This is a genomic window from Nostoc sp., from assembly GCF_036918245.1.
In the GTDB taxonomy this organism is placed as follows: Bacteria; Cyanobacteriota; Cyanobacteriia; order Cyanobacteriales; family Nostocaceae; genus Nostoc.
Window position 1 is genome coordinate 173014 of sequence record NZ_JBALEF010000017.1, and the last position, 57671, is coordinate 230684.

19 protein-coding genes (2 of these 19 only partly in view) are annotated in these 57671 nt (G+C 40.5%); all 19 read right to left on the reverse strand.

Features of this window, described 5'->3' with window-relative positions; all coding sequences use genetic code 11:
* On the reverse strand, positions 1-1784 hold the beginning of the coding sequence (locus V7L12_RS03740; RefSeq protein WP_335082239.1) for a non-ribosomal peptide synthetase. 2314 nt of this gene lie to the left of the window's left edge; the window shows 1784 of its 4098 coding nt (coding positions 1-1784); its start codon is at positions 1782-1784; its stop codon lies beyond the left edge, outside the window.
* Positions 1785-2063: 279 nt separating this feature from the next.
* A complete protein-coding gene (locus V7L12_RS03745) occupies positions 2064-2825 on the reverse strand; it encodes a class I SAM-dependent methyltransferase (protein WP_335082241.1) in 762 nt (253 codons plus the stop codon).
* Between the two features lie 149 nt (positions 2826-2974).
* A complete protein-coding gene (locus tag V7L12_RS03750; RefSeq protein ID WP_335082243.1) occupies positions 2975-7633 on the reverse strand; it encodes a type I polyketide synthase in 4659 nt (1552 codons plus the stop codon).
* Positions 7626-12314 carry a type I polyketide synthase gene (locus tag V7L12_RS03755; protein ID WP_335082245.1) on the reverse strand — a complete coding sequence of 1563 codons (4689 nt, stop codon included), beginning with the start codon at positions 12312-12314 and terminating at the stop codon, positions 7626-7628. Before V7L12_RS03755 ends, V7L12_RS03750 begins: the two co-directional genes overlap by 8 nt.
* A gap of 33 nt (positions 12315-12347) precedes the next feature.
* Positions 12348-17021: a type I polyketide synthase gene (locus V7L12_RS03760; protein WP_335082247.1), complete on the reverse strand. Its 4674-nt coding sequence runs from the start codon at positions 17019-17021 to the stop codon at positions 12348-12350.
* Between the two features lie 60 nt (positions 17022-17081).
* Positions 17082-18743: a pyridoxal-dependent aspartate 1-decarboxylase PanP gene (gene panP, locus V7L12_RS03765; RefSeq protein ID WP_335082249.1), complete on the reverse strand. Its 1662-nt coding sequence runs from the start codon at positions 18741-18743 to the stop codon at positions 17082-17084.
* A 339-nt stretch (positions 18744-19082) separates the two neighbouring features.
* A complete protein-coding gene (locus V7L12_RS03770; RefSeq protein WP_335082251.1) occupies positions 19083-22313 on the reverse strand; it encodes a non-ribosomal peptide synthetase in 3231 nt (1076 codons plus the stop codon).
* Between the two features lie 17 nt (positions 22314-22330).
* Positions 22331-28387 (reverse strand): SDR family NAD(P)-dependent oxidoreductase, encoded by a 6057-nt coding sequence (locus tag V7L12_RS03775; protein WP_335082253.1) that lies wholly within the window; start codon positions 28385-28387, stop codon positions 22331-22333.
* Between the two features lie 901 nt (positions 28388-29288).
* Entirely contained in the window at positions 29289-30266 is a 978-nt protein-coding gene (locus tag V7L12_RS03780; protein ID WP_335082255.1) for an iron-siderophore ABC transporter substrate-binding protein, read from the reverse strand.
* 84 nt (positions 30267-30350) lie between these two features.
* Complete coding sequence (locus V7L12_RS03785) at positions 30351-32972, reverse strand: TonB-dependent siderophore receptor (protein ID WP_335082257.1); 2622 nt, start codon at positions 32970-32972, stop codon at positions 30351-30353.
* Between the two features lie 782 nt (positions 32973-33754).
* Positions 33755-40249: an amino acid adenylation domain-containing protein gene (locus V7L12_RS03790; RefSeq protein ID WP_335082259.1), complete on the reverse strand. Its 6495-nt coding sequence runs from the start codon at positions 40247-40249 to the stop codon at positions 33755-33757.
* 14 nt (positions 40250-40263) lie between these two features.
* The gene (locus tag V7L12_RS03795; protein WP_335082261.1) at positions 40264-44985 is read right to left on the reverse strand and encodes an amino acid adenylation domain-containing protein; all 4722 of its coding nucleotides are present in this window, start codon (positions 44983-44985) and stop codon (positions 40264-40266) included.
* A 43-nt stretch (positions 44986-45028) separates the two neighbouring features.
* Positions 45029-46099 (reverse strand): HAD-IIIC family phosphatase, encoded by a 1071-nt coding sequence (locus V7L12_RS03800; protein WP_335082263.1) that lies wholly within the window; start codon positions 46097-46099, stop codon positions 45029-45031.
* A 3-nt stretch (positions 46100-46102) separates the two neighbouring features.
* Complete coding sequence (locus tag V7L12_RS03805) at positions 46103-47287, reverse strand: acyl-CoA dehydrogenase family protein (protein ID WP_335082265.1); 1185 nt, start codon at positions 47285-47287, stop codon at positions 46103-46105.
* Between the two features lie 276 nt (positions 47288-47563).
* Positions 47564-47812: an acyl carrier protein gene (locus V7L12_RS03810; protein WP_335082267.1), complete on the reverse strand. Its 249-nt coding sequence runs from the start codon at positions 47810-47812 to the stop codon at positions 47564-47566.
* A 19-nt stretch (positions 47813-47831) separates the two neighbouring features.
* A complete protein-coding gene (locus V7L12_RS03815; RefSeq protein WP_335082269.1) occupies positions 47832-48686 on the reverse strand; it encodes a 3-hydroxyacyl-CoA dehydrogenase family protein in 855 nt (284 codons plus the stop codon).
* A 68-nt stretch (positions 48687-48754) separates the two neighbouring features.
* A complete protein-coding gene (locus V7L12_RS03820; RefSeq protein ID WP_335082271.1) occupies positions 48755-50749 on the reverse strand; it encodes a carbamoyltransferase family protein in 1995 nt (664 codons plus the stop codon).
* Positions 50750-51069: 320 nt separating this feature from the next.
* Positions 51070-56952, reverse strand: coding sequence for a beta-ketoacyl synthase N-terminal-like domain-containing protein (locus tag V7L12_RS03825; RefSeq protein WP_335082273.1), 5883 nt, complete (start codon positions 56950-56952; stop codon positions 51070-51072).
* Between the two features lie 147 nt (positions 56953-57099).
* A protein-coding gene (locus tag V7L12_RS03830) for a cupin-like domain-containing protein (RefSeq protein ID WP_335082275.1) crosses the window boundary here: on the reverse strand, positions 57100-57671 show its 3' portion. Its footprint extends 424 nt past the window's final position; the window shows 572 of its 996 coding nt (coding positions 425-996); the start codon falls outside the window, past its right edge; the stop codon is at positions 57100-57102.

A 57671-nucleotide genomic window follows, 5' to 3' on the forward strand; every position in this document is an offset into this window, starting at 1 on the left:
GATGCTTGAGAATCAGAGAGCATAAAATTTAAACGTTCAACTGGATAACTTGGATCGAGTGGAATATATGCACCGCCAGCTTTGAGGATAGCTAAAATTCCCACCACCATCTCTAGAGAACGTTCAAGACATAGAGCAACTAGCGTTTCTTTTGTTACACCCTGTTTTTGTAAATAATGTGCAAGCTGATTAACTCTGTGGTTAAGTTGACGATAAGTCAGTTCTTCAGACTGATGAATTAATGCTAAAGAGTCAGGTGTGAGTTGAACCTGTTGCTCAAATAATTGATGCAAAAATGCATCTTGAGGATAATTTGCACGAGTTTGATTAAACTTAAATAATAGTTGCTCTTGCTCAGAAGTAGTTAGTATCAATAACTCACTAAGGCGCTGCTCTGGATTAGTAACGATATTTTCTAATAAAGTCTGGAAGTTATTGATAAATTGGGTAATTTTTGTTGAATCAAAAATATCTGTATTGTACTCTAAACACCCTGTTAATCCCTCTTGGGATTCAGACATGGATAGGAAAATATCTAGTTGAGCTGTACCACTATCAAACTCCAAAGTTCGCAAGGTTAAACCAGAAACTTCCTGTACAGACACTGGGCTGTTTTGCAGGACAAACATGACTTCATAAAGTGGATTCCGACTTAAGTCTCGTTCGGGTTGCAATTCTTCTACAAGCATCTCGAAAGGCAAATCTTGATGTGCATAAGCATCGAGAGTCACCTCACGTACTCGATGTAGAAGTTCGCGAAAGCTAGGATTTCCACTGAGATTATTACGTAACACCAAAGTGTTAACAAATAAACCTAACATTCCTTCTAATTCGGCTCGGTTTCGGTTGGCAATTGGAGAACCAATTAAGATGTCTTCTTGGTCTGTGTAGCGATATAATAAGATGTTAAATGCCGCCAGCAAACTCATAAATAAAGTAGCGTCTGCTTGCTGGCTTAATTGTCTCAATGCATCAGTCAGAGCTTTCGAGAATGTAAAGTATTGCTTGGCACCAGTGAAAGTAGTAACAGTAGGTCGCGGGCGCTCTGTGGGTAATTGTAGTACAGGTAACTCACCCTTGAGTTGTTGCTTCCAATAATTTAATTGGGTTGCGAGGAATTCACCTTGCATGCGATCGCGTTGCCAAATGGTAAAATCTGCATACTGAATGGGGAGTTCGGGTAAGGGGGAAGGTTGATTTGTCCAGAAAGCAGCGTATAGCGTTGACAGCTCACGCAGGAACACACCACAAGACCATCCATCCGTGATAATGTGGTGCATGGTCATAAGCAAAATGTGTTCTTCTTCACTCAAGCGAAGTAAAGTTGCTCTGACTAAAAGTCCTTTAGCTAAATTAAAAGGTTTTTTCGCTGACTCTGCTACAAGTTTTTTAACCTCAGACTCCCAATCTTTACCAGACAAATGCTCAAGATTAATAATGGGTAAATCCCAAGTTAATTGGGGTGCAATCTCCTGTACTGGCTCTCCATTTACAACTGTAAAAGTTGTGCGCCAAACTTCATGACGCTTGAGAATTTCATTCAGACTTTGCTGAAGTACTCTAATATTCAGCTTTCCTTTGATATGAAAAGCGATGGGAATATTGTAGAAGGAACTCCCGTGATAAAGTTGGTCAATAAACCATAGTCTTTGTTGGGAGAAAGATAAGGGTATATTCTCAGAGATTTGACGTTTGAGAATAGTATCAGCTTTAAACTTTCCTCCCTTCCATTTCTCTAAAAGAGCTTTTTTCGCAGGTGATAAATTAGAGTGTTGTTTATTCATTGTTAAAATTTATCTGAAGACTCACTAACTGCAATTTTTCCTTTTTTAGCTAGATAATTAATCATAATTTAAGTACCGTGACCTCATTCTTGAGGAGAGTAATTTTACGAGTTTATTAACTCCGACTAGACCAAAAACTTTCGTAATTTTACTATCGTGCTAAAGACGTTTAAGGAACTTGGTGAGAATAAATAGAATTATGTTACAAAATGTAAATACGCTTCTAACCTTTACCAATGACCAATGACAGCCCCAGCAGTTACCTTTAATTGCGCCGACTTACTTACGACAAACAAAGCAAGTGTTACCTGTTCCCTCTCCAGCATTAAGATGACTAATTTCTCGGAAGCCCACATTTTCTAAAGCTGATTTTACATCTGTGAATAAGTGATCTTTTCTCAGCCAAGTAGTGTCTGAACGCTTCCAAGTTTTCTCTACTAATTCAAATCCAGTAACTTCGATTTTCCACATCTTTTCTTCCGGTTGATAGTAAAATAATTCCAGAAAAGCGCATTCATCATTGACATAGATATGATTGAAATATCTTTCTCCAGCAAGCTTATACATTAATTCTACTAATGGTATCGAGAACACGAACAGACCATTTTCCTGTAGTGCTGTATATACGTTTCGGAAGACGGCCGTCAAGTCTTGATTATTTAGGATGAAAATAAAAACATCGATTGAAATAATAGCATTGAACGTGGGTGGCAACTCAAACTTACGTATATCACCAAGGATAAATTCACTTTCCGGTGCGTTTATTCGGGCATAGCGCAATAGTCCTTCAGATGCATCAATCCCAGTCATTTGATACCCTTTAAGCTGAAGCTGTTGCATTAAATGTCCACAACCGCAACCAAGGTCGAGAATACGGGCTTCTTTAGAGAGATAGGGAAACAGTATTTGCTCTAAAAAAGGTAGTACACCATCATCTATAAATTTATCTTTATTCTTGAATTCGTTCTGTAAGTGAGCAATCGGCTCATAATTTGGAGGATTGCTGGCTAAAGACATAAGAGGATTAATTGCTAAAGACATAAAATTTTTTTCCTATTTATAAGTAAAGGTTTCCAATCAATTCATTTGCAAAAGTGAGAAGAAAAGCAATAATTTTTAATCACGCTTATAACTCGTATACAAGCTCATAATAATTCGAGGAGTGCCTCGCATTTTAAAGTCTCTAGAGGTCAATCATCTGCGCGATTAGCCAAAAGCAGTTCTACCTCTTCCTCAGATAACTCTTCAATTTTTTCTAACAGAAGTTGCTCAATCATTTCTGTCTGTTTGACTGGTATCATTGCTTGTAATAAAAAGTCACGCAGTGGTAATTCTACAGGAAATCTTTCTCGCAATCGAGAAATTAGTTGAGTTGCAATGAGGGAGTCTCCTCCTAACTCATAAAAGTTATCGTAAATACCAACTTCTGCAATTCCAAGTACCTCTTGCCATATTTCCGTAATTTGTTTTTCCAACTTATTTGTCGGAGCAAGATATGAATTATTAAGGTTAGGTCTGGAGTAGCGCGAGGATGAGTCTATTTGAGAGGAGGATTTTGAATTAGGTAGAGAGTCGAGGTCAAATGTGCGCTCGCACCTAGCTTTTAAATCTACCGTGGAAACAACAACCTGAGTTGCTTTATCTAGAGAAAATATTCGTTTAAATACTTCTACAGCTTCTGTAGAAGTAATGGCTAATTCTACCCCCGATGCTTCTTCCAGTGCTTTTTGTTCTTGGGTCGTATTGAGTTGTAATTTGTCCCAATTTAGAGTGTACCACGGCAAAGAATGAGTTCGGTTGTGTCGGTTAGTAAAGGTATCTATGAAATGATTAGCTGCTGAATATAAACCTAACCCAAAACCTCCTAAAATGGAAGATAAAGAAGAAAAGACGACACAAAAATCTAATTTTCTCTTCTGTAATACTTGTTCTAATAGAGTAATCTGATGATGTTGGGAGTTAAATAGGTTTTCCAATTCTATATTACCAATTTCTGGAATCGAACTAAATATATTTTCACGCTTGATTCCAGTTGAATAGATAACCCCATGAATTTGACCAATATTCTCAGGTGCAAGAGTCTGGTGGATTTGTTCATAGTCAGTTATATCTGAACGCACCACCAAAACTTTTGCACCTAATTCCTCTAATGCTAGTAATTTTTGGATTTTGCAACTCACTTCATTTTCTTGAGTGTGAGTTTCAAGCCATTGTGAAAAATCATCTTTTTCTGGAAAAGCAGAATCCTCGATAAATATGAGTTTTGCTTGTAGAGATTGTGCTAAATATTCTGCAAGCAGAACTCCAATATTTTCTAATCCCCCAGTAAATAGGTAAACACCCTGTTTTCTCAACGGTGTTTTTTCTTCAACTACTGACTCGAAGCGAAGTGGTTCAAATATTTGTACCCAACGGTAGAAATCACGATAAGCAACAATCAAGTCTGAGGATAGAGATGTAAACTCGCTTAAAAGTTGGTCAATAATATTACTGTTATAATTTCCCTCTCTATCCTCAGAACCTTGATGATTTGTTAAGGCAATATCAATACACCGACAGGTAATATTAGGATATTCTTGAGGAATAACTTTACATAGACCTAATATTGTTGCTTTTGCTGGGTCTAGTTTTTCATTACCATTGACCTCTTGAATGTTGTTCGATATAACCCAAAGTTGTAAGCGATCGCCTACGGCGGGGCGTAGCCCATCGCTATTTTTGAGCTTACTAAGGCTCTGCGTTAAAAACAGCAGACTATTGAATTCTAAAAATTTTCTAGATTGACAATTTTCTAGTTTGCTGATGCTCCATAAATAAGCAATATTTTGGGGAATTTTACCGAATAAAATTAATTCTTGAAACAAAGTTTCATAGTCTTGGCGTCTGTATGGATTAATTGTATAAACACCATCACTTAGTTTACTAAACTGTTCTCCCTGGTTAACCGTAATGACATTTTTACCTTGATTGCTCAAGGCATTAATTAATTTTTCACCCACTCCAAAATCATCAACAAAAAATAGCCACTCATCTTGTGTAGATTCTATTTGAGAAGAGGATGAATTAGGCAGCAAAGAACGTTTCCATGAAGGAACATAAAACCAGTCGGCAATATCTTGTTTCTTATCTAATTTTACTGACTTACTCTTTAAAGAAGGCGATGGGGATTTAGCATCAATCCAGTATCTTTGTCGCTCAAAAGGATAAGTAGGTAAAGGTAGACGATAACGCTGCTCGTGAGTATAAAATCCCGACCAGTCAATCTCTACACCAAAAAGCCACAACCGACCTAATGTCTGCAACAAAAAGTTAACATCAGATTGTTGGTCTTGAACATGGCGTAATGAAGTCAATACCTGTTGTTTGGTATTTTTATCTAAATGCTGTGTCGTAATGGTACTTAAAGTTCGTCCCGGTCCCACCTCCAGAAAAATACCTTCAAACTGCTTTAACAGTAGAGATATTCCATTTGAAAATCTCACAGTTTGTCGCAAATGTTGACACCAATAATCGGGATTTGTGGCTTGTGCATCTGTAATCCAACTACCAGTAACATTAGAAATAAACCGTATGCGTGGTGGATTCAGTTTGACTTTTTTTACAAGCTCAATAAATGCTTCTAGTATTGGTTCCATCATTTGTGAATGAAACGCATGAGATGTATGCAACAGCCGATATTCAACTTCTTGAGAAGATAATTGATTTTTTAGTGTAGCAACTGCCTCGTTTGTTCCAGAAACAACACAGGAAGATGGGCTATTAATCGCTGCTATTTGGAGAGAATTCTTATACAACGTCTCTGATTCTAACAGCAACTGCACATCTTTTTCTGGAAGCCTAATTGCCAGCATACTTCCTGTGGGTACTTGTTGCATCAGCTGTCCTCTTTTTGCCACAATCAATAGGGCATCTTCTAAGGAAAATACACCTGCAACAGTAGCAGCAACATATTCCCCAATACTGTGACCAATCATTGCTTCTGGATGTATTCCCCATGACATTAATAACTGAGCTAGGGCATACTCAATGACAAATAACGCTGGTTGTGTCAGGGCTGTTTGTTGTAGTTGCTTTGAAACAGTCTCAGTGTCTTGTTTGTTGGGATAAAGTAGGGAGCGGATATCAAGACCGAGGTGGGGTTGCAAAATAAAAGCGCAAGTATCTACGTGTTTCGCAAATGTCGGTTCAATTTCATATAGTTCGTGAGCCATATTTGCATATTGCGCCCCTTGTCCCGAAAACATGAAGATGACAGGACAGTGACCTGGCTTGCGGTAGTGACTAAAAACACGTAGTGAGTCTTGCTTGTCAAGTAATTCTACTGCATCTTCTTGGCTATGGCAAACGACTATGCGGCGATAGTCAAAAGCCCGACGGCCTACTTGTAGGGTATGAGCTACATCAGGTAGGAAAATATCAGGATTTTGCTCCAAGTGAGTACACAGTTGCGCTGTCACAGTTTCCAGGGCTGTACTGGTTTTCGCTGACAGTAGAAGCAATTGCCAAGGACGCGAGAGACTGGAAGCCTCAATCACTGGAGCTTCTTCCAAAAGAACATGGGCATTAGTCCCCCCAATGCCAAAAGAACTTACACCTGCTCGACGTGGTGTACCGTTAGTTTTCCACTCTGATAATTTGGTATTGACATAAAAGGGACTATTGGCAAAATCTATCTCAGGATTAGGATGTTCAAAGTGTAAGCTGGGAGGAATCAAACCGTGTTTAACAGCCATGACCGTTTTTATTAAACTAGTCACGCCAGCGGCTATATTTGGATGTCCAACATTGGGCTTTACCGAGCCAATAGCACAGAATCCATTATTTTTGGTACGGGCTTCAAACACCTTCTTGAGGGCGCTAATTTCAATTGGATCTCCCAAGCTTGTGCCGGTTCCATGTGTTTCGATATAGGTAATCGTCTCCGGATTAAATCCAGCGATCGCCTGAGCCTCAGCTATTACTGAAGCTTGACCACCCACGCTAGGCGCTGTATAACCTACCTTAGCGGCTCCATCATTATTAATAGCTGAACCTTTAATCACTGCATGAATGCAGTCCCCATCTGCCAAAGCATCTTCTAATCTCTTCAGTACGACAATGCCTACCCCGTCACTGAAAATAGTTCCATTTGCTTTAGCATCAAAGGTGCGACAGCGACCATCGGGGGAACTCATCCCCCCTTCTTGATAGAAATAACCTTGCTTTTGTATAGACTGTATTGAAATACCACCTGCCAAAGCTACATCGCACTCATAGTTCAGCAATCCTTGGCAGGCTAAGTGAATAGCTACCAATGATGTAGAGCAAGCCGTACTAATGTTAATACTCGGCCCTTTCAGATTTAACTTATATGAAATTCTTGTAGCTGGGTAATGATGACTATTGTTCAATTCAATTAATGCACCCATTGATTCGATTATCTCAGGGCTGACACTTAGTCTACTAAGCCAGTAGTCGTTTATAAAATTTCCTACGTAAACACCAGTTAACTCTTTCTCAGATCCAGGAGCATAGCCAGCAGTTTCTAGCGCTTCCCAAGCACATTCAAGGAGAATACGGTGTTGCGGATCAATGATTTCGGCTTCTTTGGGCGAGAAATCGAAGAAAGGAGCGTCAAACATTTCAATGTCTGAGAGACGAGCACCAGCTTTGACATATTGAGGGTTACTCAGCGTGGCTGAGTCTACGCCTGAAGCTTCTAATTCTTCATCATTGAAGAAAGAAATGCTCTCTTGCCCATTGCACAAATGCTGCCAAAATTCATCAACACCTTTGGCTCCTGGAAAACGACCAACCATACTGATTACGGCTATGCCTTTGATGGAATCATGGATTTGTTGGTTATCCATCTGCCTTCCTCCTTTGTTTCATTAATTGTCTTTTTTCTTGCATAGCCACTTCTTTTTTGCTAGCACGTTCATCAGCTTTTTGAAATATCGGTTCTTCAAGCTGTTTTCCACCGATATATTCTGCCAAGGCACTTATAGTTGAATATTCAAATAGGCAAGCGGTCGAGATATTTTTGTTTAATATTTTTATAATTTGACTGCGAACCTGAATTATTAGTAGTGAATCTCCTCCTAATTCAAAGAAATTGTCATACAGACCTACCTCTTTAATTCCCAGGATTGGTTGCCAGATATCGGCAAGCTTTTGTTCAATTTGATTTCGAGGAGCAACATAATCATTACTTAATTCTGGTCGAGGATATTTTGACTTGAATAAATTGGCAGTTTCTAAAAAATCTATAACTTGTGTTTCCTTGTAAGAATTATGCTGTTTTAGAGAATGCAATAAGTCAGAAGTAGATACTACAACTTGAGGCATTCTACTTCCTAAAATACGTAGAAAAGCATCGACACCTTCATTCGGTAATATACCTTTTTGAAGATTTTCTGTTCGCAATTCTTGAAGTTGTTGAGGCAATTGTGTGTTTACCGCCATGCCAACTTCTTGCCAAGTATCCCAATTGATACTTGTAGTAAATCTACCTTTTTTTGAGGCATTAGAGTGAGCAAAAGCATCAAGAAAAGCATTTGCACCACAATAATCTACCTGTCCAAATCCTCCTAAGATTGAATTCATTGATGATGCCAACACAAAGAAATCTAACTGAATATCTTTGACAATTGCATCAATAACTAGTGTTCCCTTGACCTTGGGAGCGAGAATACTTTCTGCTTCTTGTTGAGTTTTTCGCTGAATCACACCGCCTCCAGGAACTCCCGCAGCATGAATGACACCGTTTAATTGACCAAATTGCTGTTGAGCTTGAGAAACAGCACTCCGCATTTGTTCTGTATTGCTGACATCAGCACTAATTACCAAAACTTCTGCACCCAACTGTTCGAGTTCTTCAACTTTGCGAATTTTGCAGCTAGTACTATCAGCCTCATCATGAGTAGTGAGCCATTTTTCCCACTCATTTTTTTTTGGCAAAGCAGAACGTCCTACTAACAGTAGTTTTGCTTGTACAGTTCGAGCCAAGTATTCTGCCAAAACAAGTCCAATACCTCCGAGTCCACCTGTAATTAAATAAACTCCTTTTTCTCGTAATTGAGGCTTTTCGATTTTAGCTTGATCAAAACGCACAGGCTCAAAACTCTGCACCCAGCGATTCAAACCTCGGTAAGCAATTAACTTTTGGGAATCATCAACAGTCAGTTCCGCCAGTATTTTTTCTAGAAGTTTTTCTTCTTGCCAACTATCGTTGGGGGGAAGGATAACATCAATACTACGACAATTAATATTTGAATATTCTTGAGAAATAACTTTAACTGTTCCGAGTAAAGTTGCTTTCTCTGCAGAAAGTACTTCAGTTCCCGTTACTGACTGGAGGTTGTTAGAAATAACTGTGATGTTAAAATTATCAGTAGTTTCTTGTCTTCCCAAAGCTTGGGCAAGAAATAGAAGACTATAAAATCCTCTTATTTGAGCTTGTTCAACTTGTTCAATTTCTAATTCTTCTTCACTACTAGGTGTAACACTCCAGAAATGAACCATCGTTTTGGGTAACTGGTTTTGGCTGATAATTTCCTGGATGAGGATATCATAATCATGATGATTTTGAGGATTAATCGTATATTGAGACTTACCTAATCTCGTAAATTTCTCACCAAGTTTTACGGTAATAACATCCTGGTTGTGTTTTCCTAGTTCTTTTGCCAATTTGATACCCACGCCACACTCATCAAGAAATACCAAAGCGCTAGATTTTGGAGTGACTAATTCTTGATGTTTTAGTTGTACTGGGGGTAAAGAAGGCTTCCAAAAAGGAATATAAAACCAGTCGGCTATATCAGGCTTTTTAGCCAGTGATACTGGTGTGCACTCGCCATCTTGTCCTTGCTTGTTAGCTTCAATCCAGTACCTTTGTCGTTCAAAAGGATAAGTCGGCAAAGGCAAACGATGACGCTGCTCGTGGGTATAAAATCCTGACCAATCTATTTCTACACCAGCCAGCCACAACCGACCTAATGTCTGTAATAAAAAGCTAACATCCGATTGTTGCTCTTGAACATGACTTAATGAAGTTAGTACTTGTTGTTTGGTTTTTTTATCTAAATGCTGTGTTGTTAATGTGCTTAATGTTCGTCCTGGTCCCACCTCTAGAAAAACACCTTCAAACTGCTTTAACAGGTGCGATATCCCATCTGAAAACCTCACTGTTCCTCGTAAATGTTGACACCAATAATCGGGATTTGTGGCTTGTTCTTCAGTAATCCAAGTACCAGTTACATTGGAAATAAAGCGTATACGTGGTGGGTTTAGTTTGACTTTTTTGATGGATTGAATAAATGCTTCTAGTATTGGTTCCATCATTTGGGAATGGAACGCATGGGATGTATGCAACAGTTGACATTCAACTTGTTGAGAGGATAATTGATTTTTTAGTGTAGCAACTGCCTCGTTTGTTCCAGAAACAACACAGGAAGATGGGCTGTTAACAGCTGCGATTTGTAGAGAATTTTTATACAACGTCTGTGCAGAGAGTAGCGATCGCACATTTTTTTCTGAAAGCCTAATTGCCAGCATACTTCCTCTGGGTACTTGTTGCATTAACTCTCCCCTTTTTGCCACAATGAATAGAGCATCTTCTAGGGAAAATACACCTGCAACAGTCGCGGCGACATATTCCCCGATGCTGTGACCGATCATCGCTTCTGGTAGCACTCCCCATGACATTAATAACTGAGCCAGGGCGTACTCTGTAACAAATAACGCGCTTTGGGTGAGGGCTGTTTGTTGTAGTTGCTTTGAAGCAGTTTCAGTGTCTTGTTCCTTGGGATAAAGTAGGGAGCGGATATCAAGACCGAGGTGGGGTTGCAAAACCAGAGCGCACGTATCTACGTGTTTCGCAAATGTACGTTCGACTTTGTACAGTTCCTTAGCCATATTTACATACTGCGCCCCTTGTCCCGAAAACATAAAGATGACTGGCTGTTCCCTATGCTCCTGATATGCACTAAAAACCCGTTGTTGATCTTGCGTTTCCAGAGCAATTACAGCATCTTTAATGTTCTGGCACACCAACATTTGGCGATGGTTAAAAGCTCTACGACCCACTTGTAGAGTATGAGCCACATTAGCTAGATTTATATCTGGATATTGTTTTAAATAGTCAACCAGATTTGTAGCCGCAGTTTCAACCGCAGAAGTCGTTTTAGCTGATAATAAGAGTAGCTGCCAAGGTCTAGAATGATCAAAATATTTAATTTCAGGAGCTTCTTCCAGAATTATATGGGCATTAGTTCCACCAAAACCTAAGGAACTAATTCCTGCTCGGCGGTGAATATTATTAGCTTTCCACTCGGTAAGTTTAGTATTGACGTAGAAGGGACTATTTGCAAAATCAATCTCAGGATTGGGAGCTTCAAAATTTAAGCTAGGAGGTATTTGTTTATATTTCAATGCTAAAACAGTTTTGATCAGACTTGCTATACCAGATGCTATATCTAGATGTCCGATGTTTGGTTTTACTGAACCGATAGCACAGAAGCCATTTCTTTGTGTAAAAGCACGAAAAGCTTTAGTGAGCGCCGCAATTTCTACTGGATCTCCAGTAGCAGTTCCAGTTCCATGAGTTTCTATATAAGAAATATCATCAGCATTAATTCCAGCATTTGCCAGAGCCTCTACAACAACTTCAGCCTGGCCATTTACACTAGGTGCTGTATAGCTAACTTTTAAGGAACCATCATTGTTGATTGCTGAACCTTTAATAACTGCATGAATATAATCTTTATCTGCAATAGCATCTTTTAATCTTTTTAAGACAACTATTCCAAGTCCACTGCCGAAAATAGTACCCTGTGCTTTAGCATCGAAAGCACGACAGTGACCATCAGGAGACAAAATTCCGTCCTCTTCATAGAAATAACCTGACTTTTGTGGAACTGTAACTGTAACCCCACCAGCTAAAGCGATATCACACTCTTCATCAAGTAGACTTTTACAGGCTAAGTGTACAGCAACTAATGAAGTAGAGCAGTAAGTTTGGATACCGACACTTGGGCCTTTTAAATTTAATTTATAGGAAATATTTGTAGTCAAGAAATCTTTATTAAGAGTATATTTATTGGAAATATCTATTAAGTTAATGTTTTTATATATATTGTTAAAAAAGTAAGTATTTGTGCCTACACCAGCATAAACCCCAATCAAACCATTGTATGTTTCTGGATCGTATCCAGCGTTTTCAAGAGATGACCAGGCACATTCCATGAAGAGGCGATGTTGGGGATCTACAACTTCAGCTTCTCTAGGACTGTAACCAAAGAACCTAGCATCAAACAACTCAATATCTTCTAGTACAGGCGCTGCTTTTACATACTGAGGGTCGTTTAAAACTGCCTCTTCAATATTTAAATCTACTAAATCATCATTGGATATGAATGAAATAGACTCAACTCCATTTTGAAGATTATGCCAAAATTCATCGATATTTTTTGCACCAGGAAAGCGACCAGATATTCCTACTATTGCTATATCTAAATTGGCTATTTTTTCAAGTGTTGTCTTGGTGTTCATAATTTTCTAAATCAGATGAATTAACTTTATTTTTTAGCTATTCTGTATTTTCTTCTGCCTTCTTCTTTCTCCTCGGCTTAACCTTTGTTCAAAAATATTTTCCGGAGATTTCTCAGGAGTTAAAATTTTTGCCATAGAGCCTATATTTGGGCATTCATAAAGTTTGGCAATAGAAATGTTTAGATTAAATACCTTATTGAAGGTTGCAATAAGTTGAATACCGATAAGGGAATCACCACCAATTTCAAAAAAATTATCATGTATTCCTATCTTTTCAATTCCCAGGATTGGTTGCCAGATATCGGCAAGCTTTTGTTCAATTTGATTTCGAGGAGCAACATAATCATTACTTAATTCTGGTCGAGGATATTTTGACTTGAATAAATTGGCAGTTTCTAAAAAATCTATAACTTGTGTTTCCTTGTAAGAATTATGCTGTTTTAGAGAATGCAATAAGTCAGAAGTAGATACTACAACTTGAGGCATTCTACTTCCTAAAATACGTAGAAAAGCATCGACACCTTCATTCGGTAATATACCTTTTTGAAGATTTTCTGTTCGCAATTCTTGAAGTTGTTGAGGCAATTGTGTGTTTACCGCCATGCCAACTTCTTGCCAAGTATCCCAATTGATACTTGTAGTAAATCTACCTTTTTTTGAGGCATTAGAGTGAGCAAAAGCATCAAGAAAAGCATTTGCACCACAATAATCTACCTGTCCAAATCCTCCTAAGATTGAATTCATTGATGATGCCAACACAAAGAAATCTAACTGAATATCTTTGACAATTGCATCAATAACTAGTGTTCCCTTGACCTTGGGAGCGAGAATACTTTCTGCTTCTTGTTGAGTTTTTCGCTGAATCACACCGCCTCCAGGAACTCCCGCAGCATGAATGACACCGTTTAATTGACCAAATTGCTGTTGAGCTTGAGAAACAGCACTCCGCATTTGTTCTGTATTGCTGACATCAGCACTAATTACCAAAACTTCTGCACCCAACTGTTCGAGTTCTTCAACTTTGCGAATTTTGCAGCTAGTACTATCAGCCTCATCATGAGTAGTGAGCCATTTTTCCCACTCATTTTTTTTTGGCAAAGCAGAACGTCCTACTAACAGTAGTTTTGCTTGTACAGTTCGAGCCAAGTATTCTGCCAAAACAAGTCCAATACCTCCGAGTCCACCTGTAATTAAATAAACTCCTTTTTCTCGTAATTGAGGCTTTTCGATTTTAGCTTGATCAAAACGCACAGGCTCAAAACTCTGCACCCAGCGATTCAAACCTCGGTAAGCAATTAACTTTTGGGAATCATCAACAGTCAGTTCCGCCAGTATTTTTTCTAGAAGTTTTTCTTCTTGCCAACTATCGTTGGGGGGAAGGATAACATCAATACTACGACAATTAATATTTGAATATTCTTGAGAAATAACTTTAACTGTTCCGAGTAAAGTTGCTTTCTCTGCAGAAAGTACTTCAGTTCCCGTTACTGACTGGAGGTTGTTAGAAATAACTGTGATGTTAAAATTATCAGTAGTTTCTTGTCTTCCCAAAGCTTGGGCAAGAAATAGAAGACTATAAAATCCTCTTATTTGAGCTTGTTCAACTTGTTCAATTTCTAATTCTTCTTCACTACTAGGTGTAACACTCCAGAAATGAACCATCGTTTTGGGTAACTGGTTTTGGCTGATAATTTCCTGGATGAGGATATCATAATCATGATGATTTTGAGGATTAATCGTATATTGAGACTTACCTAATCTCGTAAATTTCTCACCAAGTTTTACGGTAATAACATCCTGGTTGTGTTTTCCTAGTTCTTTTGCCAATTTGATACCCACGCCACACTCATCAAGAAATACCAAAGCGCTAGATTTTGGAGTGACTAATTCTTGATGTTTTAGTTGTACTGGGGGTAAAGAAGGCTTCCAAAAAGGAATATAAAACCAGTCGGCTATATCAGGCTTTTTAGCCAGTGATACTGGTGTGCACTCGCCATCTTGTCCTTGCTTGTTAGCTTCAATCCAGTACCTTTGTCGTTCAAAAGGATAAGTCGGCAAAGGCAAACGATGACGCTGCTCGTGGGTATAAAATCCTGACCAATCTATTTCTACACCAGCCAGCCACAACCGACCTAATGTCTGTAATAAAAAGCTAACATCCGATTGTTGCTCTTGAACATGACTTAATGAAGTTAGTACTTGTTGTTTGGTTTTTTTATCTAAATGCTGTGTTGTTAATGTGCTTAATGTTCGTCCTGGTCCCACCTCTAGAAAAACACCTTCAAACTGCTTTAACAGGTGCGATATCCCATCTGAAAACCTCACTGTTCCTCGTAAATGTTGACACCAATAATCGGGATTTGTGGCTTGTTCTTCAGTAATCCAAGTACCAGTTACATTGGAAATAAAGCGTATACGTGGTGGGTTTAGTTTGACTTTTTTGATGGATTGAATAAATGCTTCTAGTATTGGTTCCATCATTTGGGAATGGAACGCATGGGATGTATGCAACAGTTGACATTCAACTTGTTGAGAGGATAATTGATTTTTTAGTGTAGCAACTGCCTCGTTTGTTCCAGAAACAACACAGGAAGATGGGCTGTTAACAGCTGCGATTTGTAGAGAATTTTTATACAACGTCTGTGCAGAGAGTAGCGATCGCACATTTTTTTCTGAAAGCCTAATTGCCAGCATACTTCCTCTGGGTACTTGTTGCATTAACTCTCCCCTTTTTGCCACAATGAATAGAGCATCTTCTAGGGAAAATACACCTGCAACAGTCGCGGCGACATATTCCCCGATGCTGTGACCGATCATCGCTTCTGGTAGCACTCCCCATGACATTAATAACTGAGCCAGGGCGTACTCTGTAACAAATAACGCGCTTTGGGTGAGGGCTGTTTGTTGTAGTTGCTTTGAAGCAGTTTCAGTGTCTTGTTCCTTGGGATAAAGTAGGGAGCGGATATCAAGACCGAGGTGGGGTTGCAAAACCAGAGCGCACGTATCTACGTGTTTCGCAAATGTACGTTCGACTTTGTACAGTTCCTTAGCCATATTTACATACTGCGCCCCTTGTCCCGAAAACATAAAGATGACTGGACAATGACCTGGCTCATAGTGGTGACTAAAAATGCGTTGTGGGTCTTTGCTGTTAAGCGATTTCACGGTATCATCTAGGTCCTGGCAAACTACCATGCGGCGATAGTCAAAAGCTTGACGACCTACTTGTAGGGTGTAAGAGACATCTGGTAGGGGAATATCGGGGTTTTGCTCTAAATAATCACGCAGTTGTGCTGTCGCAGTGTCTAAAGCCGTGCTGGTTTTGCCTGAAAGCAGTAACAATTGCCAAGGACGCGAGGGACTCGAAGCTTCAATCACTGGAGCTTCTTGCAAAATAACATGGGCATTAGTCCCACCGATGCCAAAAGAACTTACACCTGCTCGGCGTGGTGTACCGTCGGTTTTCCACTCTGATAAATTGGTGTTGACGTAGAAGGGGCTATTAGCGAAATCTATTTGTGGATTTGGCTCCTGAAAGTGCAAACTAGGGGGTATTTGTTTATGTTTTAATGCTTGTATAGTTTTAATTAATCCTGCCACACCCGCTGCTGTATTCAGATGCCCAATATTAGTTTTTACTGAACCGATAGCACAAAAGCCTTTTTTATTTGTGCTAGCACGAAAAGCTTGTGTAAGAGCTTTAATTTCAATCGGGTCTCCTAAGATGGTTCCTGTTCCGTGCGTTTCTACATAAGTAACAGTCTCAGGTTCAACTCCAGCTAGGGCAAGCGCTTCTAAAATTACCTGCCTTTGACCATCAACACTAGGAGCTGTATATCCAACCTTTAAAGAACCATCGTTATTAACAGCAGAACCCTTGATTACTGCATGAATAAAGTCACCATCAGCAATAGCATCCTCTAATCTTTTCAAGACTACTACACCTAAACCATTGCCACCATTAGTTCCTTTTGCTTGAGCTTCAAAAGCTCGACAATGACCATCAGGAGAAAGAATTCCTGCTTGTTGATAGTGGTAGCCAGTTTTTTGTGGCACTGCAATAGAAACACCACCAGCTAAAGCGATGTCACTTTCGCCATTCATTAAACTTTGGCAGGCTAAATGGACAGTCACTAATGATGTGGAGCAGGCAGTCTGTACATTGATACTTGGTCCTTTTAGATTTAACTTGTAAGAAACTTGCGTGGGCAGGAAATCTTTATCGTTTCCAATCAAAGTTTGGAAGCTGTCTACTGATTCCATCAACTCTCGGTTGGGATATAAGTTTGAAAGCAGATAGTAACTTGCTGCTACACCAGCGAAAAGACCAATTTGACCACTATAAGTTTCAGAGTTATAACCAGCATTTTCTAGAGATGACCAAACACATTCCATAAAAAGGCGGTGTTGTGGGTCTGTAATTTCAGCTTCTCTGGGAGAAAAGCCAAAAAAGGAAGCATCGAATAACTCTATATCTTCTAATACACCGCTTGCTTTCACATAATTGGGATCATTCAGCGATGCTGAATCTACCCCAGCAGATATTAATTCCTCGTCTGTGAAAAAAGAAATTGACTCTACACCATCCCGCAGGTTTTGCCAAAAGCTATCAACTTTATTTGCTCCAGGAAAACGACCTGCCATACCAATAATAGCGATTTCGTCTTTATCATTTAAACTATGAATAAAATTATTTGCTATATCCATAAGTCAAACCCTGATGATCAATATTTTTTGTCTAACTTCAAAGCACTCAAGAAAACTTAGTTAATTATTCATTTTTGAGAAATGTGAAATTGAAATTTCAGAAGCAATCTGAATCTGGTCATTTAAAACTGCGTCAATATCTTCTTCAGTAGTTAACGGATTGGCAATGACCGCACGCATGGCAATTACAGGAAATTCTTTATCCAAGCCGATAGTTGTTTTTGTCGTTCGTGAAATAAAAGTGCGACCAATATGACGCTGCATCTTTTGTAAATATTCGTTAAAATTATTGATAATTTGATTATCTGTTTCTGTTAACTGTTTTTTCACAATGACTGCTCTAAATTGTTCTGGAACATAGCGATAAATTAATAGATTAGTATCAGGATCTGCCAACAATTCAAATTCGGGCATCACCGAAATTCGAGCAGCCATGTATTGAGTTTTCCGAATTCCTTCATCAATCAAAAACTCATATCCCTTAAGCCCAATTAGCTTTAAAGCAGCGTGTAAAAATAAAGCCATGCCCGGTCGAGAACCTTCTAAAGCACGTTTACCTAAATCAAACGATCCTTTACGCATAGTATAGCTAGCATGTTTTTCGATTGAAGAAGCTAAATAAGGGTCGCGGAAAAATACCATACCAATACCCATTGGTAAATACAATTGTTTATGTCCATCAATGGTCACTGAATCAGCTTTTTTAATACCAGCAAGCTTTTGTTGATGTTTTCGAGAAAAGATAACTGGACCCCCCCAAGCTGCATCTACATGAAAATGTACATTATTTTCTTGGGCTATCTCCGCAATATCTTTTAGCGGATCGACACTACCAGAATCTGTAGTTCCAGCAATACCAACAATAGCTATAATATGTAAGTTTTTCTGGCGACAATCTGCAACGGCTTGGCGTAATGCTCGGATATTGACTCGATTATTAGAATCAACGGCCACTCTAATCAAATTTTGAGTACTAATGCCCATTAAATCCGCAGCTTTATCAAAAGAGAAATGCATTAATTCAGAGCCAATTACAACTGCTCCTTTGTAGCCGTAAAAATTTAGGGCTGCGGTTAAACCTTCTTTTTCTATGCCTAAAAACTCATTTTTTGCTCCTAAAGATTTATTTCGCGCACACCAAAGGGCTGTGATATTGGCTGTTGTACCACCAGAAAGCAAAATTCCTAATGTACTCTGATTGTTTTGAATATGCTGGGTGTAGAAATTATCGGAGAAATTATAAATTTGCCGATGCATCATTGCTAAAGCTTCACGTTCGCAGAAGCTCAAGGCTTTAGCAGTCTCTATTTTGACAGCATTTTGATTCATTGCTGTCATCAGTTTGGCTAAAGGGCGTACAAAAGAAGGAAGTGCCGAGGTCATGTGACCGATAAATTGTGGTGAGGATGTGTGTATTGAATGAGCGATAACATTTTCATTTAATGATTGAAAATAGCTTTCAAAATCAGTAGGTGTTGTCGGTATTTTGCTATCACCAAAATTGCTTATTATCAAGTCAAGATCAACATTAGTATTTGTATTTTTTGTACTTAAAAATTCCTGAGAAAAATCATTAACTATTTCATCTATCTGTGTTTCATTCCATTTATCTGGAGTATGTGCAAACATTTGTGTTACATACTCACCAATTTCAGAATGCAATATTTGCTCAGGTTGAGAAAAGTTACTTTTGAATAATATTTCTTTTTCACTTAATGTCATTTTGTCTCCTTAAAGAGGTATTTTTTATCCGGCATTGTTAATACTCTTAGTAAATAAATTTTTCAGTGAGATTAATCACATTTTATTTTGATTAGCGAGTAAAACAATGACATTTAATGTCATCACAAGTCTAGATGAAACTTTAAGTTTTTGTGAGTTCAATGAGTACTGTTTTGATCGCTCTCGAAATCTATCCTTTTATAGGAGAGAGGTTGAAAAATCTGATTTTGAGATTTTTCCTTACTTTCCGTTTTAGAGAGGTAGGCTGAGAAGAAGAGGTCTGTCGAACTCACGTGAAGTTTCTATATTTTATTCACCTGATTGAGGCGAAATTATCCTTTACTTGGTCGCTGCTCGGTGTTCTTTTCTGGCTTGTTTTCGACGTTGTACTGAAGCTGTTCTATTTTCAGAGTGCTTTATAAAAGATGTTTCTTCTGTTGATTCCTGACTAACATATCTAGCTAGGTGGTTTACGGTTGGATATTGAAACATTTCAACCAATAGGAAATCCCTCTCAAATATTTTTTGCAATTTACTATGAACCTGAACTAAAAGCAGTGAATGACCACCCAGTTCAAAGAAATTATCATGAATTCCTATGTCCTCAACATTCAGTACTTCTTGCCAAATATTGGCAATAGTTTTTTCTACCTCAGTTTGGGGTGGCTGATAGAGTACTTCCAATTCTGGACGTAGTGTATCAGGTGCTGGTAAAGCTTTGCGATCGACCTTACCATTAGGCGTTAGTGGTAGTGCCTCTAACATGACAAAAGCTGATGGCATCATATAGTTTGGCAACTTTGACTCTAAAAAATCGCGCAGTTCAGAAATCCTTAGTGTTTGCTCTGAGTTCGGGACTACATAGGCGACTATTTGTTGAGAATCTGCTTCCGAAGAATGAACCGTAACTACAGCTTCTCGGACTTCAGGATGTTGAATGATGAGTGCTTCAATTTCTAAGAGTTCAATTCGGAAACCGCGTATTTTTACTTGATAGTCAATGCGGCCAATGTACTCTATCTCTCCACTTGGTAAATAGCGGGCTAAATCCCCAGTTTTATACAACCGTTCTCCTGGTAGGTTAGTGTAAGGATTGGGAATAAACTTATCAGCAGTAAGTTGAGGTTGATTGAAATAACCACGGGATAAACCTGCACCGCTAATATACAACATCCCAGGTACACCTACAGGAACAGGTTGTAAATTTTTATCTAACAAATAAATCTGAGTGTTGTGAATCGGGCGACCAATAGGTGGAATGTTGTTAGTATTTTTGGATATCCAGGCAGATGTTGAATAAGTTGTATCTTCAGATGGGCCATATAGGTTGAATACCTGTTGTATATTATCCTGCTGATAAAGTTGTTGTACGAGTTGATTATGAAGTGGTTCACCTGCGACATTGATCGTCTGTACTGAAGCAGGAATGCTATCAGTTATTAATAACTGTGAAATTATACTTGGAACAGTATTTATTAAGGTTACATTTTGGGCTGTTGGCAAAGTTGGTAAATATAGTGCGTTCTCAATTAAAATGACCTTACCACCGCAACATAGAGGAACAAATACCTCGAACACCGAAAGGTCAAAGCAAATTGAGGTTGATGCTAAAACTCCTTGCAAAGCTTCAATCGCAAATGTTTTGTTTGCCCAATCTAACATTGCAACTGTGCTAGCGTGTTTAATCATTACACCTTTTGGTCTGCCTGTTGAACCAGAGGTATAGATTACATAAGCTAGGTTGTCGGTAGTTACTTCAGAGAAGAAATTTTCCTGGCTTTGTTGGGCTATCAGATGCCAATCAGTATCCAAGCAAATGACTTGAGCTTTGTGTTGGGGCATTGCTGACAAGAGCGAGGCTTGAGTCAGCAATAATGGCACTTGAGCGTCTTCTAGGATGAAAGCTAATCGTTGTTTGGGATATGCTGGATCTAGTGGTATGTATGCACCACCAGCTTTGAGGATAGCTAATAGTCCGATGATCATATCGAGCGATCGCTCTACACAAATCCCCACCAATACCTCTGGTTTTACTCCCAATGAACGCAGGTAATGCGCCAATTGGTTAGCTTTTGTGTTTAGTTCACAGTAGGTTAATTGCTCCGATTCAAATACCACTGCTACTGCATCAGGTATGCGTTCTACTTGCGCTTCAAACAATTCATGGATGCACTGTTCTTGAGGATACTTAACTTCTGTATCATTCCACTCCAACAGCAATTGATATTTTTCTTGTGCAGTCAGTAGCGACAAGTCTCGAAGTTGCTGTTCGGGATTAGCAACTATACCTTCCAGTAAAGTTTTTAAATGTCCTAATATTCTGTTAATCGTCGCGCTATCAAAACGACGGGTATCATACCCAATCGACAGTAATAAATTTGAACCTGGATATACTTGTAGGGTAAGAGGATAATTCGTCTTTTCAAATATCCGAGCTTCACCAAGTGCCAGACTTTCAGCTAGCTTTTCTCCAGTACTATCTACTAAGTAATTATTAAAACTTAAAATGCTTTCAAATAGTGGCAAACCATGAGGAATTTGACTCCACTGTTGAATATGTAACAGTGGACTATACTCATACTGACGCATTTCCACTTCTTGAACTTGCAGCTTTTTCAACCAAGGTATAAGGAAAGCATTACTATCTACTTGTACTCGTAGCGGCAATGTGTTGGCGAAAAGTCCCATCATGGACTCTGCTTCTGCCAATTCAGTAGGTCTGCCTGAAGATGTAGCTCCAAAAACTATATCTGACTCACCGCTATAGCGGCTTAAAAGTATAGCCCAGGCTCCCTTGAGTAGGATGTTTAGGGTAAGATGATACTTTCGTGTCAGGGAATTCAAGGCATCTGTTGTTGTTATTGAGAGTAGGGTTTGTTGACAATCATGGTCTTCGTTTTCGCTAGAGAAAGTATCGGCAGCTTTGTCCATCATTAATGGTGTCGGTACTGTAAATCCTTTAAGCGTCTCGCGCCAGTAAATTTCAGCCTTTGATATATCTTGCTGTTGTAACCAAGAAATGTATTCTCTAAAAGGACGAGGGCTTTCTAGATGTAAATCCTGACCTTTGCAAAAGGCATTATAGAATTCATAGAATTCTTTCCATAGCCATGTTAAAGACCACCCTTCCATCAATATATGGTGATAGCTGAAGACAAATTGATAAGCGTTATCAGCCACCTGAATTAATGCCAGACGCATGAGTGGAACCTGGGAAAGTGTAAAGCCTCGTTTGCGATCCGCTGCTAAAAAAACTTCTAACTGCTTTTCTTGTTCCTGCAAAGAAAGTTCGCGCCAGTCTTGAAAATCCCAAGGCAAGTCTATTTGTCGATATACCACTTGATATGGCTTATCAAGATTTTCCCAGTAGAAGGAAGTACGCAAAATCGGATGCCGATCTAAAACTCGCTGCCATGCTTTGTGGAAAGCTGGAACATCAACTTGAGTTTGCAAAGCGTTGCAAAACTGCTCAAAGTAGACCCCCGAATTAGGTGTAACCAGTGTGTGAAAAAGCAACCCCTGCTGTAAGGGTGAAAGTTCGTATATATCTTCAATATTCTTTTGGTTCATGGAAAATTTCTCCTATATCACTGACCAATCTGAGCTAGCAACTTACTCAAATTTTCTTGATTGATGTTTGCTGCCGAAAAGTCTGAAGGGGTATACTCTACTGCTTCTAAGGAGCAAGAATGGGTGATGAGACATTTGAGCGCTTCTACAAAACTATGAGATAGTTTCTCTATAGTCTCGCGTCGATGCACATTCGTACTATAGCCAAATTCCAGTCTCAACTGACCTTCTTCATTAACCCATGCAGTCAAGCCTAGCAAATAAGAACTAGTTCCTTTTGGACTGTACATTGATCCAGTGGATTCTTCAGTCGGTCTGAGCATAGAAGATTGATCAAAGCTTTTACCAAATTGACCAAGGTAGAGAAAAAATACCTCTGCTTGAGGAAGCGATCGCATTTTCTCTGTCAGCTTTTTATCCTCACTTAGGTAGCGTAGCGCTCCATGATCAATGGTTCTACTAGAAATGCAACGAAACTGCTCTTTTACGGCTTTCAATGCCTCCCCTGGATTCTCAGCCCTCTCTAAATCCAAAAGTACAGGATAAAGAGTAGTCAGCCAACCTACTGTTCGTGATATATCCACATTATCTATAGTAGTACTTGCGTCCCGCGCATCTTCTTCGGTATTAAACAGTAGACATTTTATGCCTGTCCATTCTGTAAAAGCTTGTACAAGAGCGGTCAGTAGAACTTCTTGTGTATTAGTTCGATAGACTGCTAGAACCTCCTGAAGTAATGCCTGAGTTTCTGTTTCGCTTAACGCTACTGAGACACTTTCACCTGATGCTACAGTATTAATGCCTCCAGGATAATCTATCGGTAAGCGAGAAACCTGCTTGTGACGTTCGCTGAGGCAGGAATTTAGCCTTTTTTGCAACTCTGCGGATTGAGCGTATTCCTTTAGTCGTTCAGACCACTGTTTGAAAGAGGTTGTTTTCTGCGGCAGTTGAATTGCTTTACCCTGGCTAAGCTGGTGATAAGCAGTCTCAAGATCCTCTAGTAAGATTCGCCAAGAGCCGAAATCCACTGCCAAGTGGTGGATGATGATTAGCAAGCGGCTTGACTTGTTGACACCCAGATCAAAAAGCACACCCTGCACAATTGGCCCCTCTGACAGGTTCAAACTAGCTTGTAGTTCGGTGGCGGTTGCTTCCATCAAAGATTTTTGAACATCAGGCGAAAACGCTGATAAATCTGTATGTGTAAGATTCACCTGTTTTTCCAAGTCAGTGTTCACCTGCTGCCAGCCAGACTCAGAGGGGATAAACCGCAGGCGAAGTGCATCGTGGTGTATGAATAAATGCTGCCATGCTTGTTCAAACAAACCTGGATCAATAATTTGCATTACCTCTACAAAAAATGCCATGTTCCAGTGATGTGGTTCTGATAAATTCTGTTCAAAGAACCAGTGCTGGATAGGCGTCAGAGGAAGCGAACCAGTTACTAAGCCTTGTTCAGCCTGGACTACTTGTTTTGTACTTACCACCTCTGCCAGTTCGGTGATTGTCTGATGCTCAAACAATTGCTGAGGGGCAAGCCGATAACCTGCTTTCGCAGCTCTGGCGCTAACTTGAATGCCAAGTACAGAATCTCCCCCTAACTCAAAAAAGTTATCGTGAATACCTACTTGCTCAATTCCCAAGAGTTCTTGCCAGATATTGGCAATGGTTTGCTCTACCTCATTTCTAGGAGCAACATAGTCATTATCTAAATTAGGTCTTAAGTAAAGTGAAGCGGAACTGGCTTTTTGTGCAACTTTAGAACCTTGACTAAATTCAAGTTTAATCCATCTTTTGATACTAGTTTGTAGATCTACTGTTGATGTAACTACCTGACCAAATTTAGTCACAGATAAGGCACGTTTAAAAACCTCTAGACCTTCTTGCCTTGTCATCATCGAATCGGCACCTTTGAGTAAGGTTACTGATTCTGAGGATTCTTGAGTAATCCAATCGCCATAATTGATACTCTGCCAGGGGATAAGGCTTGTTTGGTTATGTTTATGTACAAAAGCATCAGTGAATAGGTGCGCTGCTGGATAAGCAGGTATGCCCATTACACCCAAAACAGATGCTAATGAGGATATGATTACGCAGAAATCTAGTTCTTTTCCTTGTAGGATATTTTCTAATATAAATAATCCATAGCCTGTTGAGCTTAATTGACTTTCACACTCAGTTTTACTTATCTGTTGAACAGTGCTAAACAACTTTATCCCTGCTGCATGGATTATACCGTGAACCTGACCAAAGCGCTCTGAAGCTTCAGTCATCGCTGCTTGCATTTGTTCGAGATTAGCAACATCAGCACGGCAAATCAAAACTTCCGCACCCAAGGCTTCTAATGCTTGCACTTTCTGGATTTTGCGACTGATGCGATCGTTCTCATCATGAGTTGCCAACCATTGAGACCAATCTTGTTTTGCGGGCAGACCGGAACGCCCTGTGAGAATTAGCTTGGCACGCACTGTTTGGGCTAGATATTCTGCCAGTACCAAGCCAACATCTCCCAGACCACCAAGGATTAAGTACACTCCCCCTTCCCTGATGGAAATTGTTCCTTGATCTGGCTCCTCAAGTTGTATTGGTTCAAAAATTTGCACCCATCGGTGCTTTCCACGGTAGGCAATCATGTTCTCAGATGCCTTGTGGGTGAGTTCTGCTAAGAGTTGATCTATCAGTTGATTTTCTTGGGGTGTCTCTGATTCAGGAATGACTACATCAATGTTACGACAGGTGATATTGGGATACTCTTGGGGAATCACCTTACAGATTCCCATGACAGTCGCCTTTTCCGGGCATAACTTTTCGTCACCGTTTACCTCTTGCACATTGTTGGTAACAACTAGAATTTGGATAGTATCGGTAACTTCTTGTCTTCCCAACGCTTGTGCTAGGAAAAGTAGACTATAAAAACCATTATTTTGACATTCCTCAAAGAACTGATGAGGTAATTCTCCCTGTACGTTGGGGATGAGACTCCAAAAATGGCTGATGGCATTAGGGTTTAAATCCAATGAATCAAGTTCTTTCAGCAAGGCATCATAGTCACTACTTGCTTGGGGATTAATTGCGTAAGAGCGATCGCCTAGTTGTGTAAACTGCTCTCCAACAGTCACACTAATCACATCATGCCCTTCTAATTCCAACTGTTTGACAACTTGTAAACCTACTCCAGCAGTATCAATAAAGACTAAATAATTTAATTTTTGTGCTGATTTCGCTACTATATGTGGAGAACGTTTCCAGGAAGGAATGTAAAACCAGTCGGCAATATTAGGTTTTTTCTGTAATGCTTGCGGTGATCGCATTGCCAAATTAGCTTCAGGATTAGCATCAATCCAGTAACGCTGACGTTCAAAAGGATATGTCGGTAAGGGAAGGCGATCGCGTTGTTCATCAGCATAAAAACCAGACCAATCTACCTTTACCCCTGCCAGCCAAAGGCGACCTAATGTATTCATTGAAAAGGCGACATCTGACTGTTGCTCATAGGAATGCCGCAGAGAGGGCAACATCACAGATTTGGCTCTATCATCACTTTCTAGACATTGCAGTGCGAAACTACTCAATGCCTGACCAGGGCCAACCTCCAATAAAATGGGATGATCTTTTTTCCACAATTCTTGCACCCCCGAAGCAAAGCGTACTGCTTGGCACAGATGCTTCACCCAATAACTGGGATCTGTTGCTTGTTCAGCTGTAATCCAAGTACCTGTGACGTTGGATAAATAGGGAATTTTCGGGGGTTTGAGGCTGAATGTTTGAACTAAATTGTGAAAAGTCGGTGTGATCGCCTCCATCATCACAGAATGAAAAGCATGAGAACTCTGTAAACGCTTACCAACTAAACCTCTTTCACTCAATTGTCGTTCTACTTCTTTGATAGCATCTGTAGCACCTGCAATCACACACAACGATGAGCCGTTGATTGCAGACAGAGAAATCTTCTCATTCAGGAAAGGCTGTATTTCCTCCTCGGAAAGCCCAATTGCCAACATTGCCCCTTCAGGCAACTCTTGAATCATTTGCGCTCTTTTAGCTACCAAAATTAAAGCATCTTCCAAAGACAAAACCTCGGCCAGACATGCTGCGACATATTCACCGATGCTGTAGCCAATCATTGCCGTCGGACGAATCCCCCACGATATCCACAATTGAGCTAAAGCGTATTCAATGACGAAGATAGCTGGTTGCGTGAGAAAAGTTTGATTCAGCTTTTGAGTTGCGACATCTGCCTGTTCCGTTCCACGACCTAACATTTTTCGCAAATCTAGCCCAACAGAGAGAGTGCTGGGTTTATTTCCATTCTCACTGTTTCTATTAGGATATAGAACATCTCGCAAATCATTACCAAGGTGGGGTTTGAGGAGTTCGCAACATTGGTCAATACAGGCACGAAATGTTGGCTCAGTTTGGTAAAGTTCAAGAGCCATATCAACGTAGTGAGTTCCTAGTCCAGAAAACATGAAGGCAACAGGGCGTTGCTGAGTTTTTTGAGTACTGGTGAGAACTCGCTTTGGCTCTTGGAGTGCGTTGATAGCATCTTGAATATCCCGACAGACAACTGCACGCCGATAGTCAAAATTTCTCCGTCCAACCTGCAATGTGTAAGCCACATCGGCAAGGTTTGAATCGGGATGTTCTTGGAAGTAATTAGCTAGATTTGTGGTAGCCGTTTCCAGTGCTGAATCGGTTTTGGCAGATAGCATCAACAACTGCCAAGGACGAGAAGAACTAGAAGCTTCGACAACTGGGGCTTCTTCAAGAATCAGATGGGCATTGGTTCCTCCAATTCCAAAGGAACTAACTCCTGCACGTCGAGGAGTGCCATTCGTGTCCCATTCCGAAAGTGTGGTATTGACGTAGAAAGGACTGTTAGCAAAGTCAATTTCTGGATTAGGCGAAGTAAAGTGTAAGCTGGGTGGTATTTGTTTGTGCTTGAGGGCTAAGACAGTTTTGATTAATCCCGTTACACCAGCCGCAGTGTCCAAATGCCCAATATTGGTTTTGACGGAACCAATGGCACAGAATCCTTTCTTCTGGGTACTGGAGCGAAAAGCTTGTGTCAGGGCAGCAATTTCAATGGGATCTCCTAAGACTGTTCCAGTACCGTGAGCCTCAATGTAAGTAATAGTCTCCGGTTCTACTTCGGCTACTACTTGGGCTGTTCTAATTACTTTTGCTTGGGTATCGATGCGGGGTGCTGTGTAGCTGACCTTGAGTGAACCATCGTTATTGATCGCTGATCCTTTGATTACAGCATGAATGCGATCGCGATCGCTAAGAGCATCTTCTAATCGTTTCAACACCACAATGCCTACACCCTCACCCCCCACAGATCCTTTTGCTCTAACATCAAAAGTACGGCAATGTCCGTCAGGAGACGCTATTCCCCCTTCTGTATACATATATCCAGTTTTTCTGGTTGCACTGACGGCGACTCCACCAGCCAATGCCATATCACATTCACCATTGAGTAAGCTTTGGCTTGCCAAATGGATAGCAACTAATGAAGTTGAGCAGGCAGTTTGAACAGCATAACTGGGACCTTCTAAGTTGAGTTTGTAAGAAACACGCGTGGTTAAATAGTCTTTATTAGCTGCTATTGTGAGTTGTTGAGGATCAATAGAATTTATGATATTTTGATTTAGATAAATATTAAGTAAGTAGCTGCTCAGACTAGAGCCAGCGTAAACACCAACAACGCCTTTATAAGTTTGTGAATCGTATCCAGCACTTTCCAACGCTGACCACGCAGACTCTAAGAAAAGTCGGTGTTGCGGATCGGTAATTTCTGCTTCTCTGGGATTAAAGCCAAAGAATGAAGCATCAAATAATTCTGCGTCTTCTAATGTAGCGTGTGCTTTTACATAGTTAGGGTCATTTAATATAGATGAACTTATACCTGATGACAATAATTCTTCATCACTGAAAAAAGATATTGATTCTACTCCATTTTGAATATTTCTCCAGAATTCATCAATATTTTTAGACCCAGGAAAACGCCCTGTTAAGCCGATAATTGCTATTTCTGAACCATTTATAGAATTAGGCATTGTCGAAATAACCATAATTTCGTTTAATCCTTAATTTCCTTCAATAAATTTAATTTTTTGAAGACGTTTTTTGTCTATCTTTACCAGACTATCTTTTTATTTGACAATTTTTATCAGATAAAAAGTTGATTTTTGACTTTAACTTGATTAAAATAATTAGCTAAATATCTGATATTGCCATCCTAAATCATATGTGAAAGCTTCTCTTTCTCTTCGAGACGCTAGGCGTTCGCGGAAGGCTTCCGCAGAGTTACTAGTGATTAGCTTGAGCTAATTTATCGTTTTTATTGCAATTATTTTTTAATTAGCCTAGATTATATTAACGATAATTAGTAGCATTAGCAACAGAAGAGCCATCGTGATTAAATATGAAAAAATCGATATTTATCAGTGTTACTTATAAGAAGCTATTTTATCGAACTTACGCACTATACAAACGAATAATCTTCTGGGTAACGTAAATACGACATTTCAGCCTTTTACAAACCATCGTTTGTTTGTTGCCTAGGCAGATATGGCAAAAAGGCAGTTGAAAAATCTAGCTATAAGCCTTGAAAGGCATACCCCTTATTTCAGACTATCTGTCAATGCGTAAGTCCTAGTTAAATTTAGACATAGGACGATCCTTTTCAAAGTGATGAGACATATTCTCATTTTGGCTGCAAAGGTGCGTTATACAGCAGAATTCAGAATTCAGGAGCGGAGCCGGAGACGGAGCGCCTCCGGTCAGAATGGGCTAGGCCCCGCTGCGCTAACAGAAGGAAAACAGGCTTTATACCTTACTTTGAGACTTAGCTTGTGTACAACACCCAACTTGAAATCTACTGTATCAAAGTATTCTTCAGATTTCTTAACTCTTTTGACTCCTGAATTCTTACGGATTTGCAGACGAATTATGATGTGTTTAGGCATGAGTTCAAGGTGTGTTGACTAGATATTTAAATAAGTCATCGATTACTGCATTCATTGCTAAAATATCAAAACCGCCCCAGTTTCCCCCATCTACAAAATAAACCTGATTTTTTTGAACTACCTTGAGTTGTCGCCACAAAGGTTTTTGTTGAAGTTTCTCTAAAAACTCATTAGATTCATTAGCACCCTTCTGTCTCCGAACTAAAAAGAAGAGAACATCAGCATCAATATTAGACAACTGTTCTTCAGAAATAGAGTTTGTATAGTATAAATCTCCCCTTTGTCCTGATGGGCGTTGTAATCCAATATCCTTTATAACTGTACTAGCAGGATAGCTCTCTCCATAGGGTACTATTTTATTATCCTGATAGATACCAACAACTGATACTTGAAGTTTATGGCGGCGATCACCCAAAGCCTCCTTAAGTTTTTCAATTCTCTGATAATATTTGCTTATCAACCGCTTGCCAGCCTCTTGCCGATCCAGCACCTTGACAAGTTCTGTAAATTGTTGTTTCCAAGTAGGTGGTGGAGTAGGAAACTTCATGATGACAGTGGGCGCAATATAAGATAGCTGCTGATAGATATTTTGTAACCGAGAGTTAGCCATAATTAGATCGGGTTTAAATAGCAAAATTTTTTCTAAATTTGGCTCACCTAAGTCACCAACAGATTCAATTCCATCTGCCCGATCTCGAAGATATTCTGGAAGAGGTTCACTTGTAATGTATGTCGATGCAAATGGTTTGATATCCAATGCTAGGGTATTACCCAAAATAGTTATCCATAAAGTTATAACTCGTTGAGGGTTGAGAGGAATGCACGTTTCTCCCATCTCATGTTGCACCTTTCGGCAATTTTCTGTTGGCTGTTTTGAGCTTGTAACACTGTGCTTAATATTTAAACTACAAGCCGAAGCGAGTGTAAAGGTCAAAACTCCCAATAATAATAAATAAGTAAGGTGACGTAAAGGTATTTTCATGAACGCCTACTTCACACAATAGAAAAAGTGAATGATCTACGCTCCTATCCCTCAGGATGAAGCGTAGGATAGCAGGGGTTTTGCTCAAAACTGCCAGGAAATTGTGCCCTGTATTGTCAGGGGATCGCCAGGTATAATCCGATTTACGTTTTGTGCAGAGACAAAATAATCAGTGTCGAACAAATTCTTGATATTGATCGCAGCTCGGTAATTGTCCCGCTTGTAATAAATAGCTGCATCTATGCGTATATAACTAGGTAACTCAACCGTGTTGTCTAAGTCGGCTTGCCGGTTTCCGTAGTAAAAGGCTCCTACACCGAAGCCTAATCCTTTTAAACTGCCAGATTGAATTTCGTAAGTTGTCCATAGATTGAGCGCGTGTCTCGGCACATTATTCAGTTGATTACCCACTGTCAATGGATTGTCTTTTGTGATTTCTGCATCAGTGTAAGCATAGCCAGCAATGATGTTCCACCCTGGCAAGATTTCGCCAGATATATCAAACTCAATCCCACGACTGCGCTGTTCCCCAATTTGAATAGTTCGTCGTGAATCATTTGGATCATCGGCTGAGAGATTGGTGCGAGTCAAATCATAAAATGCCAAGGTTGTAGCTAATCGGTCAGTCAAATCTGCTTTAACCCCGATTTCATACTGCGTTCCTCGTTCCGGTTCAGGTAGAGCTGCACCGAATGCAGATGTCCCTTGGTTAAATGAACGGCTATAGCTGGCGTAGAGCGAGATCGGTTTAATGGGCTGGTAAACAATGCCAACACGAGGGCTAAAAGCTTCTGCTTGCTTAAAGTCGCTTGTTTGAGCAATTAAATCCTCATACTTTTGATTGGCAATATCAAAGCGTCCACCCAAAAGTACTTTTAAGTTTTCTGCTAGGGTAATTTGATCTTGAAGGTAAAAACCTAATTGTTGCACTGTATTTTTGAGAGCAAAATCTGGAAGAGTTGCTTGTGTAGCAGTTCCATACACAGGATTGAAAACATTAAGAGGAGTAGTGTCATTGAAAAGAGCTTTGGAATTAGTGTCAGTTTTATTCAAGTTAAATCCAGCGACTAGCTCATGCTTGATACTACCTGTTGTCAACTTAGCGACCACATAATTGTCTAGATTATAAGCATTTTCATCGAAGTCAAAATCCTCAACGCCTCTATCTATGGTACGCAAATCATCTTGTAATCCGAAAGGAGCCACAAGATTTCGTCTTAGGCGAAACAAAGAAGTCTGAAAAACGCTACGCGCTTGCCAATTTTCACTAAAGCGATGTTCAAAATTATAGCCAATCCGAAATGCACCATTAGAGGTGTCATTCAAATTAGGCTCACTTAAAAAACGATTACGAGGAATTCTCCCATTGGGGTTAGGCAGTACGCTTCCCTGTGCGGGTATTCCAAAATCATAGGGCCCCTCTGCAAGGGAATAGCTTGCTTCTAGGGTCAGCTTTGTTCTGTCACTAATTTGCCAGCTTACAGTAGGTGCAATTAGATATTGCTGTTGATCGTAGAAATCAATAAAGCTTTCGTTCGTTCCAGCAGAAGCATTCAGGCGATACAACACCGTTTTACTGTCATTCAACGGACCGGATAAATCAATTGCACCGCTATAGGAATTGTAGCTACCAATAGAAGTTTCTACGAAGTAGAATGGATCGCGCAATGGTTGCTTCGTTACTAAGTTGACTTGGCCGCTGAGTCCGCCTTGACCGAATAGAACTGAAGCGGGTCCTTTGAGCACTTCAACCCGCTCAATATTTGAGCCAAACCCAACACTCCCGATTGAACGGTCTTGTACCCCATTGAGTAGAGTCTCTGAAAAAGCACTAAAGCCGCGAATATTAATGACATTAAGAGGATCGCGAGGGCTTCGACCTCCTAGCACAACACCCGGCACATTTTTTAACACATCTGTGAGACGAGTTGCTTGCTGGTCTTTAATGACCTGTTGCGGTACCACCTGAATCGATTGGGGAATATCGCGCAACGGTGTGTCCGTTCGGGTGCCCACACTGGTATCAGGTACGTGATAGCCGTCTTGCTCACCCGTCACTACCAACTCAATTGGTTCATCCTGCTGTGCTGTGGGTTCCTCCGGTTTCGTCTCATTCGTTGGCTTCTCCGGTGGCTGCGTCGCAGTTGCAGCAGATACTACCCCAAAAACCAAACCTGCATCATCATCGAATAACTCAACCGTTGGTAATGCTGTTTCACCTGTCACTGTCACCCGGATAGTATTTGCATCGAGATTCGTAACTGTTATCTCAGTAATTTCCGGAAGTGGTTTTTCGGAACGAAATGTGAAAGCATCACCATTGGGTAAACGGAGTTGTGAGTTAGGTATATCAGCAATAAAGTTATTCCCAGTACTGCGATTTGTGATTTGCAGTTGCGCCCCAATGGATGTCTGTAAAATCACCTCTACACCTTTTTCAGTGGGAGTAGCTTTAACTCCCGTAATTTGCACAATTTCTGATGAGGGTGCTGGCGACTGCACTAGCATTTGGGCGCTAGTCTGGGGATGCTCTATCTCACTGAATTGGCGAATATCTCTAATTGACCTGGAATTGCGTAGTACCGATGCGACAGATTTACTTTGTACCGCTTGCCTGGGTATTTCTTGAGCAGTGGCGCTCATTGCACCCCAAAACGAAACAGAACTTGCTAATAAGAAAATTTTCGATAACTGCTTTGGCTTCATTTACTACTCCACACACCCGTCACCATCATCTGACTGAAAAGAATGTCAATAAGGCAGCAAATAGCTGAATTATTGAGATAAATTACTATCAAGTTGAAAAGAGATATTACAACTAATCGATAATTAATTGCAAGTATTTATCAGCTTTTCTTCACAAAGAGTGTTGAGCAAACAATCTCTGAATATGGCGATTGTTTAGATATTTTTATTCGTCAATATAGATTCGTGAAGTTTCAGATGATGAGCAGTTTGTCAAGAGGTTGGAAACATGAAAATTTTCTGTTGGCAGATGATTTTCAGGAAAGCGTGAGTTCCACGAACCTCTCCCTGCCTTAAACTTACAGCAGAATTCAGCAGCCAGAAGTCAGAATTAGAATAAGTTGTCTGTCTAGCTTTAAGAGCTAAATATTGTACTTCACTAACTTGAAATCTGCTGTCAAGTTAAAGTCTGTGCCTCTTTAAGTCGGATAGGGGCGTTTTTGTGTAGTAAAAACTCTTAGTGGTTTTTAATTGAGCTAATTCGGACACTATACGATCTGTTGAATTTACGTCAGTAAAAGGTGATAATTCTAGCTTGAGTACAGGTTTTAGCATGCTTTGACTAATACAACATGGTGTAAATAAACTACCCATTCAAAACCGATGAAACGCTTACGCTGTATTAATTTTGAATTTTGTTAGCGAGTGCGCGTACCTCTACGGGGAAGCAAGCTACGCGCAGCGTCTCGTCAAGAGCGTCATTTTTAATTCTGCCTTGTGGTACTAGCCCATTCAATCCATCCTTAAATATTTTCAATAGATTTCATTTTTTGAAGACGCTTTTTCTGTTGAGCTTTACCAGCTTCGATTTTTTCACTGACAATATCTGTTACCTGAAAAAATGGGGTTCCATTTTGGACTTGATTAAAATAATCTACTAAAGAGCTTATAGTCGGATATCTAAATAAGTCGAGGACAGATAAATCGCTCTTAAATATTTCACGCAACTTGCTATGAACCTGAATTAAAAGTAATGAATGACCACCAAGTTCAAAGAAGTTATCATCAACTCCTACCTTCTCAACATTAAGTATTTCTTGCCAAATATTGGCAATAGTTTTTTCTACCTCGGTTTCGGGTGGCTGATAAACTGCTTCCAAATCAGGACGTGCTGTATCAGGTATAAGTAGCTTTTTACGGTCAACCTTACCGTTAGGTGTGAGCGGTAGTGTCTCCAATGTGACAAAAGTCCCTGGTATCATGTAACTTGGCAACTTTGACTCCAAAAAGCCTCGCAGTTGATTAATTGCCAGTGTTTGCTCTGAATGTGGGACTATATAAGCTACTAAACGCTGAGAATCGACTGAATCTTGTTGTACTGTAAGTACGGTTTCTCGGACTGCGGGATATTGACTGATGAAAGCCTCAATTTCTAAGAGTTCAATGCGGAAACCACGGACTTTCACCTGGTGGTCGATACGACCAATGTACTCAATCTCTCCATTAGGCAGATAGCGGGCTAAATCTCCTGTTTTGTACAAGCGTTCGGAATTTGATGATTGGTCTTCCTTCCCTTCTCTGCCTCTTTGGAAGGGATTGGGGATAAATTTTTCAGCAGTCAGGTCTGGACGGTTTAAGTAACCTCTAGCCACTCCCACGCCACCAATATAAAGTTCACCCGTTACACCTACAGAAACAGGGTTTAGATATTTATCAAGTAAATAAATATGGATATTTGCTATTGGGCGACCGATGGGAATCGTCTTTTGGTTAGTACTACTATTTTTGCATTGCCAAAAAGTGACATCTACGGCTGCTTCTGTTGGGCCATAGAGATTATGCAGTTGAGCATCAAGTTGATTAAAGAAGTGTTGTTGAAGTTGAACAGGTAATGCTTCACCACTTACCATTACTCGTTTGAGGCTATGACATTTTTCTAATCCTTTTGCTTCCAAAAAGGCTTGCAGCATCGAAGGTACAAAATGTAAGGTCGTAATTTGCTCCTGTAAAATCAAGTTGACTAAATAGTTGGTATCTCGATGTCCCTCTGGTTGCGCGACTACTAAACGCGCACCGATGATTAATGGCCAGAAAAATTCCCAGACTGAGACATCGAAGCTGAATGGTGTTTTCTGTAAAATCCGATCCCTTGCTGTTAATTGGTATGTGGATTGCATCCATAGTAGGCGATTGCAGATTCCCCTATGACTATTCATCGCCCCCTTGGGTTGACCTGTAGAGCCGGAGGTGTAGATGACGTAGGCTAAGTTATCTAAGCTGAGATTAGAAGCTGGATTTTCTTGAGTGTGTTGGCTGATGATTTCCCAGTTGCTGTCTAAGCAAACTACTTTAGCTGTGTGAGTTGGTAAACTTTCTACTAGCTGCTGTTGTGTTAACAACACCTTTGGTTGAGAGTCTTGTAACATGAAAGCCAACCGTTCTTGGGGGTAGCTTGGATCTAATGGTACATATGCGCCACCTGCTTTGAGGATGGCTAAGAGTCCGATCACCATCAACAGCGATCGCTCTACACAAATTCCCACTAATACTTCTGATTTTACTCCCAAAGTGCGTAAGTAGTGGGCTAGCTGATTTGCTCTGGCGTTGAGTTCAGAATAGGTCAACTGCTCATTTTCAAATACTACTGCGATCGCATTAGGTGTTTCTTTTACTTGCACCTCAAACAACTCGTGGATGCATTGTTCTTGCGGATATTCACTCTTAGTATCATTCCATTCCACTAATAACTGGTGTTTTTCAGGTTCTGTTAACAGTGGTAACTCCGAAAGCCTCCCTTGGGGATTTGCCACAATACCTTGAAGCAAGGACTGCAAATGTCCTGCTATCCGGCTGATAGTGCTTTCCTCAAATAAATCGGTACTATACTCCAAACTGGCAAATAGTCCCTGTGCTGTTTCTGCCATCTCTAGGGTCAAATCAAATTTGGCACTACCACTCTCAATTGCCAGAGTACTTAAAGTCATACCAGGCAACTTTAAATCTGACATTGGTGCATTCTGAAGCACAAACATCACTTGAAATAGTGGTGCGTGGCTCAAGTCTCGCTGTGGTTGTAGTTCTTCTACCAACAGTTCAAAAGGCAAGTCTTGATGTACGTAGGCTCCTAATGCAACTTCCCGCACACGAGTTATTACTTCTTTAAAGGTAGGATTACCTACAAAACTAGTTCGCAGTACCAAAGTATTGACAAAAAGTCCAATCAACCCTTCTGCTTCCGCGCGATTGCGGTTAGCGATGGGTGAACCGACCACAATATCTTCACTGCTAGTGTAGCGCCATAACAGAGTCTGGAAAGCTGCCAGCAAGGTCATAAATAAAGTGGCTCCTTGCTGCTGGCTGAGTTTATTCAAGGCTACGGATAACTCATTAGATAGCTCAAATGAATAGGTTGCACCCCGGAAGGTCTGAACGGGGGGACGTGGGTGGTCTGTGGGTAACTCTAGTACTCTGGGTGCCCCCTGTAACTGCTGAACCCAGTAAGATAGCTGCTCGTGTAACGCCTCTTTTTGTAACCATTGTCGTTGCGAAGCTGCAAAGTCTACATAGTGAACAGGTAGTTCAGCTAAGGGTGAGGGTTGTTCATTACAGAAGGCTTGATAAAGTGCTACCAACTCACGCACCAGCACACCTATCGACCAACCGTCAGAGACAATGTGGTGCATCGTGAATAACACTACATGCTCTTGTTCACTTACCCGTAGTAGTTTCACCCGCAGCAGGAGGTCACTTTTCAGGTCAAAGGGTTGTTGTGCTTCTGCTAATGCTTGCTGTCTGACTTGAGCTTCTTGTTGATTTGTAGCTAATTTACTGATGTCAAATACGGGCAAAGGTAGTGATGTTACCGATGAGATGACTGCTATGGGTTGCCCTTGTATTGTCTGAAAGTTAGCTCGCAAGGCTTCATGACGGCGGAGAATTTCGTTGAAACTTTGTTGTAGTGCTTTGAAGTTCAATTGCCCCTGTAGCCGAACAGCAGCAGGAATATTGTAAAAGGAACTGTTTGGATCTAGCTTGGCAAGGAACCATAACCGCTGCTGGGCAAAAGACAGGGGTAACTCTTGCGAACGTGAAATTCGCTCAATGTCTGGTGTATCAATTCCTAAGCCTATCTTGGTGGCTTTTTCAATGTCTTTAGCCAGCCCAGCTATTGTTGGTTTTTCAAATACGCAATGTAAAGGAAGCTCTACTTGAAAAACCTGCCGGATCTGGGAAATCAGACGGGTTGCTAATAGGGAGTGTCCACCCACTTCAAAGAAGTTATCATCAATGCTAATTTTCTCAATACCAAGTACCCGAAGCCAAATACTAACTAGCATCTCCTCAATTGGTGTGGAAGGAGGTACAAAAGATGATTCAGGTACTAGCTGTGTCAGACCAAGCTCTGGCAAAGCGTTACGGTCAATCTTACCATTAGGAGTAAGAGGGAGTTGATCTAGGAGCACAAAAGCTGCTGGCACCATGTAGTTTGGTAACTTTGACTCCAGGAAGTTACGCAATTGAGAACTTGTCAGTGTTTCTTCTGTGTGTGGGACTACATAGGCGACTATTCGTTGAGAATCTGCTGCTACAACTACAGTTTCTCGCACTGCTGGGTGTTGACTAATAAATGCTTCAATTTCTCCGAGTTCAATGCGGAACCCACGAATCTTCACTTGATGGTCAATCCGACCTAAATATTCAATGTCTCCATTCGGTAAATATCGGGCTAAATCACCGGATTTATAAAGGCGTGAATTTGGTTTATTACTAAAGGGATTAGGAATAAATCTAACAGGTGTTAGTTCTGGTCGGTTTAAATAACCTCTGACGACACCAGCACCACCAATGTACATTTCACCTGGTACTCCGATAGATACTGGTTGGCCATATCTATCTAGTAAGTAAACTTGCAAGTCAGGAATTGGACGACCAATTAGACTTCCTGATACTACTTCTAAGTCTGCCATTGTTAGCGGACGATATGTGACATGCACGGTTGTTTCTGTAATACCGTACATATTGACTAACTGTGGAAACTGGTCGCCATGACGCTCAAACCAAGGCCTTAAACCCTCAAGCTGCAAAGCTTCTCCACCGAAGATCACTAATCGCAGATTTAGTCCTTTGGCAATTCCCAAGGATTCTTCTACCTGTATGAGTTGGGAGAAAGCTGAAGGTGTTTGGTTAAGTACCGTCACTTGCTGCGTTAACAACAATTTGTAGAAGTCTTCGGGTGAACGACTCAGCCAGTATGGTACTACCACTAATTTTCCACCATACAGCAGGGCACCCCAGAGTTCCCAAACGGAAAAATCAAAGGCTATGGAATGGAATAACGTCCAGACATCCTGTTGGTTAAAGTTATACCAAGACTCAGTTGCTGCCAACAAACGAACAACATTGCTGTGATTGACTAAAACGCCCTTGGGTTGACCTGTTGAGCCAGATGTATAGATGATATAAGCCAAGTTATCAGTTGTACAGTCATTGATTGGGTTTTGTTGACTTTCCTTAGCTATAATTTCCCAATCCGTATCTAGACAAACAACTCTAGTCTGATGTTGTGACAAATTCTCTTTCAGGTGCTGCTGCGTTAGTAACACTGACACCTGAGCGTCCTGCAATATAAAAGCTAAACGTTCTGGTGGATACGCTGGGTCAAGAGGTACATATGCACCACCTGCTTTGAGGATGGCTAACAGTCCGATGACCATCGAAAGCGATCGCTCTACACAAATTCCTACTAATACTTCTGATTTTACTCCCAAAGTGCGTAAGTAGTGGGCCAGCTGATTCGCTCTGGCGTTGAGTTCAGAATAGGTCAACTGCTCATCTTCAAATACTACTGCGATCGCGTCTGGTGTTTCCTCTACCTGAGACTCAAACAATTCATGGATGCATTTTTCTTGCGGATATTCGGTTTGTCTATTATTCCACTCTCCTAATTGCTGTTGTTCTGCTGAGGTTAAGAGTGATAATTTTTCTAAGCGTTGATAGGGATTAGCAACCATGCCTTCCAGCAGTGTTTGCAGGTGTCCTAACATCTGGTTGATGCTGAAAACATCAAAGCGATCGTTCTCTTGATAGGCAATCTTAAATAATAACTCTCTGCCTGGAATAATACTTAGAGTTATCGGATAATTAGTTTTTTCAAATACGTGTATATTTTTAATTTGGACGTTTAAATCCGCCTGTTCCAATGTTTCATCTAGAGGGTAATTTTCAAATACCACAATACTGTCAAATAAGGACAGATTAGCTGGAACCTGACTCCACTTCTGTATATCCACTAACGGCGCGTACTCGTACTGACGGGTCTCAACTTGTTGAGCGAACAGTTGTTGCAGCCAAGGGAGCAATTCTTGCTTGGGACTTACTTGCACCCTGACAGGCAAAGTGTTGATAAATAGCCCGATCATAGATTCTGCATTGACTAAGGCAGGAGGACGACCAGAAACTGTAGCTCCAAAAAGTATATCTTCTTCACCGCTGTAACGGTTCAGCAGCAACGCCCAAGCTGCCTGCACTAAGGTATTAAGGGTGAGTTGATACTGTTTGACAAAGGAATTAAGAGCAGCAGTTGTCGTCGGAGACAATTTCAATTCTTGTTCATTGTAATCCTGTTGTTGATCGGGTTGGTATCCAATGAGTGGATTAATTCCCAGTTGAGTGGGAGATGTCAAACCTGAAAGTGTCTTTCGCCAAAAAGCTTCCGCTTGACAAATATCCTGCTGTTGCAACCAAGCGATGTAATCTCGATAGGGACGGGGTACAGCTAAGTAAAGATTTTCGCCTTCACAAAAAGCTCTGTAGTAAGCAATAACTTCCTGATACAGGTTAGGTACTGACCATCCGTCAAGTAACAAATGGTGGTTACTCCAACAGAAATGATAAACTTGCTCTGCCAAGCGAATTAGTCTGAAGCGCATCAGTGGGGCTTGCGAGAGTAAGAAACCATGTTGGCACTCTGCTTGCAAAAGGGTTTTTAAGCGTTGTTGTTGCTCAGTTGGAGATATTTCCCGCCAATCTAGCTGTTCCCAGGGGAATTTGACCTCCCGACAAACTACCTGAAGAGGTTTTTCTAAGTTTTCCCACACATAGGCGGTTCTTAACACGGGATGACGAGTTATCACTTGCTGCCAAGCTTGGCTAAAGGCAGTAACGTTTAATGCTCCATGCAACTCAAAGCACATCTGTTCTACGTAAACACCAGAGTTGGGAGCATAAATACTGTGGAACAGCATCCCCTGTTGCATGGGAGATAAAGGATAAGCATCTTCAATATTTTTTAAGCTCATCTTGTTTCTCTCCCTTAAAATGAAATTTGTTGCAAAGCTAAATCGAGTTCCGCTTGGTTTAACTGCACCAAAGGGAAGTCAGAAGGCGTAAAACCAACTCCTTGCGGAGATTGACAGTGGGCGATTATAGAGCGCAAAGCCTCGATAAACCCCTGCGCTAGAGTTTCAACTGTGGATTGTTTGTGCAGGTTCCGACTGTAACGCCACTGCAATTTCAGCTGACCTGAAATAATACTGCTGTCAATTTCCAGCAAGTATGACCGATGATTGTGATCGCTTTGGTTGTTACCCTCAGATTCACTAGCAAATTTAAACATTGAAGATGTATTTAATACTTGGTCTAGTTGACCCAAGTAATTAAAAATCACTTCTGCTTTAGGTAGAGAACGCAATACATCAGTCATTCTCCTATCTTCATTGAGGTAGTACAGCACTCCGTAGCCGATACCCCGATTTGGTATCTGCCGCAGTTGCTCTTTTACCATCTTTAAGGCTTCTCCAGGGTTGCTAGTTTCTTCTACACTTAACACAATCGGAAATAGACTGGTAAACCAACCTATTGTCCGCGAGATGTCTGCGTCTGTTAATATTTCTTCCCTGCCATGTCCCTCTAAGTCGAATAACACTGTGTTTTGTCCAACCCATTCAGCAAAAGCTTGTACGAGTGATACAAGCAACACATCATTTATTTGAGTTCGGTAAGCGGCTGGTACATCTTGCAACAGGGCTTGGGTTTCTTCCGCACTCAAGCTGACTGTGACATTAGCGACAGAACTGATCGTATTATCTCCACCTGGATAATCAACAGGTAGAGAGGAACAAGGTTGACGCAGTATTTGCAACCAATAATCCATTTCTGCTTGTGCTGCTGCTGATTGAGCATATTCTTGTAGTTGATCAGCCCATTGTTTGAAAGAAGTAGTTTTTGGTGATAATTTGATATTCTCACCCCGACTTAGCTGTACGTAAGCTGTCTGCAAATCTTCCAAGAAAATCCGCCAAGAAACTCCATCTACAACCAAGTGATGAATCACAATAAACAGGCGGCTGTGCTGATTGACACCAACATTAAATAAAGCAACTCGCAGTAATTGCCCAGAAAATAGGTTAAGACTGGCTTGGAGTTCACTGCAAGTCGCAGTAATGGCGGCACTTTGGCTTTCTGGAGGTAATGTCGATAAATCGATGACTGTAATTGGCGCTACCTGCTCAAATTCGGCAATCTTTGCCTGCCATTTTGATGATTGTTGGATGAATTGCGATCGCAAAATATCGTGGTGTTGTAGCAAATAATGTATTACTTGCTCCAGAAGTACTGGATTGAGTGCTTGCTGTACCTCTAGTAGAACAGCCTGATTGTAATGATGATAATTGGATAAATTTTCTTCAAAAAACCAGCGCTGGATGGGTGTTAAGGGGAATGAGCCAGTTACTAAACCTTGTTCAGCTGACATTGAGATGTTGGTGCTAGCAACTGTTGCTAATTCGGCAATGGTTTGGTGCTGGAACAATTGTTTGGGTGTGAGGTGTAGTCCTGCAAGGTTTGCTTTGGATATGACTTGAAAACTGAGGATAGAATCTCCACCCAGTTCAAAGAATTTGTCATTTATACCTACCTTTTCTAAGCCAAGTACTTGCGCCCAGATCGCCGATAATTGTTTTTCAACGGTCGTTTGAGGTGCAATATAGGTTTCTTCAAATTCTGGGCGTATCCGGTCAGGCTCTGGCAAAGCCTTACGGTCAACCTTACCATTAGGAGTAAGAGGGAGTTGATCTAGGATCACAAAAGCTGCTGGAACCATGTAGTTTGGTAACTTGGACTCCAGGGAGTTACGCAATTGAGAAATGGTCAGTGTTTCTTCTGCGTGTGGGACTACATAGGCGACTATTCGTTGAGCATCTGCTACAACTACAGTTTCTCGCACTGCTGTGTGTTGACTAATAGATGCTTCAATTTCTCCGAGTTCAATGCGGAAGCCACGAATCTTCACCTGGTAGTCAATCCGACCAATATACTCAATCTCTCCATTGGCTAAATAGCGGGCTAAATCTCCTGTTTTGTACAGACGCGCTGCTTCTTGGCTAAAGGGGTTAGGGATAAATTTCTCAGCAGTCAATTGCGGGCGGTTTAAATAGCCCCGACCCACTCCCACACCACCGATATATAATTCCCCTGTGACGCCTACAGCCACAGGGTTAAGATGCTTATCCAGCAGATAAATCTGGATATTATCAATTGGGCGACCAATGGGAACTGTCTTTTGCTGGCTGATATTATTGTCTTCGAAACTGCTTTGCTGCCTGCACGCCCAAAAGGTGACATCGACGGCGGCTTCCGTGGGACCATAGAGATTGTGGAGTTGGGCATCAAGTCGATTAAAGAAGCGTTGTTGAAGTTGAAGAGGTAAGGCTTCGCCACTGACTATCACCCGCTTGAGACACTGACAATTTTCCAATCCTTTTGCTTCTAGGAACACTTGCAGCATCGATGGCACAAAATGGATGGTGGATATTTGTTGTTCTCTAATTACATTCACTAAGTAGTTGGTGTCTCGATGTCCCTCTGGTTGTGCTACTACTAAACGCGCACCGATGATTAATGGCCAGAAAAATTCCCAGACTGAGACATCGAAGCTGAATGGTGTTTTCTGTAAAATCCGATCGCTTGCTGTTAATTGGTATGTGGATTGCATCCATAGTAGGCGATTGCAGATTCCCCTATGACTATTCATCGCCCCCTTGGGTTGACCTGTAGAGCCGGAGGTGTAGATGACGTAGGCTAAGTTATCTAAGCTGAGATTAGAAGCTGGATTTTCTTGAGTGTGTTGGCTGATGATTTCCCAGTTGCTGTCTAAGCAAACTACTTTAGCTGTGTGAGTTGGTAGACTTTCTACTAGCTGCTGTTGTGTTAACAACACCTTTGGTTGAGAGTCTTGTAACATGAAAGCCAAGAGTTCTTGGGGGTAGCTTGGATCTAACGGTACATATGCGCCACCTGCTTTGAGGATGGCTAAGAGTCCAATGACCATCAACAGCGATCGCTCTACACAAATTCCTACTAGTACTTCTGATTTTACTCCCAAAGTGCGTAGGTAATGTGCAAGTTGGTTGGCTCTGGCGTTGAGTTCACAATAGGTAAGTTGTTCTTCCTCAAAAACCACCGCTACGGCGTCCGGCGTTCTTTCTACCTGCGCTTCAAACAATTCATGAATGCATTTATCCTCAGAATAATTGGTAGTGGTATCATTCCACTTAACTAACAGAGTGTGCTGCTCTGCAATTGTCAACAGTGGCAAATCTGATAAGCGCTGATCTGGATCGGTAACAATACCTTCTAGCAAATTAGTAAAATGCCCGATCATTCGGTCAATAGTGACAGCATCAAACAGGTCGGTATTATACTCCCAAAACCCCCAAAGCTCTGACTTGGCATCCACCACAGACAGCGTTAAATCAAATTTCGCTGTTCCAGTGTGGTTGTGAAGCCATTTGAGAGTCAGATCAGGCAGTTCCAAATCTTTTTTGCTATCTTCCTGGAAAACAAACATGACTTGAAACAGGGGTGTATGACTGAGATTCCGCTCAGGATGCAGTTCTCCCACTACTCGCTCGAAAGGTATATCAGTATGAGCATAAGCACCCATGCATACTTCGCGCACTCGACCAAGTAATTCTAGAAAACTTGGGTTTCCAGAAAGGTGAGTACGCAGTACAAGGGTGTTGACAAAAAAACCAATTAGTCCTTGAATATCAGCATGGTTGCGGTTAGCTATTGGGGAGCCAACGCAAATGTCTTCTTGGTTTGTATAACGGTATAGTTGTGCCTGAAATGCCGCTAATAGGGTCATAAACAGGGTGACACCTTGCTGGTTGCTTAAAGACTTAAGCATACTAGTCAAGGGTGCTGATAGCTGAAAAGAAGCGATCGCTCCTCTGAAGCTTTGTACTGGCGATCGAGGACGTTCTGTAGGAAGGGACAAAGTGCTTGGGGCATCTGCAAGTTGTTGCTTCCAATAGGAAAGTTGAATTTTTTCTCGCTCACCTTGCAGCCACTGACGTTGCCAGATGGAATAGTCTGCATATTGAATGGGCAATTCTGAGAGTGGGGAGGGTTTTCCAGCCGAAAAAGCTGCGTATAATGCTGCTAATTCTTGGTTAAGTATTTGTATTGACCAGCCATCACAGACTATGTGGTGGATGACTAATAAAAGTAAATATTCCTGTTCGCCTGTTTGCAATGACATCACTCGCACCAAGCGACTGGATGCTAAGTCAAAAGGCTTTTGAACAATTTCAGCAGTTAGTTGCTCAACTTCTGCATCTTGCAATGCTTGCGGTAAGTTGCTCAAGTTCACCACTGGTAACTCTACAGTCAAAGTGGGATGAATCACTTGAACTGGTTGCTTATCCAAAGTTTCAAAAGAGGTACGCAAAGATTCGTGTCGTCTTACAATCTCATTAAAACTCTTCTCTAGAGCTACTAAATTTAGAATACCTTTTAATTGTATACACGCAAATTCGTTGTAAACACAACTTTGGGGTTCTAACTGTTGGAAAAACCATAGTCCCTGCTGAGCGAAAGACAGAGGAGCCGGACTTTGCTGGGTACGGCGAGGAATAACTATTTTTTGAGTATTAGGGTTATCCTCACCCCGTAAGCGCTTTTCTAAAATTGCTTGTTTAGCAGGTGAGAGCTTAGAACGTCGTTTAATAATTTCATCTGCTTTGCTATTCATAATATTATCCTTATAACCTTATCAGTATTTTATTACTAATAAATTAAGCAATTACTTGAAAATTTACATAGGAAGGTACAGGCTGAATCCGACTCAAATCATTTTCAAAAATAACTGAATTGCCATTGTGATCAATTTCCTTAAACCCTGCGAATTTATAAGATATATACATCATTCTGTTGCGATCGTTTGGCACAAACTCTGCTAAAAGACGAACATTACTGCTTTGAGCCAAACCCATAATATGATTTAACATAATTGTCCCAACTCCCCTCGACATAACACGACAAGACATCAGCAAAAGCTTGATTGTCCATGACTTAGGGTGGCATTGAATCATAACTAAACCTATCTTTCCGTAGCTGCCATACTTATCTTCCAGACTTGCAATTAGCAGTTTATGATTTTCTGATTGGCGAAAATGATTTAGTTCGTCGTAGGAGTATGTATAACCGGTTGTATTCAATTGGTTAGTTCTTAGTGTTAATTCTTCTGCACGCTGTAAATCTTCTTCTTTAGCAAAAGATATTGTGAAATTCATATTGAGAGTAGCTAAAAATTCGTCTGCTGTGCCAACAAATTCTTTCTCTGCATTTTGACGCTCAATATCACTAACATACATCAACCTTCTAATTCGTGAATCTTCCGTAATAAAACGGGGATTCATCACTGGCATATCTAAAATATTACCTATTTCATCTGCGTTTATACACAAAATTTCTGGTAAAGAAAATTTTACTTCTTCTAGTTCAAATAATTGGTCATCAATGAAGGCGATCGCATCCATCCCAATATTAACTAACTTAGCAACTTCTTTGATAGAAGCAGCCTTAGAGTTCCAATTTATTTGTGGGTATAAAAAATACTCTTTTAACCCAAATTCTTCTAGTTTAGCTATTGCTGTAGCATGTTCGTTTTTACTCGCTATAGATTGTATAATACCACGATTATCTAAAGTCTGAATAAGATTTACTATATTTTCTCGCAGAGAGACTTTCTCATCTTCCAGCAAAATCCCATACCAGATGGTATTATCCAAATCCCAAACGACACATTTAATAACTTTTTTGTCTTTTTCTTTGCTATTTACGTCTTGTTTTTGAGTACTAATCATATATTAAATTCTCTCTGCTAATTCTTTTTCCAAGCCAGTAGTCACACTTGCAAAAAGATAATCTTGATAACCTGACTCAGCGATCGTAATTTCTTGAATTTGAGTACTACCTTCAATGATTTCCATGATTTTAGAGTCGCGTAAATACCTTTCAACTGGGTATTCACTACTACAACCATTGCCACCATGAATTTGCACGGCATCATTTGCTATTTTGGTAGCTACTGTGGATGCAAAGTACTTAGCAATAGAAGTCTCCATAATCGAGTTGGGGTCGTTAATGTCTTTGAGATAACCAGCTTGATAACACAGCAGTCTTGCTGCTTTCACGTTAGTTATCATCTGACTAATCATTTGACGAATTAATTGATGTTTTTTCAGATAAACGCCAAACTGTTTTCGCTCATTTGTATACTTGATACAAGCTTCTAAACAAGCTTGAGCAATACCTACAGAGCCCGATGCCACACTATATCTACCATAATCAAGCGCAGCAGAAGCAATGTAGGAAAATCCAAAACCCAGTTTACCTACTAAGTTTTCTACAGAAACGTGACAGTTATTAAAGTGTAATTCTGCTGACATTGAAGCCCTAACACCTAAAATCCCAGACATTGGTTTTACTGACAGTCCAGGATTACTTTTTTCAACTAAAAAAGCAGTGGGTTTCCCCTCGCATTTAGCAAAGACCAAAAATACATCTGCTATTTGTCCATAGGTAATCCATTTCTTTTGTCCATTTAAAATATAAGCATCATCAGCAAGTGTTGCTGTTGTTTCTACACTTTTGGCATCGCTACCTACATTAGGTTCGCTTAATGCAAAAGCAGCTATCATTTCTCCAGATGCAAATTTGGGAAGCCAATACTGTTTTTGGAATTTATTACCCCACTTACACAAAGCATGAGCAACCATGTTGTGAACTGTCAGCAAACTCCGCACAGAAGAACATCCTCGTCCAATTTCTTCGTTGAGAATGCCATAGGTAATCATGTCCATTCCTTGTCCACCATATTCTTGGGGCAATATGGCACCGAGAAAACCACGTTGAGCTATTTTCTTAATTAGTTCTGGCGGGGTAAATTCTTTCCTATCCCATTCGCCAGCATCAGGGCATATTTCCTGATTAACAAAAGCTCTAAATTCCGCTTTAGCGTTTTTTTGTTGAGCAGACAGTTCGAGTTTCATAATACCATTTCTGCCACATCAAATGGCAATTTATATTTTATCAAGAATAACTCAGAAGTCAGTCGTCATAATTCAGAATGTATTCTGTACGAGTGGCTGATAGAGTAGCGATTCGCCGTGTTCGCTAGCATCTGAGTATTAGATTAAAGCCTTGTCCTCTCCTGGGCAAAAATAAATTCAAATATTCTTCCTTTCTAAAACTCTATCCCTTGCCTGTGAGACGCTGCACAAACATGTGTAGAGTATTCTGAATTCTGAATTTTGACTACTTTTTTATTACTGCACAAGAATAGCAGTTTTACGTTCAATTAAATTGGCGAGAGAGTTGATTGTGCGGAAATTTTCAAATTCTAAGTCTTCGTTTTCAATAGTAATTTGAAACTCTTGTTCTACAAACAAGACAAGTTGCATGGCAAACATAGAATTGACAAAACCTAGTGCAAAAATATCTTCATCTGGTTGCAAATCATGATTACCGAAGAATTTTGAAAGAAAAGTTTTGATTTTAGATTGAATTTCGTTCATTATTCTTGATATTCCCTATTTATTGATACACGTAAAAACCTTTACCATTTTTTTTACCATGCAAACCTGCATCTACCATTTTTTTGAGTAAAGGGCATGGTCTGTACTTGCTATCGTTAAAGTTTTCATACAAAACTTCGATAGAAAATAAAATTGTATCTAGACCAATTAAATCTGCTGTTTCTAAAGGGCCCATTTTGTGACCAAAACAGCCTTTAAAGATTTTGTCCACATCTTCTGCCGTTGCAACTTGCTCTTGCAACAGAAAAACAGCTTCGTTAATAGTTAACATCAACACACGGTTGGAAACAAAACCCGGTGAATCATTAACAATGATGCATTCTTTACCCATCTGAGCCAGCATTTGTTTTGCCGTTTCAATTGTTGTATCAGAGGTATGATATCCACGAATCATCTCCACCATCGGCTTCATTGGTACAGGATTCATAAAGTGGATACCAACAACTTTATCGGCACGCTTGGTAACTGAAGCTATGCGGGTAATGGGAATTGCTGATGTGTTAGCAGCGAATACGCAATCTGCTGGACAAATAGAATCTATTAAGGGATAGACCTCTCTTTTAATATCCCATTTTTCAGTGACATTTTCAACTACAAAATCTGCTTTTTCTAAATTTTTATAGTTTGTCGAAAAATCTATTTTAGTGAGGATACTATCTGGAGTTTCCGTGTTGTCACTTTTTTTGAAAAAACCCTGAAAGCGGATATTATTCCTGATTTCATGTTTAGCTTTATCCAGGACGTTTTCAGAAATATCTACTAGAACGACTTGATGACCTGTTTGAGCGAGGTTTTGTGCAACCCCTATTCCCATCACCCCCGCACCAACAACACCTACTGTTTGAATGTTCATGATTTCAACTAACCTCCATTTACATGTTCTTGTACTTAAGCTAGTAAGTGATTAAGAATAGTATTCACTTATGGTCTTAGTACAATTAAGCGCTGCGACCATAATTCCATTAGATCATGAATGATGTCTTTAGCTTTTCCTTCTTCTGTCTCACAATATTTATTGAGGAGGTTCTCTATTGTCTTCTCACTGTTCGCTAACGTCAAAACATCAAAGACTTCGGCTGATACCTCTTGCTGAAATTCCTGATTATAGCTGTTCTTAATATAGAAGGACTTGTCAAACTTTTCCTGTGAATCAAACTTCTTAACCTGATGCAACGAAATATGAAGGGGGAGAAAAAGCCTAAGAGACATATAATTCCACCATGATACATCTTTTTTTCTGATCAGGTAATTTCCCACAACAGTATAGTCTAGTCCTGTAGTTAAAAAACAAACTACAGTATCTTCAACAGAATCTACAATTGATTCAACATTGTTATTGAATGACGTATTAAGCAAAATTGGAACACCGGTCAACTGTTTAAATGAGTTAATTAAATCCCAATATTTTTTGTTTGTTTTTTGTGATACTGTTTGGATTCTAGCTGTTCCATCAACATGAGTTACTGCTCCTAAAATTTGACGTTTCTCTTCTTTAACATTAACTACAAATATCATGAATGGGAGTTTTTTTTGATTATGTGGAACTTCAAAGAATTCATCCACATCCTCTTCTAAAACAGACGGAGCGAAAGGTCTGTAGCCTTCCCGCTTTTTGATCATTTTGTTAATACGAGTTTTATTTTCTTCTGGACGGGGATCTCCAATAATACTTCTGTTTCCCAAAGCTCTTGGCCCAAATTCAGAACGACCTTGAACCCATCCCACAACATAACCACTTGCTAGTAACTTTGCTGTCTGTTCAGGAACATTGTCCAATTTATCGAAGGCAATAAAATCTTGCCATTGCATCAATTGGTTTAAAACAGAGGAAGAACTGCCGATATCTGTTCCCCAGTAAACATGCTCAAGCTGAGAAGGCTTCTTAGCCATTGGATTGGCCTGATAATAGGCATATAAAGCAGAGCCTAAAGCGCAGCCTGCATCATGAGCCGCAGGCTGAACAAATACATTTTCAAACATTCCAGAGCGCAATACTTTACCATTAAGAGTGCAATTATGAGCTACTCCACCTGCCAGACAAAGATTTTTATGTTTGGTTTCTTGTTTTTGGTGTTTAATCACATGAAAAACTATATCCTCTAAGGCTTCTTGAAGTGATGCGGCAATATCCTTATGGGTTTGTGTGAAAGGTTCTCCTTTTCGGCGTGGTATCCCTAAATCAAAAAGTGAGATTATCCTATCTCCGTAAATTTCATAATCTCCGTTAGGAAGTAATGTATAGAATGTTTGAAATAAGTCTCTATTTTTTTCTGGGTTCCCATAAGGAGCTAGTCCCATTACTTTATATTCATCGAATTCGCTATACCCCAAAAAAGTTATTATTTCCCAATAAAAATGACCAAGAGACTGGGAGGCAGGAATGTCGGCTATTTGCTTAAGTATTGTTCCATTGCCCTCAAAGATCATCCCAGAACTATTCTCTCCCTCTCCGTCAAATGTGGTAATTAGGCTGCTTTCATAACCAGAAAAGGCAAAAGCGCTCATTGCGTGTGCATAGTGATGAGGAACAAAACAGAACTTATCTTCATCTATTTCACAGTTTAATGCTCTACGGAAAAGGTTCTGAAAAAATATTCTTGGCTCAATTGTTGTTAACTGGGGATTATTCAAAAACATTAGTTTAAGCGATGTCTGAGCGTATTCCATTGAACTGTAAAATGCAATCAAGTCTACGTCCTGTAGTTGTACGCCATGACTCTTTAAGCAAAAATGCAATGATTCAAGGGGAAACTTACTTGTATGCTTTATTCGATTGAGTCTTTCTTCCTCAATTGCACAGACAACTTTTCCATCTTCAACCAAAACACACGCTGCATCATGAAACGCATTCCCTAAATTTCCAGGTCGCTCCTCAGAAATAAGCTCGAACCCTCCAGAAAAACCTAAAACTAACATTTTATCTACCTCCGTATTATGAAAATAATCACCTTAAAATTTATTGATAGCTGCCAAAATATTGTTGATAAATTGATGCTCAATATCTCTTTCGTAAAATTAGAATACAGTATATTTAGTTTTGCTAAATTTGCTTTTAAAATATAAATTATATATTTATAAGCAAAGTCTAAATTTACTTGTGTAATTGCATCTTTGGATTAGGTAAAGCCGCTGTTGTGACTAAATGTCCCGCTTTTGGCAATCCTAATCCTAAATAAATATATAGCTTTAGCACTCTCAAGCTCCACCTAGTTGACTTTTTCAAAATTAAAATTAGCTTAAACTTCAGATAATTTTTCTAATTCCTCTATGATGGTTTCTTCAATAACTACAGCCAATTCAGATACAGAGGGTGCTTCAAAGAGAGAACGGACAGATAGTTCTACTTGGAAGTTTTTACGAAGCTCAGAAATTAGTACGGTTCCTATTAAGGAGTCTCCTCCTAACTCAAAGAAGTTGTCATGAATACCTACCTGCTCAATCCCTAGTAACTCTTGATAGATATCAGCAATCCTAGACTCGCTCTCATTGGTAGGAGCAACATAAGCATTTCTCAGTTGGGGTCTTTGGTATGCCGATTTAGATATGTTGGTCTTCTCTAGGACTTCTAAGGAAAATTTTTGCTCAATCTCAGTTAGTAAATCCTGCGTTGATACAACTATCTGAGGCACTGTGCTACTGAACAGAATCCGTCTAAATGCCTCAATGCCTTCTTCTGGTGTCATTGCTGGCGCAATCTCTTTCTCTGTTATAGCTCTATACAATGCTTCAACGGCTACCGCTGTTCCTAAATTGCTCCATCTATCCCAGTCAATGGCTCTGGTAAACTTGCCGTATTTAGAGACACTGTAGTGAGCGAAGGCGTCAAGAAAGGCATTTTCAGCAATGTAGTCTACCATACCCGCTACAGGTTGAAATGTACTACTTGATGAACAGAGTACAAATAAATCCAGTTTGGCATCCTTAAAGAGAATATCGAGGATTCGTGTTCCCCTGACTTTTGGTGCAAGAGCACTTGCTGCTGCCGCTTTTGTTTTTAGTTGAATAAGACCTCCTCCTGGAACTACTGCGGCATGAATCACCCCATGAATCTGACCAAATTGATGATTGGCCTGAGCGATCGCTGCTGACATTTGTTCAAGGTTGGCAACATCGGCGTTGACTACCAATACCTCTGCACCTAACGCCTCAATCGCTTGTAATTTTCGGATTTTACAGCTGATACTGTCGGATTCATCATGAGTGGATAGCCATTGTAACCACTTGTTGCGATCGGGAAAAGCTGAACGCCCAGTCAGTACCAGTTTTGCTTTTACAGTCTGTGCCAGATACTCGGCCAGTAGTAGACCAACGCCTCCTAATCCACCCGTAATCAGATAGACTCCCCCTTCCCTTAAGCGTGGTTTTCCTTCAACAGTTTCATGCAGTCGGATTGGCTCAAAGGTCTGTACCCAGCGATGATTGCCACGGTAGGCGATAATCTGATCAGATGGTTGAGTAGTGAGTTCTGTCAGTAGCTGGTCTACAAGTTTATCCCCTTGCCAACTTTGTAGTTCGGGAATAACGACATCAATACTACGACAGTTGATGTTTGGGTACTCTATCGGAATAATTTTACAGGGTCCGAGAACTAGTGCTTTCTCTGGAGACAGCACCTCTTCGCCTGTTAATTCCTGCATATTATTTGAAACGATTCCAATTTCAAGGGAATCTATAAGATTTTGTTCTCCAATTGCCTGCGCTAGAAACAGCAAACTATAAAAGTCTAAATCTTGAGAGTCTACCGATTCTATTCCTAATTCTATGTTATGAGGAGGCGTCACACTCCATAAATAAACAATTGTTTTTGGGGTCCAGTCCAGGGTGCAAAGTTCTTTGAACAAGGTGTCGTAGTCATCCCGTTGCTGAGGATTGATCGTATACACGTGTTGATCAAGTCCATCTGTAGAAGGTTTGCTCTCGCTACGAAATTGATCTCCCATCTTGACGGTAATAACATTCTGGTTCTCAAGTTTGAGTCGCTTCACTACTTGGGCACCCAAGCCACACTCATCGACAAATACTAACCAGCATCTTGGCTGAGTCAATTTCAAAGGCTGGGGTGGCATTGAGCGTTTCCAGGATGGGATATAGAACCAGTCAGCAATGTCCGGCTTTTTATGTGACAAGACTTGAGGCATCTTGTCAACATCTTTTTGATTGACTAAAGCTGTAAATGCTGCTGGTGCTGATAATGCTGCTGACGAAGAAGCCTGAGCAACAAAGACATGTTCCCCAAAGGCTTCAAATTCAGAGAAAGCTGCCACCTCAATAAAACCACAGGAGTTTAGTGCTTCCTGCCACTGCTCTTTTGATAAAAATGGATTAGCCATGTTGCGGCTGCCTTTTTCATCTTCTATGGGATTCATGATTAGAGCATCAATCATGTCCGACTCTGGTCTAGGTTGAGTGATCTCCCATAGGAGTAAGAAGCCTCCAGGAGCTAATAAAGATTGAACATGCTGAAGGGTTTCTTTGATGTTGCGGGCTATGTGCAATACATTGACAGCTACGACTACATCAAAGCTGTGGCTATTGTACCCCTGGTCTTGAGGCGATCGCTCGATGTCTAGTAAACCATATTGGACAAAAGGATACGCACTAAACTTATTTTTGGCATCTTTGACAAAAAAACCGCCCACATCGGTAAAAGTATAGTTTGTTTGCTGGGATGCTAACACAGGTAGTAATTCCACCGTGGCGATCCCAGTTCCACCGCCGATTTCTAAAATTCTTAGGTTCACGTCTGGTGGTAAAGTTATTGCCAGCTTTTCCACCATTGCCCGCATAATCCCTCTTAAGTAAACCTCAGAGGGCAAGTATTGTCGAGAAATTTCTCCTTGGTTGACTAATGTAGCAACATGCAACTCTAATGGTTCTTTTTGACCAGTAAGCACAGCTACCAGATTTTCACCAAATACCTGGATCAGGTTTATATCTTGAGGTGTATCTGCCCATCTGACTCTGACTTCTTCTAGAAGAGTGTCGATATCGTCTGTTGACGATGGTAAAAAGTTGGTAAATAGACCTTCCTCTTGCTGCAACTGACCTTGCTCTACCAGTACTTCCAGCCACCTACACAACAATTCACGATATTTAGGAATAATAGAACATTGCTTAAATAATTCCTCAATACAATACTTTTTGCCTAGATCGCTAAATGCACCTACATGCTTTAGGGCAAGGCTCATGTAAGCAGTACATAAACGATCTAACCATTGTTTGTTTGCTCGATAAGTTTGATCGTCAAATTTCAAGCTCCCTTGAATCGCTTGCATCTGAGCAGCGTCTACCAGAGATTTCCAAAGCTCTAATGTTGTTGGTCTTGGGTGGAACTGTCTGGGTGAGGGTGATGGTTGTTGTGGTTCAATCCAGTAACGTTGGCGCTCAAAGGGATAAGTCGGTAAGGGAAGACGATGACGGCGCTCATTGGCATAAAAGCCTGACCAATCAATTTGGACTCCTGAGAGCCACAACTGACCTAATGTCTTAAGCAAGAAAGCCAAATCTGACTGTCGCTCGTAGGAATGCCGGAGCGAGGGTAGTACAACTTGATCTGTAGAGGAGCCGTTATCTAAACACTGTAAAGCTAAACTGCTCAGTGTCTGTCCCGATCCCACCTCTAATAGAATCGGATTTTGTTTTTTCCACAATTGTTGAACTCCATCTGCAAAACGCACAGTTTCGCATAGATGCCTTGTCCAGTATGTGGGATCTGTAGCTTCGGCTGCTGTAATCCAAGTTCCCGTGACATTGGATAAATAGGGAATTTTGGGTGGCTGGAGGCTGACAGTTTTTACCAAGTCGGTGAAGGCTTGTGCGATCGCATCCATCATTGTTGAATGAAAGGCATGGGAAGTTTGCAAACGCCGACAGGCTAATCCCTTTTGAGTCAACTTGCTTTCTAATTCATCCACAGCGTCTATGGCTCCAGCAATCACGCACTGTTGCGAACCGTTGATTGCTGACAAAGAAAGATTCTCATTCAACAGAGGATACACCTGTTCTTCTGAAAGGGGGACAGCCAACATTGCGCCACTTGGTAATTCCTGAATCATTTGCGCTCTTTTAGCGACAAGAGTCAAAGCATCTTCAATAGACAACACCCCTGCTAGCGTAGCCGCAACATATTCACCGATGCTGTAGCCAATCATTGCCGCCGGACGAATTCCCCATGACATCCACAACTGGGCCAAGGCGTACTCAATGACAAAAATAGCTGGCTGAGTGAGATAAGTTTGATTGAGTTTTTGAGTGCCTACATCTGCTTGTTCTGTCCCACGACCTAACATTTTTCGCAAATCTAGCCCAGCAGCAAGAATGTTTTGTTTTTGCTGAGTGTCATTCTCACTGTTTCTAGTGGGATAGAGGACATCTCGCAAATCTTGACCAAGAAGCGGTTTGAGAAATTCACAACAGTAGTCAATTTGTTGCCGAAATGTTGGTTCACCTTGGTAAAGTTCACCAGCCATGTTGACATATTGAGTACCCAGCCCTGGAAACATGAAGGCTAGAGGACGTTCTTCAGTTTCTTGAACACTGGTAAGTAAACGCTTTGGATCTTCAAGTGCAGCGATCGCATCTGCAATATCTTGACAAACAACTGTCTGCCGATGCTCAAAAACTTGTCGTCCACACTGCAAGGTGTAAGCAATATCCGCGAGGTTTAAATCAGGATGCTGTTTGAGGAAATCTGCCAGATTGACAGTAGCACTTTTTAGTGCTGAGTCAGTCTTGGCAGAAAGTACTAATAATTGCCAGGGACGAGAAGGGCTAGACTCTGGAAGGGTTGGGCCTTCTTCCAAAATGACATGAGCATTAGTTCCACCGATACCCAGAGAACTCACACCTGCACGGCGAGGAATATGAGTAGTTTTCCATTCCGTCAGCTTGGTGTTGACGTAAAAAGGACTGTTAGCAAAATCAATGTCAGGATTGGGTTGTTCAAAGTTTAAGCTAGGGGGTATTTGCTGATGTTTGAGAGCCAGAGTCGCCTTAATTAAGCTTGTAACCCCTGCGGCTGCGTCTAAATGACCAATATTTGTTTTGACTGAACCGATTGCACAGAAGCCTTTTTTATCGGTACTTTCACGAAACACGTTTGTTAAAGCAGAAATTTCAATGGGATCGCCTAAGACAGTTCCTGAACCGTGAGCTTCTATATAGCTAATGGTTTCAGGTTCCACCCCAGCCAAAGCCAGTGCTTCCGCGACTACATCTGCTTGTCCATTAACGCTGGGTGCTGTGTAACCTATTTTACCAGAACCATCGTTATTGATAGCGCTACCTTTAATCACAGCATAGATATGATCACCATCAGCGATCGCCTCAGATAACCGCTTCAAAACTACAATTCCTACACCATTACCAATAATCGTTCCCTTGGCTTGAGCATCAAAGGCACGACAGTGGCCGTCAGGTGATAAAACACCGCCTTCTTGATACAAATACCCGGTTTTTTGGAGAATATTAATCGATACTCCCCCCGCTAAAGCCATATCGCATTGGTAATTTAATAGACTTTGGCAAGCGAGAGAGGTGGCAACTAAGGAAGTAGAACAAGCAGTTTGTACTGTCAGACTTGGGCCTGTAAGATTTAATTTATAAGAAACGCGAGTCGCCAGGAAATCTTTATCGTTGCCAATTCCCTTTTGGAAAATGCTAGCTAATGAAGCGCGTTGGCGCAGCCCGCCGCAGGCATCGCTATTTAAATCCAATGATAAATAATTATTTGAACTAGAACCAGCATAAACTCCAACCCGACTTTCGCAACGTTGGGAGTCATAGCCAGCATTTTCTAATGCTTCCCATGCATATTCTAAAAATAAACGATGCTGCGGGTCTGTGATTTCTGCTTCTCTAGGGTTAAAGCCGAAGAATGAAGCATCAAATAAATCTATATTTTTTAATACAGCAAGGCTTTTCACATAATTAGGATTATTAAGTAATTCTGGAACAATTCCAGCAGCAATTAATTCTTCATCTGTGAAAGTAGATATTGATTCTACTCCAGAACGTAAATTTTCCCAAAAATATTCAATATCATTAGCACCGGGAAACCGTCCCGACATACCAATAATAGCTATTCCTTCTATAGAATTTTGCGTTTCTGAAATACTCATACTTTTGCTCTAAAATTCCGATTTCTGTTATCTGCAAATCTTTAATTATTATTGATCAAAATGTGACTATTTGCCTGAAACAAATATCCTTTTTTAACAGAATTTTTCACTATATTTTAAAAAACTGCGGATCTTTATAACCAATTATTAGAGCAAACGGCTAGCCACTACAACTTTACCCAACCAAGGAAATTCCAACAACAACCCTAAAAGATTACCTATTATTGGATTTGCCTCACTTGCCGCATGTAAAACCATCTCTAAATTCCACTCATTGACTGTGTTGAAGCCCAAGGCAATAGTGCTACCAAGGTTTTCGCCTTGATGCCACCACATAGACGGAATATAGATGATTTCCCCTGAGTTTAAAATAAATTCCACTGGTTTGACATTGGCGTACAATGGAAATTTTTCTAAATCTGGGTTAAAAGCATCAATTTCCCCATCGTATACAAATTCTTGTTGATCGGGTGGTATTAAAATGAATCGCTTCCGTCCATAAATTACTCCCAGCCATGATTGCGTACAAAAACCATCAAAGTGAAGACCTAGTGATGATTCTTTACGACCCATAAAGAGGAAAATATATTGTTCAAAACCATATTTTCTCAATAATTTCTCTGGCAATCTTTCTAATAAATTATTGCAGTAAATTGGAACTTCGCAATCTTCGTACAGTTCAGGATGATCAAACAGAGGAAAGTCGATCAGGTACAGTG

Coding starts and splice junctions, on each gene's coding strand:
- V7L12_RS03745 (WP_335082241.1), bottom strand. CDS start 2,825: ATGTCTTTAGCAATTAATCCTCTTATGTCTTTAGCCAGCAATCCTCCA.
- V7L12_RS03775 (WP_335082253.1), bottom strand. CDS start 28,387: ATGGTTATTTCGACAATGCCTAATTCTATAAATGGTTCAGAAATAGCA.
- V7L12_RS03810 (WP_335082267.1), bottom strand. CDS start 47,812: ATGAACGAAATTCAATCTAAAATCAAAACTTTTCTTTCAAAATTCTTC.
- V7L12_RS03750 (WP_335082243.1), bottom strand. CDS start 7,633: ATGGATAACCAACAAATCCATGATTCCATCAAAGGCATAGCCGTAATC.
- V7L12_RS03755 (WP_335082245.1), bottom strand. CDS start 12,314: ATGAACACCAAGACAACACTTGAAAAAATAGCCAATTTAGATATAGCA.
- panP (WP_335082249.1), bottom strand. CDS start 18,743: ATGACATTAAGTGAAAAAGAAATATTATTCAAAAGTAACTTTTCTCAA.
- V7L12_RS03825 (WP_335082273.1), bottom strand. CDS start 56,952: ATGAGTATTTCAGAAACGCAAAATTCTATAGAAGGAATAGCTATTATT.
- V7L12_RS03820 (WP_335082271.1), bottom strand. CDS start 50,749: ATGTTAGTTTTAGGTTTTTCTGGAGGGTTCGAGCTTATTTCTGAGGAG.
- V7L12_RS03760 (WP_335082247.1), bottom strand. CDS start 17,021: ATGGATATAGCAAATAATTTTATTCATAGTTTAAATGATAAAGACGAA.
- V7L12_RS03790 (WP_335082259.1), bottom strand. CDS start 40,249: ATGAGCTTAAAAAATATTGAAGATGCTTATCCTTTATCTCCCATGCAA.
- V7L12_RS03800 (WP_335082263.1), bottom strand. CDS start 46,099: ATGATTAGTACTCAAAAACAAGACGTAAATAGCAAAGAAAAAGACAAA.
- V7L12_RS03770 (WP_335082251.1), bottom strand. CDS start 22,313: ATGAACCAAAAGAATATTGAAGATATATACGAACTTTCACCCTTACAG.
- V7L12_RS03785 (WP_335082257.1), bottom strand. CDS start 32,972: ATGAAGCCAAAGCAGTTATCGAAAATTTTCTTATTAGCAAGTTCTGTT.
- V7L12_RS03780 (WP_335082255.1), bottom strand. CDS start 30,266: ATGAAAATACCTTTACGTCACCTTACTTATTTATTATTATTGGGAGTT.
- V7L12_RS03805 (WP_335082265.1), bottom strand. CDS start 47,287: ATGAAACTCGAACTGTCTGCTCAACAAAAAAACGCTAAAGCGGAATTT.
- V7L12_RS03815 (WP_335082269.1), bottom strand. CDS start 48,686: ATGAACATTCAAACAGTAGGTGTTGTTGGTGCGGGGGTGATGGGAATA.
- V7L12_RS03795 (WP_335082261.1), bottom strand. CDS start 44,985: ATGAATAGCAAAGCAGATGAAATTATTAAACGACGTTCTAAGCTCTCA.